The 57,671-nt window shown below is 36.6% G+C and carries 58 protein-coding genes and 1 other annotated feature (2 of these 59 running past the window's edge); of the genes, 42 read left to right on the top strand and 16 right to left on the bottom strand.

Annotated elements, in window-relative coordinates; translation table 11 throughout:
* Together ACTQ5J_RS06650 and mnmE are read right to left on the bottom strand one after the other, a co-directional pair.
* Window positions 1–98, bottom strand: partial view of an NUDIX hydrolase gene (locus ACTQ5J_RS06650; protein WP_441751688.1) — the start only. Its footprint begins 376 nt before the window's first position; the window shows 98 of its 474 coding nt (coding positions 1–98); its start codon is at window positions 96–98; its stop codon lies beyond the left edge, outside the window.
* A 28-nt stretch (window positions 99–126) separates the two neighbouring features.
* Window positions 127–1,509, bottom strand: coding sequence for a tRNA uridine-5-carboxymethylaminomethyl(34) synthesis GTPase MnmE (gene mnmE, locus ACTQ5J_RS06655; RefSeq protein ID WP_441751690.1), 1,383 nt, complete (start codon window positions 1,507–1,509; stop codon window positions 127–129).
* Window positions 1,510–1,757: 248 nt separating this feature from the next.
* Between mnmE and treR the strand changes: the two genes are divergently transcribed.
* The gene (gene treR / locus ACTQ5J_RS06660) at window positions 1,758–2,480 is read left to right on the top strand and encodes a trehalose operon repressor (RefSeq protein WP_441751692.1); all 723 of its coding nucleotides are present in this window, start codon (window positions 1,758–1,760) and stop codon (window positions 2,478–2,480) included.
* Between the two features lie 56 nt (window positions 2,481–2,536).
* Here the strand turns inward: treR and ACTQ5J_RS06665 are convergent, their stop codons facing one another.
* The 9 genes from ACTQ5J_RS06665 to rpmH form a co-directional block, all read right to left on the bottom strand.
* Window positions 2,537–3,739, bottom strand: coding sequence for a GerMN domain-containing protein (locus ACTQ5J_RS06665; protein ID WP_441751694.1), 1,203 nt, complete (start codon window positions 3,737–3,739; stop codon window positions 2,537–2,539).
* A 92-nt stretch (window positions 3,740–3,831) separates the two neighbouring features.
* Window positions 3,832–5,154 carry a branched-chain amino acid transport system II carrier protein gene (gene brnQ, locus ACTQ5J_RS06670; protein WP_441751696.1) on the bottom strand — a complete coding sequence of 441 codons (1,323 nt, stop codon included), beginning with the start codon at window positions 5,152–5,154 and terminating at the stop codon, window positions 3,832–3,834.
* A 168-nt stretch (window positions 5,155–5,322) separates the two neighbouring features.
* Complete coding sequence (gene treC, locus ACTQ5J_RS06675) at window positions 5,323–6,981, bottom strand: alpha,alpha-phosphotrehalase (RefSeq protein ID WP_441751698.1); 1,659 nt, start codon at window positions 6,979–6,981, stop codon at window positions 5,323–5,325.
* Between the two features lie 21 nt (window positions 6,982–7,002).
* Window positions 7,003–8,520 (bottom strand): PTS system trehalose-specific EIIBC component, encoded by a 1,518-nt coding sequence (gene treP / locus ACTQ5J_RS06680; RefSeq protein ID WP_441751700.1) that lies wholly within the window; start codon window positions 8,518–8,520, stop codon window positions 7,003–7,005.
* Between the two features lie 315 nt (window positions 8,521–8,835).
* On the bottom strand, window positions 8,836–9,831 hold the full coding sequence (jag, locus tag ACTQ5J_RS06685; protein WP_441751701.1) for an RNA-binding cell elongation regulator Jag/EloR: 996 nt from the start codon (window positions 9,829–9,831) through the stop codon (window positions 8,836–8,838).
* 32 nt (window positions 9,832–9,863) lie between these two features.
* On the bottom strand, window positions 9,864–10,691 hold the full coding sequence (locus ACTQ5J_RS06690; RefSeq protein ID WP_441751703.1) for a YidC/Oxa1 family membrane protein insertase: 828 nt from the start codon (window positions 10,689–10,691) through the stop codon (window positions 9,864–9,866).
* A 9-nt stretch (window positions 10,692–10,700) separates the two neighbouring features.
* On the bottom strand, window positions 10,701–11,060 hold the full coding sequence (rnpA, locus tag ACTQ5J_RS06695; protein ID WP_441751705.1) for a ribonuclease P protein component: 360 nt from the start codon (window positions 11,058–11,060) through the stop codon (window positions 10,701–10,703).
* 159 nt (window positions 11,061–11,219) lie between these two features.
* Window positions 11,220–11,729 carry an NUDIX hydrolase gene (locus tag ACTQ5J_RS06700; RefSeq protein ID WP_441751706.1) on the bottom strand — a complete coding sequence of 170 codons (510 nt, stop codon included), beginning with the start codon at window positions 11,727–11,729 and terminating at the stop codon, window positions 11,220–11,222.
* A gap of 88 nt (window positions 11,730–11,817) precedes the next feature.
* Window positions 11,818–11,952 (bottom strand): 50S ribosomal protein L34, encoded by a 135-nt coding sequence (rpmH, locus tag ACTQ5J_RS06705; RefSeq protein ID WP_441751708.1) that lies wholly within the window; start codon window positions 11,950–11,952, stop codon window positions 11,818–11,820.
* A 499-nt stretch (window positions 11,953–12,451) separates the two neighbouring features.
* On the opposite strand from rpmH, the gene dnaA reads away from it, so the two are divergent.
* The 18 genes from dnaA (at window position 12,452) to ACTQ5J_RS06795 (ending at window position 31,463) form a co-directional block, all read left to right on the top strand.
* Entirely contained in the window at window positions 12,452–13,783 is a 1,332-nt protein-coding gene (gene dnaA, locus ACTQ5J_RS06710; protein WP_441751710.1) for a chromosomal replication initiator protein DnaA, read from the top strand.
* A 179-nt stretch (window positions 13,784–13,962) separates the two neighbouring features.
* Window positions 13,963–15,111, top strand: coding sequence for a DNA polymerase III subunit beta (gene dnaN, locus ACTQ5J_RS06715; protein WP_441751712.1), 1,149 nt, complete (start codon window positions 13,963–13,965; stop codon window positions 15,109–15,111).
* A gap of 183 nt (window positions 15,112–15,294) precedes the next feature.
* Window positions 15,295–15,534, top strand: a complete 240-nt coding sequence (gene yaaA, locus ACTQ5J_RS06720) for a S4 domain-containing protein YaaA (RefSeq protein WP_441751714.1) — start codon at window positions 15,295–15,297, stop codon at window positions 15,532–15,534.
* Window positions 15,531–16,655, top strand: coding sequence for a DNA replication/repair protein RecF (recF, locus tag ACTQ5J_RS06725; RefSeq protein WP_441751715.1), 1,125 nt, complete (start codon window positions 15,531–15,533; stop codon window positions 16,653–16,655). The genes yaaA and recF overlap by 4 nt, the downstream gene beginning before the upstream one ends.
* Window positions 16,655–18,580: a DNA topoisomerase (ATP-hydrolyzing) subunit B gene (gyrB, locus tag ACTQ5J_RS06730; RefSeq protein WP_441751717.1), complete on the top strand. Its 1,926-nt coding sequence runs from the start codon at window positions 16,655–16,657 to the stop codon at window positions 18,578–18,580. Before recF ends, gyrB begins: the two co-directional genes overlap by 1 nt.
* A gap of 36 nt (window positions 18,581–18,616) precedes the next feature.
* A complete protein-coding gene (gyrA, locus tag ACTQ5J_RS06735; RefSeq protein ID WP_441751719.1) occupies window positions 18,617–21,202 on the top strand; it encodes a DNA gyrase subunit A in 2,586 nt (861 codons plus the stop codon).
* Between the two features lie 109 nt (window positions 21,203–21,311).
* A complete protein-coding gene (locus tag ACTQ5J_RS06740; protein ID WP_441751721.1) occupies window positions 21,312–21,539 on the top strand; it encodes a hypothetical protein in 228 nt (75 codons plus the stop codon).
* Between the two features lie 257 nt (window positions 21,540–21,796).
* Complete coding sequence (locus ACTQ5J_RS06745) at window positions 21,797–22,225, top strand: LytTR family DNA-binding domain-containing protein (RefSeq protein ID WP_441751723.1); 429 nt, start codon at window positions 21,797–21,799, stop codon at window positions 22,223–22,225.
* Window positions 22,226–22,384: 159 nt separating this feature from the next.
* Window positions 22,385–22,702 carry an ATP-binding cassette domain-containing protein gene (locus ACTQ5J_RS06750; RefSeq protein WP_441751725.1) on the top strand — a complete coding sequence of 106 codons (318 nt, stop codon included), beginning with the start codon at window positions 22,385–22,387 and terminating at the stop codon, window positions 22,700–22,702.
* Window positions 22,703–22,897: 195 nt separating this feature from the next.
* Complete coding sequence (locus ACTQ5J_RS06755; RefSeq protein ID WP_441751727.1) at window positions 22,898–23,032, top strand: hypothetical protein; 135 nt, start codon at window positions 22,898–22,900, stop codon at window positions 23,030–23,032.
* A gap of 86 nt (window positions 23,033–23,118) precedes the next feature.
* Window positions 23,119–23,517, top strand: a complete 399-nt coding sequence (locus ACTQ5J_RS06760) for a hypothetical protein (RefSeq protein WP_441751728.1) — start codon at window positions 23,119–23,121, stop codon at window positions 23,515–23,517.
* Window positions 23,518–24,236: 719 nt separating this feature from the next.
* Window positions 24,237–24,536 (top strand): 30S ribosomal protein S6, encoded by a 300-nt coding sequence (gene rpsF / locus ACTQ5J_RS06765; protein ID WP_441751730.1) that lies wholly within the window; start codon window positions 24,237–24,239, stop codon window positions 24,534–24,536.
* 38 nt (window positions 24,537–24,574) lie between these two features.
* The gene (ssb, locus tag ACTQ5J_RS06770; RefSeq protein ID WP_441751732.1) at window positions 24,575–25,132 is read left to right on the top strand and encodes a single-stranded DNA-binding protein; all 558 of its coding nucleotides are present in this window, start codon (window positions 24,575–24,577) and stop codon (window positions 25,130–25,132) included.
* A 23-nt stretch (window positions 25,133–25,155) separates the two neighbouring features.
* Window positions 25,156–25,389 (top strand): 30S ribosomal protein S18, encoded by a 234-nt coding sequence (rpsR, locus tag ACTQ5J_RS06775; RefSeq protein WP_441751734.1) that lies wholly within the window; start codon window positions 25,156–25,158, stop codon window positions 25,387–25,389.
* Between the two features lie 1,215 nt (window positions 25,390–26,604).
* Window positions 26,605–28,611, top strand: a complete 2,007-nt coding sequence (locus tag ACTQ5J_RS06780; RefSeq protein WP_441751736.1) for a DHH family phosphoesterase — start codon at window positions 26,605–26,607, stop codon at window positions 28,609–28,611.
* Window positions 28,611–29,063: a 50S ribosomal protein L9 gene (gene rplI, locus ACTQ5J_RS06785; protein WP_441751738.1), complete on the top strand. Its 453-nt coding sequence runs from the start codon at window positions 28,611–28,613 to the stop codon at window positions 29,061–29,063. The genes ACTQ5J_RS06780 and rplI overlap by 1 nt, the downstream gene beginning before the upstream one ends.
* Before the next feature lie 192 nt (window positions 29,064–29,255).
* Window positions 29,256–30,629: a replicative DNA helicase gene (gene dnaB, locus ACTQ5J_RS06790; protein WP_441751739.1), complete on the top strand. Its 1,374-nt coding sequence runs from the start codon at window positions 29,256–29,258 to the stop codon at window positions 30,627–30,629.
* Window positions 30,630–30,659: 30 nt separating this feature from the next.
* Entirely contained in the window at window positions 30,660–31,463 is an 804-nt protein-coding gene (locus tag ACTQ5J_RS06795; RefSeq protein WP_441751741.1) for a hypothetical protein, read from the top strand.
* A gap of 243 nt (window positions 31,464–31,706) precedes the next feature.
* On the opposite strand, the gene ACTQ5J_RS06800 is transcribed toward ACTQ5J_RS06795, so the two are convergent.
* Both ACTQ5J_RS06800 and ACTQ5J_RS06805 read right to left on the bottom strand, forming a co-directional pair.
* Entirely contained in the window at window positions 31,707–32,996 is a 1,290-nt protein-coding gene (locus ACTQ5J_RS06800; protein WP_441751743.1) for an adenylosuccinate synthase, read from the bottom strand.
* A 423-nt stretch (window positions 32,997–33,419) separates the two neighbouring features.
* On the bottom strand, window positions 33,420–34,367 hold the full coding sequence (locus ACTQ5J_RS06805; protein WP_441751745.1) for a C39 family peptidase: 948 nt from the start codon (window positions 34,365–34,367) through the stop codon (window positions 33,420–33,422).
* Between the two features lie 344 nt (window positions 34,368–34,711).
* Here ACTQ5J_RS06805 and ACTQ5J_RS06810 point away from each other — a divergent pair, with 344 nt between their 5' ends.
* The 3 genes from ACTQ5J_RS06810 (at window position 34,712) to ACTQ5J_RS06820 (ending at window position 37,973) form a co-directional block, all read left to right on the top strand.
* Window positions 34,712–35,053 (top strand): MerR family transcriptional regulator, encoded by a 342-nt coding sequence (locus tag ACTQ5J_RS06810; protein ID WP_441751747.1) that lies wholly within the window; start codon window positions 34,712–34,714, stop codon window positions 35,051–35,053.
* Between the two features lie 29 nt (window positions 35,054–35,082).
* Window positions 35,083–36,426, top strand: coding sequence for a type I glutamate--ammonia ligase (glnA, locus tag ACTQ5J_RS06815; protein WP_441751749.1), 1,344 nt, complete (start codon window positions 35,083–35,085; stop codon window positions 36,424–36,426).
* 74 nt (window positions 36,427–36,500) lie between these two features.
* Window positions 36,501–37,973, top strand: coding sequence for an alpha-amylase (locus ACTQ5J_RS06820; protein ID WP_441751751.1), 1,473 nt, complete (start codon window positions 36,501–36,503; stop codon window positions 37,971–37,973).
* Window positions 37,974–38,124: 151 nt separating this feature from the next.
* Here the strand turns inward: ACTQ5J_RS06820 and ACTQ5J_RS06825 are convergent, their stop codons facing one another.
* A complete protein-coding gene (locus ACTQ5J_RS06825) occupies window positions 38,125–39,231 on the bottom strand; it encodes an ABC transporter ATP-binding protein (protein WP_441751753.1) in 1,107 nt (368 codons plus the stop codon).
* 246 nt (window positions 39,232–39,477) lie between these two features.
* Between ACTQ5J_RS06825 and ACTQ5J_RS06830 the strand changes: the two genes are divergently transcribed.
* The 13 genes from ACTQ5J_RS06830 to ACTQ5J_RS06890 all read left to right on the top strand — a co-directional run bounded on the left by ACTQ5J_RS06830 (window position 39,478) and on the right by ACTQ5J_RS06890 (window position 50,310).
* Window positions 39,478–40,041 (top strand): dUTP diphosphatase, encoded by a 564-nt coding sequence (locus ACTQ5J_RS06830; RefSeq protein ID WP_441751755.1) that lies wholly within the window; start codon window positions 39,478–39,480, stop codon window positions 40,039–40,041.
* Between the two features lie 23 nt (window positions 40,042–40,064).
* Window positions 40,065–41,453: a DNA repair protein RadA gene (gene radA / locus ACTQ5J_RS06835; protein ID WP_441751756.1), complete on the top strand. Its 1,389-nt coding sequence runs from the start codon at window positions 40,065–40,067 to the stop codon at window positions 41,451–41,453.
* An 82-nt stretch (window positions 41,454–41,535) separates the two neighbouring features.
* The gene (locus ACTQ5J_RS06840; protein WP_441751757.1) at window positions 41,536–42,645 is read left to right on the top strand and encodes a PIN/TRAM domain-containing protein; all 1,110 of its coding nucleotides are present in this window, start codon (window positions 41,536–41,538) and stop codon (window positions 42,643–42,645) included.
* Window positions 42,646–42,700: 55 nt separating this feature from the next.
* On the top strand, window positions 42,701–44,176 hold the full coding sequence (gltX, locus tag ACTQ5J_RS06845) for a glutamate--tRNA ligase (protein ID WP_441751759.1): 1,476 nt from the start codon (window positions 42,701–42,703) through the stop codon (window positions 44,174–44,176).
* A gap of 145 nt (window positions 44,177–44,321) precedes the next feature.
* A complete protein-coding gene (cysS, locus tag ACTQ5J_RS06850; protein ID WP_441751761.1) occupies window positions 44,322–45,752 on the top strand; it encodes a cysteine--tRNA ligase in 1,431 nt (476 codons plus the stop codon).
* Window positions 45,734–46,177: a Mini-ribonuclease 3 gene (locus ACTQ5J_RS06855; protein ID WP_441751762.1), complete on the top strand. Its 444-nt coding sequence runs from the start codon at window positions 45,734–45,736 to the stop codon at window positions 46,175–46,177. Before cysS ends, ACTQ5J_RS06855 begins: the two co-directional genes overlap by 19 nt.
* Entirely contained in the window at window positions 46,170–47,027 is an 858-nt protein-coding gene (gene rlmB / locus ACTQ5J_RS06860; RefSeq protein ID WP_441751764.1) for a 23S rRNA (guanosine(2251)-2'-O)-methyltransferase RlmB, read from the top strand. The genes ACTQ5J_RS06855 and rlmB overlap by 8 nt, the downstream gene beginning before the upstream one ends.
* A gap of 17 nt (window positions 47,028–47,044) precedes the next feature.
* A complete protein-coding gene (locus ACTQ5J_RS06865; RefSeq protein WP_441751765.1) occupies window positions 47,045–47,578 on the top strand; it encodes an NYN domain-containing protein in 534 nt (177 codons plus the stop codon).
* A 42-nt stretch (window positions 47,579–47,620) separates the two neighbouring features.
* Window positions 47,621–48,232 carry a sigma-70 family RNA polymerase sigma factor gene (locus tag ACTQ5J_RS06870; protein WP_441751767.1) on the top strand — a complete coding sequence of 204 codons (612 nt, stop codon included), beginning with the start codon at window positions 47,621–47,623 and terminating at the stop codon, window positions 48,230–48,232.
* A 106-nt stretch (window positions 48,233–48,338) separates the two neighbouring features.
* A complete protein-coding gene (gene rpmG, locus ACTQ5J_RS06875) occupies window positions 48,339–48,491 on the top strand; it encodes a 50S ribosomal protein L33 (RefSeq protein ID WP_441751769.1) in 153 nt (50 codons plus the stop codon).
* A 14-nt stretch (window positions 48,492–48,505) separates the two neighbouring features.
* A complete protein-coding gene (secE, locus tag ACTQ5J_RS06880) occupies window positions 48,506–48,679 on the top strand; it encodes a preprotein translocase subunit SecE (RefSeq protein ID WP_441751771.1) in 174 nt (57 codons plus the stop codon).
* 130 nt (window positions 48,680–48,809) lie between these two features.
* Entirely contained in the window at window positions 48,810–49,349 is a 540-nt protein-coding gene (gene nusG / locus ACTQ5J_RS06885; RefSeq protein WP_441751773.1) for a transcription termination/antitermination protein NusG, read from the top strand.
* A gap of 166 nt (window positions 49,350–49,515) precedes the next feature.
* A complete protein-coding gene (locus ACTQ5J_RS06890; RefSeq protein ID WP_441751775.1) occupies window positions 49,516–50,310 on the top strand; it encodes a hypothetical protein in 795 nt (264 codons plus the stop codon).
* Between the two features lie 52 nt (window positions 50,311–50,362).
* Here the strand turns inward: ACTQ5J_RS06890 and ACTQ5J_RS06895 are convergent, their stop codons facing one another.
* The gene (locus tag ACTQ5J_RS06895; protein ID WP_441751777.1) at window positions 50,363–51,226 is read right to left on the bottom strand and encodes an ABC transporter substrate-binding protein; all 864 of its coding nucleotides are present in this window, start codon (window positions 51,224–51,226) and stop codon (window positions 50,363–50,365) included.
* Window positions 51,227–51,438: 212 nt separating this feature from the next.
* On the opposite strand from ACTQ5J_RS06895, the gene rplK reads away from it, so the two are divergent.
* From rplK to rplL, 4 genes are all read left to right on the top strand, one after another.
* Window positions 51,439–51,864, top strand: coding sequence for a 50S ribosomal protein L11 (rplK, locus tag ACTQ5J_RS06900; protein ID WP_311454218.1), 426 nt, complete (start codon window positions 51,439–51,441; stop codon window positions 51,862–51,864).
* 82 nt (window positions 51,865–51,946) lie between these two features.
* Window positions 51,947–52,636 carry a 50S ribosomal protein L1 gene (rplA, locus tag ACTQ5J_RS06905; protein ID WP_441751779.1) on the top strand — a complete coding sequence of 230 codons (690 nt, stop codon included), beginning with the start codon at window positions 51,947–51,949 and terminating at the stop codon, window positions 52,634–52,636.
* Between the two features lie 73 nt (window positions 52,637–52,709).
* Window positions 52,710–52,834: a sequence feature (ribosomal protein L10 leader region), on the top strand.
* A gap of 36 nt (window positions 52,835–52,870) precedes the next feature.
* On the top strand, window positions 52,871–53,374 hold the full coding sequence (gene rplJ / locus ACTQ5J_RS06910) for a 50S ribosomal protein L10 (RefSeq protein WP_441751781.1): 504 nt from the start codon (window positions 52,871–52,873) through the stop codon (window positions 53,372–53,374).
* 34 nt (window positions 53,375–53,408) lie between these two features.
* Window positions 53,409–53,771: a 50S ribosomal protein L7/L12 gene (gene rplL, locus ACTQ5J_RS06915; protein WP_441751783.1), complete on the top strand. Its 363-nt coding sequence runs from the start codon at window positions 53,409–53,411 to the stop codon at window positions 53,769–53,771.
* A gap of 233 nt (window positions 53,772–54,004) precedes the next feature.
* Here rplL and ACTQ5J_RS06920 read toward each other — a convergent pair whose 3' ends face one another.
* Window positions 54,005–54,880 carry a Cof-type HAD-IIB family hydrolase gene (locus ACTQ5J_RS06920; protein ID WP_441751785.1) on the bottom strand — a complete coding sequence of 292 codons (876 nt, stop codon included), beginning with the start codon at window positions 54,878–54,880 and terminating at the stop codon, window positions 54,005–54,007.
* 102 nt (window positions 54,881–54,982) lie between these two features.
* Between ACTQ5J_RS06920 and ACTQ5J_RS06925 the strand changes: the two genes are divergently transcribed.
* The 3 genes from ACTQ5J_RS06925 to ACTQ5J_RS06935 all read left to right on the top strand — a co-directional run.
* The gene (locus ACTQ5J_RS06925; RefSeq protein WP_441751787.1) at window positions 54,983–55,591 is read left to right on the top strand and encodes a class I SAM-dependent methyltransferase; all 609 of its coding nucleotides are present in this window, start codon (window positions 54,983–54,985) and stop codon (window positions 55,589–55,591) included.
* 165 nt (window positions 55,592–55,756) lie between these two features.
* On the top strand, window positions 55,757–56,872 hold the full coding sequence (locus ACTQ5J_RS06930; protein WP_441751789.1) for a PfkB family carbohydrate kinase: 1,116 nt from the start codon (window positions 55,757–55,759) through the stop codon (window positions 56,870–56,872).
* Window positions 56,873–57,671, top strand: the 5' portion of a protein-coding gene (locus ACTQ5J_RS06935; RefSeq protein ID WP_441751791.1) for a pseudouridine-5'-phosphate glycosidase. Its footprint extends 116 nt past the window's final position; only the first 799 of its 915 coding nucleotides appear in the window; it begins with the start codon at window positions 56,873–56,875; its stop codon lies beyond the right edge, outside the window.

The following is a 57,671-nucleotide window of genomic DNA, read 5'->3' on the forward strand; positions in this document are numbered from 1 at the left end:
TTTCCTTCATGGATATCATTTGCCTTTTTATTGCGATGTAAAAGTAAAAATTGAGAGCCATTATCGAGATAGCAGATGGTTGATAGTTTCATATTCATTCTTTCATCATCCTTTGTCTTTAACGATTTATTTACCTAAACAGAATTGACTAAATAGCTTGTCTAATAATTCATCTTGGACACTTTCCCCCGTAATTTCTCCAAGTAAGTCCCAAGCTTTAGTAAAATCAATTTGAATTAAATCAACTGGAATACTTAACTCAGTCGCTTCCACAACTTCATCCAAGGAATCAATCGCTTGTTGGAGTAGAGAGGTATGACGAGTGTTCAATAAATAGTTAATATCGCCTGATTGGATAGCTCCTGAAAAGAATCTTTGTTCGATTTGTTGTTCTAATAAATCTAAGCCTGATTCATTCAACATAGACGTTGTAATCAATTCATCTTCTTTAACACCGTAAGGCGCCAGTGTCTCTCGTGTCAATACCGGCGCTAAGTCTTGCTTGTTCATCAGAATAATTCGGTTCTGATTTTTAGTCGCTTCAAGTAACTCAATATCGACTGTTTGAAGGTCCTCTGATTGATTTAAGACTAAGATGATCAAATCAGCTTTTTCCATTGCTGCTCGACTCTTTTCAACACCGATTTGTTCGACCACTTCGTCTGTTTGACGAATTCCGGCCGTATCGATTAATTTCAAGGGAACGCCTCGAACGTTGACGTATTCTTCAATCGTATCACGAGTCGTTCCAGCAATTTCAGTGACGATGGCTTTTTCCATTCCTGTTAGAATATTTAACAAGCTTGATTTACCAACATTTGGTCGACCAATAATGGCGGTGTTAATTCCTTCGCGGAAAACCTTGCCGTGTTGTGCTTGATGAAGGATTTTTCCGATTTCTCCCTTGACTGAACGAGCGGTTTCATTCAATTGACGTGAAGACAATTCTTCAACATCATCGTACTCGGGATAATCAATCGTTACTTCAACTTGAGCAAGTGTTTGTAGCATTTCATGACGAAGACTCGTAATCTTACGCGATAAACTTCCTTGAAGTTGATTAACCGATGCTTCCATCGCTTTTGCTGTTTTGGCTTGGATTAAATCCATTGTTGCTTCTGCTTGAGATAGATCAATTCGTCCATTCAAGAAAGCACGTTTAGAAAATTCGCCTGGTTCCGCTAAGCGTGCACCTGCTAATAACACCATTTCTAATACTCGTTGAACCGCCACGATCCCACCATGACAGTTAATTTCAATAATATCTTCACGAGTGAAAGAACGCGGACCTCGCATCACGCTCAGCATGACTTCATCGACTGTTTGTCCAGTTCTTGGGTTAATCACATGCCCATAATGAATGGTATGACTAGGTACCTTTGTTAAATCTTTTCCTTTGAACACCAGATTTGCGAACTCAATCGCTTCTTCACCACTTAAACGTACAATGCCAATTGCACCTTCTCCTAGGGCAGTTGATATTGCAGCAATCGTATCTGCTTGATACATTTGACCGGCTCCTTCCTAATTTGAGTCTATTTATGTCCACAAAAAAAGTGCCTAAATTAACCCCTGTCTAGTTTAGGAGTTAATTAGCACTTTGACTGCTTATATTCATTTCGATATGCATTATAACAAACCTATCCAAAGAAAAGCAACTGCTCGAAAGACAGTTATGAAAAACTTAGTCTTTTGAAATTGATTTACATACCATCTCTATAGGATTCGTGGTAAAATAGGCTTCGAGAGGTGTTAAAATGAACAAGTTTGAAAGAATCTACTTAGATATTGAACAAAAAATTAAAGCAGGTGACTATCCAATTGGTAGCTTGATTCCTAGTGAACATGAGCTAGCCAAAAATTATAATGTCTCCCGTGAAACAATTCGGAAGGCACAAAAGTTATTACTAGAAAATGGTTTTATCCAGAAAAAACAAGGACGTGGTTCCATTGTGTTGGATTATCATCGTTTTTCTTTACCTATTAGTGGTTTAGTCAGCTATAAAGAGCTACAAGTTGAACAGAATATCACATCAATTACTCGTTTAATTACAAATGAGCAAATTCCTGTGCCGGATTTTCTAATTGGACAAAATGGTGTTACAGCTGATGAACGGTTCATTCATCTTGTAAGAACACGTGAAATGAATAATGAAGTCATGATTATCGATGAAGATTATATTCGTTGTTCTGTCATCAATCATGTACCAATGGAAGCCGCAAAGGATTCTATTTACGAGTATTTTGAAAATGAATTATCTTTAACGATTGGCTATGCAACTAAAGAATTTGTCGCTGAAAAAGCCAGTCCGCTAGATATCGAATTAATGCATTTAGATCCGATGGACTATATCATCAGCGTTAGCAGCAATGTATTTTTAGAAGATACTACCTTCTTTCAATACACAGTCTCGCATCATCGCCTCGAGAAATTCCAGTTCTCTGAATTTGCTCGTCGCAAACCTAGATTAAATAATTAAATAAATAACCTGTTCTCTTACATTCATCATGTAAAAGAACAGGTTGTTTGCTTGGCTTAATTTGCTAGCCAGCTTGCATCAACTTCATAAACACCTTTCGGTGGATACGGCAAGGTGTCTGGTAAAAGCCCATTGTTATTGACAGTTAAACGAACTTGAGTCACGTCTAAAAACTGACCGATTGTCGTGACAATCGCTGGAATCACACCTGCTTCTTTACTATGGTGTTGATTGAAAGCAGAAACGACTCCACTCGAGAAATCAATTGTCGCTATCCCAGTTTCATCGACACTAATACTGTTGATAACAATATCGTCAGTAATCCATCCTTGTTCATTGAACAATCTTTGGAAAGCGCGTGCCATCGTGTCATTCGTCTGAAAGGCAAATGACACTTTCTCAAGTGCTAAGAGTGAGTTTTCATCCGTTTGAGGCTGAGCAATGCTTTGGTTAACGATCATCATGACTTGATGTGCCTTTGATGTTATTTGCCAAAAATCTTCTGCTTCAGTGGCTTCAGTCGATGTGACATAGCGAGTGCCTATTAAGCCATCTTCTGCTGCGTAATATTGTCTTAAATCATAATCCTCAAATTGAGTCGATGTTTCGATAACTTGAGTAAAAGTAAGTTCACCCAAAGTCACTTCTTCATATAGTCCTAAAATTTCACTTTGATGGGTACCATCATATGACCAAGTCGTGCCAACCGTTAAAGGCGCACTCAATAAAGTCATCACATTATCAGCAGTCTGTTGGCCTGTCTCTAGCATATTCTCAAATAAAGCGATATTCTCCTGGCGTAGTGTCATTTGAATCTGTGCTTCGTCCCATCGGTAAGCACTCACGAAAGTGTCTGCGCCGACGATTTCTCGTACTTGCATCACACGATTGGCTTCATCGAAGTAATCAACATAAGTTGTATACATCCCAGTCACATTGTTAAATTGCTTCAATTGATAGGGATAAAACGGTAGGTAATTGCTTAGATCCAAGACTGTCTCGTCAGGCAAACGTGTCCAACTAGACGGATCAATCGTACTCGCCATAGACTGATTGACATCAGCCACAGTTTCTTCCTGCTGGCTTTGGCTAGGTGATGCTTCTGTGTGTGGTTCGTCAACTCTTACTTGCGACTGCTGGCGCTTTTCTTCAAGTTTAGCTTGATTTTCCTCGCTTAATTTAATCATCGGTTCACTACTACAACCGCTGAGCAAGATGAATAAGCTTATTAATAACCATTTAATACTGGATTTCATCATAATCAGTTCGTCTCCTCAAAATAAATACACCACATTATACCATAGATTAGAATAGCCTTGTGAACTTATTCTTCTTGATTTAAGCGACTAATTTAAGCCATTTTATTTCTTCTTTTAATGAAATACTCAAACAGTGAACAAATAACCAGTAAAATCAGAAAAGGTACTAACCAACCTAATTGTTGCTTATATAAAGGCAAGTAGGTGTTAAAAGCTTGTGTCATACCCGGCACAAAAATTCTAGCTGATTCTAAAGCCGTAATGCCACTTATCACTGCCACTGTATAAATCACTAACTGGTAAGTCTGACGACTATAGTTAAACCATTGACGCGTCAACTCCATCACAATCAAGACAATAGCTGCCGGATAAATAAAGATTAATACTGGTACTGAAATCTTTAGGATAGTATTCAAACCAAAGTTAGCGGTAATAAAGCTCCAGATGACGAAAATCGCTAAGAAACCCTTATAGCTAAAACGTGGAAATAGTAGCGTAAAGTACTCTGATAAAGAAGTTAATAAACCAACGCACGTATTCAAACACGCTAAACTAAAAATAAAGGTTAAAAGAATCGCGCCCGGCAGGCCGATTGCCATCACGGTCGAATTCAATAGGATTTGCGCCCCATTAATCGTGTCTGGGAACTGGGCACTTGTCGTATGTCCAATTGACGTTAAAAGCCAATAGATTAAGCCAAGAAATAAACCAGCAGTAATTCCAGCACCAATCGTTGTCTTTTGCATTTGTGTCGGTGTCATATTATACCTCTGCAAGGTATTGGCAACGACCAAACCAAAGACGAGTGCTGCTAAAGTGTCCATCGTATCATAACCGGCTAAGAAGCCACCAATATAAGCATTATGTTGATAGCGTCCCGTTACTTGGGCTGAACTACTCGTATCCATTTGCATAATAAAAATAAACATCAAAACTATTAATATCATTAAACTTGGTGTGGTAATTCGCCCCATTCGGCTCATTAATTTACTTGGATTCAAGCATAACCAATAAGCAAGCGCAAAAAAAAGAGCCGTATAAATTAAACGGGGGATTAATTGGCTCGCATCCGCCGGTAAATATGGCGTCACGATTAATTCAAACGGTGTACTCCCCGCACGAGGAATTGCTAGCCCCGGTCCAATCGCTAAATAGGTTGCGATCGTAAAGACGTAAGCAAACCTCTTATCCACACGAGCAGCTAATTTTTGAATCCCTCCAGATTTGGCGATTGACGCAACCCCTAGAACAGGTAGCAAAATGGCGGTCGTGACAAAGCCTGCCCATGCGATCCAAACAGCGGCGCCTGCTTCTTTACCTAGTAACGGTGGAAAAATTAAGTTTCCAGCCCCGAAAAACATCCCAAAAAGCATGACTGAAATGGTAATAAAATGATTTAATCTAAATTTCTTCATACTAATCGACACCCCCTTAAAAGTATTTCTTATTATACATGTATTCTTACTAGATATCAGTAACATTTCTTGAAAAAATAAAAACAGTCCTGGCAAATAGATAAAGGACTCCGTTCTTGTGGACGGAGCCCTTTATCAGCCAAAGACTGTGGTTAAATCTAATCTGACTTATTCGAATAAAAAGGCAACTGTTTCAAATGGACCAAACGTTAATTCGTCTGACACATTCTCTAGCGAACCATTACCAATTAACTTGCTTGCTGAACGTTCTTTAAATTCTTCTGGTAAAGAAACTGTGACAGCTTCTTTATAGAAGTTGCTCATAACAAGTAATTGTTGACCTTGCCACTCACGTACGTAAGCCATTAATTGAGGATGATCTAACAATAAACCACGATAAGTACCTGATGAAATCACATCGTACTCTTTACGTAAAGAAATTAACTTCTGATAATATGGAAAAATACGACCATTAGTTAATTCATTTTTTACGTTGATCTGCAGATAGTTATCCGACACATCTAGCCAGGGTGTGCCTGTTGTAAATCCTGCATGCTCTGAGTCATCCCATTGCATAGGTGTTCGACCATTATCACGTGATTTTGCTAAAATAATCTCAAACGCTTCCTCTTCAGAATAGCCTTTCTCTAGCATAATTCGATAGTTATTATGTGTTTCAATATCATTATACTGATCAATAGACGTGTAAGCTGGATTGGTCATCCCAATTTCTTCACCTTGATAAATATAAGGTGTTCCTCTTAAGAACTGAATCGTTTGACCTAACATCGTTTGAGTTTCATAAGGGAAATTTTCGACGTCTCCGAAACGACTGTTAGCACGAGGTTGATCATGGTTGTTTAAGAATAAAGCATTCCAACCATTACCATCTGACATCCCTGTTTGCCATTCGTTTAGAATCGTTTTCAGTTCGATGAAATCAAACGCTGGCTTACTCCATTTTTCTCCATTTTCATAATCCACTTTGAGATGATGGAAATTAAAAATCATCGATAGTTCTTTCTCTTCAGGATTCGTATACTTCACACCATTTTCAACTGTTGTAGATGACATTTCACCCACTGTAATAAAACCTTCTCTTTGTCCAAAAGTTGCTTCATTCATTTCTTGAATCCATTCATGAACAATCGGTGTATCCGTATAAAGAGACTTCTCTTGTGTACTATTGGGTGCTTCACTGTCAACGAGCTCTTGGGATTTTCCAATAACGTTTAACACATCAAATCGGAAACCTTTGACTCCTTTTTCTGACCAAAAATTAACAATTTTATGAAGTTCTTTTCTCACTTCAGGGTTATGCCAATTTAAGTCAGCTTGTGTCACATCATATAAATGTAAATAATATAAATCTGTGTCAGCAAAAGGCTCCCAAGCAGGACCACCAAACTTAGAGTCCCAATTTGTTGGCAAGTTGCCATTTGCTTGAGCAGGTCTTAAATAATAAAAATCTTGATAATACTTATCGCCTGCTAAGGCTTTTTGGAACCACTCATGTTCTGTTGATGTATGGTTTAACACCATATCCATCATAATATCAATTTTTCGCTTTGAAGCTTGCGCAACTAAGCGTTCGAAATCCTCCATTGTTCCAAAAACTGGATCAATAGCGACATAGTCACTGACGTCATAACCGTTATCATTTTGAGGTGATGGATAAAATGGATTCATCCAAATCATATCTATCCCCAGTTCGACTAAATAATCTAATTTTTCAATGACACCTTTTAAATCACCTAAACCATTACCATCCGTGTCATTAAAGGATCTTGTATATAGTTGGTAGATGACTTTCTTTGCTAATTCCATAGCTAGAAACCCTCCAAACCATTATTTATTTGAATTATTGAAGAACGGAATATCAAAGTTTAATCCCGCGCCTGTTAAGAAATTCATTTTCTTGAATGTTAAAGTTAAAACAAATGGTACGACAAAAGCAACAGCCATAGCAACAAAGAAAACTACCATTGAATCAATATGAATGACTAAGAAACCTGGTAATCCACCAACCCCAATTGAGTTAGATTGAACGTTAAAGGTTGTGGTAATTAAACCTGCAATACCTGAACCAATCATCGCTGCTACAAATGGGTAAATATATTTTAAGGTTACCCCGAACATTGCAGGTTCTGTTACTCCTAAGTAAGCAGACACTGCTGATGGAATTGTAATTTGTGATTCTTCTTTATCTTGACGTGTTAACCACCAAACGCCTAATACAGCTGAACCTTGCGCAATATTTGATAAAGCAATCATTGGCCATAAACCAGTTGTACCTGTATCCGCAATTAATTGAGAGTCGATCGCGTTGGTCATATGGTGTAATCCAGTAATAACTAGTGGTGAATAAAGAGCACCAAATAATGCACCGAACAACCAGCTGAATGATCCTTCTAAACCAGCTAATACGACTGTCGAAATTAAATCACCTAGCCACCAACCAATTGGTCCGAGTACCGTATGCGCTAAAATGACCGCTGGAACTAGCGCCAAGAATGGGACTAAGATCATGGAAATCATTTCTGGAACAACACGACGCCAGAATTTTTCTAGATAACTTAAAGCTACTCCGGCAAACATGGCTGGCAAGACTTGTGCTTGATAACCAATCATATCAACTTGGAAGAAATCGAAGTCCCATTGCGGAACCGTTCCTTCAGCTAAAGCTCCTGCAGCTCCATAAGCATTTAATAACTGTGGAGAGACTAAGGTAATCCCTAGTACAATCCCTAAGATTTGAGTTGTACCTAGTTTACGAGTAACTGCCCACGTAATACCAACTGGTAAGAAGTGGAAGATTGCCTCACCAATTAACCATAAGAAATGGTTGACCCCGTTCCAAAACTGGTTAACGTCGACAATCGTATTAAAAACTGGTGAACCGTCTGCTGTCGTTTGTGCTACGCCATCTATAATTTTCTGACCTAACGCTTCAAAAGGAACTGCTTCTAATACGTTACGGAAACCTAAAATAAGCCCCCCAACAATAATTGCTGGTATAATCGGTGCGAAAATTTCCGCTAAGAATGTCATGACTTTTTGCCACCAAGACTGATTAGATTCTGCCGCCGCTTTAACATCTGATTTCGATACGCCACTTACACCTGACACAGCAGTAAAATCTTTATAAAATTCGGAAACATTATTACCAATAATTACTTGAAACTGACCTGCTTGTGTAAAACTCCCTTTAACTGATGGCAATTTTTCAATTGCTTGTACATCTGCCTTTGAAGGGTCATTTAATGCAAAACGCATACGTGTCGCACAATGCGTCACAGCATTAATGTTTTCAGAACCTCCAATTTTCTCCAGTAATTCTTTAGCATCTTGTTCAAATTGAGACATAACTCTTCCTCCTCGTTTTTCTTAATTGTCTATACAACTTTCCAACGACTACATTCTATCTTGAAAGCGATTTATATGCAACTATTATTTACCTTTTCTAAAATACTTGTTTAAATCCCCCTCTCATTTGTCTATGTTCTATGCGATTGACCGGCTCTATTGAAAACGCATACATCTATTTACAGTATGAATGAAGAGATGGTTTGACGCAAATAATAAGGGAGATTTCTTTCATGATAATTATCATCGGAAAAATAAAAAAACTTCTTTCTCTTAACCAAATGATTAAAAGAAAGAAGTTGTAGTGTTTTAGTTTTAGTTTACATAGTCGACCACTAAATAACGATTTGGGTCTTTTCCTTCGGAATGTGTCTTAATATGATCGATTCTGCTCAAATAGGCATGGATTTGTTTACGCTCATAAGCAGGTAATGGATCTAAAATTACAGCTTGCTTGCTACGTAACACTTGATCTGCCGTACGTTGCGCTATTTGTTCTAACACATTTGAACGACGGTCACGGTAATCCCCAACGTTTAAAATTACTGACACGCGACGACGTTCGTAACGATGTAATAAAATTTGCGCTAAAGTTTGCAATGCATTGATAATCTTGCCATGTTTACCGATAACTAAACCAGACTTGTTTGTCTCGATATTGAAAATTACTTGATTACCCTTTTCTTCGTAAGTTACGCTAGCATCTGCACCATAAGTTTTAAGAACATCTTCTAAATAATGTACAACAGTTAGACGAGCTTCTTTATTTGTTTCTGCTCGATTCTTTTGCGACTTTTCTGAATCAACTGTATCAGCTGATTCTACGCTTTGAACATCTACTGTCTCTTTAACTGTTGCTTCTACTTTAGGTTCAACCTTTGCTTTTTTCGCTACCGGTTTCGGTGCTACTTTTACTTCTGGCTTAACTTTATCAATACCAGGCTTAGTTACTTCAACTGCTTTAAGAGTTGAAGGTCTAGCCTGAGTTTCAGCTTTGGGTTTAGCTTTAGACTCAACTTTTGGTTCAGCTTTGACTGCTTGTGGCTTACTAGGTGTTTTATGCCCATCTTTAGCCGATTCAGCAGCTTTGACTTCCTTTTCTAGCTGACTTGTTAACTCTGCCATTGATAAGTCTGATTCAGTACTTATTTCGACGATAGCGTCTTGCTTACCAAAACCAAAGATACCTTTTTTACCTTCGCTAATCACATTGATTTTAGCTTCAGCTTCTGTAATACCTAATTTAGTCAGACCAATCTTAACTGCTTTTTCGACCGATTCAGCTCTGATAGTTGTACTGTTTTCTAACATATAACGTTCCTTTCTCTGTTTACACTCAGCGCTTATTTTTTACGTTTAGTTGCTCGTTTTAACGCACGACGTAATTCTCGTTCGCGTTCTCTTTCGGCTTCTACTTTTGCTTCGCGCTCTGCAATAATTTTGTAAGGGTTGTTAAAGATAAATGTTTGAATTAATGTAATACCGTTTGAAATGACCCAGTATAATGTAACTGCACTTGGTAAGCCAACTGAAATAAATAGAATCATCGCTGGCATCACATAAGTCATCATTGTTGTCGCACTGTTTTTCACTGGATTTGCTTTCATAGTAAAGTATGAGTTAGCAAATGTTAAAGCTGCTGCGATAACCGGTAAAATAAAGTAAGGATCGACTTGACCTAAATTGGTCCAGAAGAAATCTCCTTGTTGAATTTCTTGCGTACTTGTAATCGATTGGTATAACGCAATCATTACAGGTAATTGAATAAACATTGGCAAACAACCAGCAAACTGATTAACACCACGTGCTTCCATCAATGCTTGCTGTTCTGCTTGCATTGCTTCCATTGATGCACGGTCTTTATTAGGATACTTTGCCTTAATGGCATCTAATTCTGGTTGAATATCTTGCATCTTACGTTGTGATTTCGTTTGCATTTGGTTTAATGGTAATAATAATAGACGAATAATTAACGTAAAGATAATAATCCCCATTGCATAATTATTGCCAAACAAACCTGATAACCATAATAACACTCGGGATAAGTTATCAATAACATACGTACTCCAAATTCCGCCTTCACTTGCTCCTTCAGCATTCCCACATGCTGTTAGAAACAATACAAAACTTAACATAATGGCAATTTTTAACCATTTACTATACTTCTTCATCCAAGCCTCCTATAGATTTTTTAATATTGTTTGATCGAGAATGTTCGCTAACTTCATTACATGAATGATAGAACGCTTAATTTGAAAATAATCTTTGTCCCGAATATCTTGGCGTGCAATAAGTAAAAAATCAATGTCTGGTTTAATCGCCGGCTCAAGCTCATGTAAAGCCTGACGCAAATAACGTTTGATTTGATTTCTTTTTACTGCGTTCCCCATTTTTTTACCTACCGATAATCCTACTCGAAAATGTACTTGTTCTGGCTTAGGATAAACATAAAGTACTAACTGCCGGTTGGCGATGGATTGTCCATCATGGAAAACCTTCTGAAATTCTTTTTCTGATTTAACTCTGTATGCTTTTTTCAATCTATTATTCCCTCATTCTCACTACAAACATTCACTTCAACATATTATAGCTAATATTTCTCTAAAAGAAAAACCGAACTTAACGATTTTGTCACTTTTTCGACAGAATTCGTCAATAAAACTAGAAAAGAGCGAAAAATTCGAAGAAATTCGAAGTTTTCACTCTTTATTCTGAAGCAATTCTAAATAGTAAGTTTCTAAAGTCAAAGAGTCTAGTGAAATAATTTCTTCTTGACTCACTCGATAAATAAATTCTTTCAAACTTACCCATTCAAAGGCAATCGTTTCTCCTGCTTGTAAGGTGATCTGAGTTTTATTCATGTTGACCCGTGTAAAAAAATTTGTCCAAATGACTGGATGCACTAAATCTATATAACGTTGAACTTGAATTAACGTCTCTGCTTGAATGCCGGTTTCTTCCTGCAGTTCTCTTTTAGCACCAGCTTCCACAGTCTCACCTTGTAAGATACTTCCTCCAGCTGAAGCTTCAAATTTTCCTGGTAAAATTTCTTTATTCCAATCTCTTTGCATTATAAGAACTGAACCATCCTGATGTTGGACTAATATATTTATCACGTGATGATAAAGTCCAGAGGGTATGTCATCGCCTCGACGGTGATTAGACACAATCGTATTGCCTTGTGCATCTACTAAGTTCCAATACTCCATCTGACTTCCTCCTATGACTTAAATTTAAAAATATGCAAAAAAAAAGGTTTCCTAAAAATATAGGATACCTTCCAACATTAGGCATTTATTATGATGCTAATTTTGCTCTACCTTTTAGACGGCGTCTAGCTAAGACGTTACGTCCATTTTTGGTGCTCATTCTTTTACGGAAACCGTGAACTTTTTTGCGAGTACGTTTCTTTGGTTGATATGTTCTTTTCATTCTGATACACCTCCTATGTCTACTGTTAAACAATACTAGAATAGTTTAATGAAGTACGCGATGAAAGTCAAGATATTTTTTTAGCAATTAAAATACTTTTTCTTTTGCACAGTTAATTTTTGTTATGCACATGCGTTGTGGATTGTGTGGATAACTGTTATAGTCATTTTTTACATTCACAAGACATTCATTAGTTTATCGACAAATTAACATGGTGTCAATAAGTGTTGTTTTTTATCAACAGTTTTTGTGCATAACCGTTAAGAATGTGATAGAATCAAGTTATAAAAACTTACGGTTATCCACACAGTATTCATTTCATCTGACCTGATTTTATCTTATCCACAAGTTTTGTTAACCTGTGGATAAGTTAATTGTTAACATGTTGACAGTTTAAGTGATGAGTTTTCAACTTGTGGAAAACTTTCAATATGCTACAATATCCGTACGTGTTTAAACTGTGAATAACTATTTATTCGATTGAGGTGAAAATTATATAATGGATGAAAAGGAACGTTTCTGGAATGAAATTACTGACTATCTAAAAGAGATTCTTTCATTAACTTCTTATACAACATGGGTTGAACCAGCCAAAGTCACACGTATTGGTAATCAATCTATATCTGTTGCAGTTCCAAATAGCTTAACTAAAAATTACTGGGAACGACATCTAGCTGGTTATATTCTTCAATATAGTCTTGAAAATTATGGCGTAGAATATGAACCGACCTTTATTATTGTACCTGAAGATGAACCAGATTCTTTAAAGAAAAAGAAAGAAATTTCTCCCTCTGAAAATGAGTATTTCAGTGATTCTCAATTGAATCCCAATTATACTTTTGAAAATTTTGTTATCGGTGAAGACAATAAGATGGCCGGTGGAGCAGCATTAGCAGTGTCTGATGGACCTGGAAAAACATACAATCCATTTTTAATTTACGGTGGTGTTGGTTTAGGAAAGACTCACTTGATGCAAGCAGTAGGCCACGAGATTAAGCGTAAGAATCCTGCCGCAAAAATCAAATACGCAACGAGTGAATCGTTCGTAAATGACTTTATCACAAGTATTCAAAATGGATCTCAAAAAGAGTTTAGAGAAATGTATCGTAACATCGACGTTCTATTAATAGATGATATTCAATTTTTATCGAAGAAGGATGCCACTCAAGAAGAATTTTTCCATACGTTTAATGCACTCTATAATAATGAAAAACAAATTGTATTAACGAGTGATCGCCTTCCAAATAACATTGATAATCTAGAAGAACGTTTGATTAGTCGCTTTAAATGGGGGTTATCTACTGATATCACTCCCCCTGATTTAGAAACTCGAATTGCAATTTTAAGAAAAAAAGCGAGTAATGATCGCTTAGACATTAGTTCAGAGACACTCACCTATATCGCTAATAATGTGGATACAAATATTCGTGAGCTTGAAGGAGCTTTAATGAGAGTGATTGCATTTGCTGCAATTGAAGGTCGAGATATTAATTCGAATTTAGCAGCAGAAGCCTTGAGTAATATGCTAGGTGATGATGAAAAGAATCCTTTAACTGTTTCTGAGATCATCAACCAAGCCAGTCGCTTTTTCCAAATTAGTGCCGATGCGATTAAAGGTAAAAAACGTACAAAAGACATTGTTCATGCACGTCAAGTGGGGATGTATCTAGCAAGAGAACTGACTGAACTTTCCTTTCCTAAGATAGGTGATGAATTTGGTAAGAAAAATCATACGACTGTAATCCATGCTTATGAGAAGATTGCTGAAAATCTTAAGACTGATGACGAATTAAAAGACCAAATAAAACAACTGAAGCAGAAGTTGTCTTAATTATATTTTTGCACATGTGTATAACTCCAAAAGTTGTCAGTGACTTATGCACATGTCAACTAACAGGCAGAAATGATACCCCCATTAGTTTTAGTAGACTTATAACCACTATAGACAGGGCCTACTACTATTACTTATTATTTATATTAATATTATTTATTTATAAAGGAGTAGATGAAATGAAATTTACTATTAATAGACACGCACTAACCACTCAGTTAGCAAACGTATCTAAAGCAATCCCTTCTAAAGCTACTATTCAAATTTTAACAGGATTAAAACTCTCTGTGACAAACGAAGGGGTTACCTTAATCGGTAGTGATTCTGATATCTCTATTGAAAGTTTTCTTCCAATAGAAGATGAGTCATTACATTTAAAAGTTGAAGAAACTGGACATGTTGTATTACCAGCACGTTTGTTCAATGATATTGTAAAAAAATTACCTTTAGACGATGTAACAATTGATATGAACGAGTCATTCACAGTTACTGTAACCTCAGGTAAAGCAACATTTAATATTGTAGGGATTGATGGAGATACTTATCCTCACTTACCAGAGATCGAAGCAGATAAACGAATTGTTTTACCAACAGCCTCTTTCAAACAAATGATTAACCAAACAATATTCGCAGCATCGAATCAAGAAAGTCGCCCTGTTCTTACTGGTATTCATTTACAAGCAACTGCAAATCATCTAACTGCTATCGCAACGGATAGTCATCGTTTAAGTAAACGTGAGATCCCAGTGGATATTAGTGAAAGTCAATTAAACTTTGATGCTATTACTATTCCAAAGAAAACAATGACAGAATTGACTAGAATTGTAGAAGATGATCAAACACTCTATATGATGGTTGCACAACAACAAGTTATTTTTGAAGCTGAGAAATTAACAATTTATTCTCGTTTATTAGAAGGTAACTATCCTGAAACAAGCCGTTTAATTCCTACTTCTCACCAAACAGAGATGGTAGTAAATGCGAACGAGTTCCATCAAGCCATTGATCGTGCAGCTTTAATGTCACACGAAGGTAAGAATAACGTCGTTCAACTTTCTGTTGAGAATTCGATCGTAGAATTATCCGTAAGTGGTAACGAAGCTGGACATGTAGCGGAGTTAATTAATACTAAAGATGCCAGTGGAGAGGATTTACGTATTTCATTTAACCCAGATTATATGAAAGATGCGTTGAAATCATTTGGAGAAATTGATGTAAAAATTGAATTCCAATCTGCTGTACGCCCATTATTAATTTCTGCAGAAACTGAAAGTGAGATTCCACATAATCAGTTATTACAATTATTAACCCCAGTCAGAACTCATTAAAAGTATTCAATAGACTTAAATAAAAAAAATTCAGCCTTTTTAGGCTGTTTTTTTTATTTCGATATTTTGCTTAAAAAGAGAGTATATGCCCTAAGATTCCGAATAATTGCGATTTATTTGAGATTTCTATAGATATAAGGTATAATTAGTCATGATATTGAATGAATATAGGTGATAAAAATGATGAAAAGAATAGTAAATATTCAAAATGCTTTTATTACGCTTGGACAATTGCTCAAACATGAGAATTTTATCAGTAGTGGTGGAATGGCCAAATGGTATTTAAGTGAGTTTGATGTATTTGTTAATGAACTACAAGAGCAACGTCGTGGAAAAAAATTATACGATGGTGACACAGTTTATTTGCCGAACGAAGATGTAATGATCACAGTCCAATCGACGAGTGATTCAAAAAGACCATGAGAATCAAACATTTAGCGTTAAATAATTTTCGTAATTATCAAGAGTTATCTCTAACTTTTGGTGATGGTTTAACGATAATAACCGGAGAAAATGCCCAAGGAAAAACCAATCTCCTTGAGGCGATTTTTTTGTTATCTCTAGCAAAAAGTCATCGGACAAACCATGACCAAGAGTTAATTTTGTGGGAAGAAGACTTAGCAAGCTTAGAAGCATTGATTGAAACAAAACACTACGAGTTTCCTCTTGAATTAATCTTAAATAAAAAAGGAAAGATAGCTAAATTGAACCATATTGAACAGAATAAACTAAGTCAGTTCATTGGAAAGTTCAACGTCATTCTTTTTGCCCCTGAAGACTTACAGTTAATCAAAGGCTCCCCTAGTTTAAGAAGAAAATTTATTGATTCTGAATTAGGACAATCGCACCCAGTCTATTTACAGGAGTTATTGAATTATCAACGACTTCTCAAACAACGCAATACCTACTTAAAGCAATATGGACGTTCACAGCAATTTGATTCAATGTATTTTGAAATCTTAACAGAACAGTTGGTAGAAAAAGCCAATTTATTAATTCAATACCGTTTAACATTTATTGAAGCTCTAGAAAAAATTGCTCAACCAATCCATGAAGCTTTATCAAATCAACGCGAACAATTAACAATCGCCTATCAAAGTAGCAGTTCTAAGTTAGATTATTCTAATAGAGACACTATCTCTACACAATTGTTAGAATTATTTAAACAATCCTTGACTCGCGAAAAAGAGCAAGGTATTACCGTCTACGGTCCACATCGTGATGACATATCTTTTCATATTAATGAAAAAAAAGCTCAGTTTTTCGGCTCACAAGGGCAACAACGTACGATTGTTTTGAGTATTAAATTAGCAGAATTAGAATTGTTTTATAATATGACTGGAGAATACCCAGTGTTATTACTTGATGATGTGTTGTCTGAATTAGATGACAATCGCCAAATGATTTTAATGAGTCATATCGAAAATAAAGTTCAAACGTTTTTAACAACTGCATCGATTGAAGGTTTAAAAATCCATCAATTAAAAAATGCAGAAATTTTATATGTCCAAAAAGGTCAAGTTAGTAAAGGAGACAGTGCTTAATGACTGAAAATAGTAAAGAGTTACATCAAGATTATAATGCAGATCAGATACAGGTTTTAGAAGGACTTGAAGCTGTTAGAAAACGCCCTGGTATGTATATTGGTTCAACGAGTGGCGTTGGTTTACATCATTTAGTATGGGAAATTGTCGATAACTCAATTGACGAGGCGTTAGCTGGTTATTGTGATCATATCGAAGTAATCATTGAAGCCAATAACAGTATTTCTGTTACGGATAACGGTCGTGGGATTCCTGTTGAAATCCAAACTAAAACTGGCCGTCCTGCTTTAGAGACTGTTTTTACGATTTTACATGCGGGTGGTAAGTTCGGTGGAGGCGGTTATAAGGTTTCTGGTGGTCTTCATGGGGTTGGTGCATCAGTTGTTAATGCACTTTCAAGTGAATTGACTGTTGACGTACATCGCGATGGCAAAATTCATCAAATGATTTTTGAACGTGGCGCGATTTCTCAAGAAATTTTAATTAAAGGTGATACGGAAAAAACAGGGACGTTTGTTAACTTTGTTCCGGATTCAACTATTTTTACTGAAACAACAGATTTCAAATATGAAACATTAATGACGCGTGTTCGTGAACTAGCGTTCTTAAACAAAGGATTACGCATTTCGATCGAAGACAAGCGTGAAGAGCGTGAAGCATTCGCTAGTTTTTATTACGAAGGCGGCATTAAAAGTTATGTAGAATATTTGAATGAAAGTAAAGTATCGATTGTCGATGATCCCATTTACCTTGAAGGTGAGCAAGATGGTGTTCAAGTCGAGATTGCTATGCAGTATACCGATACTTATCATACAAATATTCTTTCTTTCGCAAATAATATTCATACGTACGAAGGTGGAACTCATGAGTCTGGTTTTAAGACGGCTTTGACTCGTGTCATGAATGACTACGCTCGTAAAATGAATTTAATTAAAGAAAACGAAGAAAATTTAAGTGGTGAAGATACCCGTGAAGGTTTAACGCTTGTTCTGTCGATTAAACATCCAGAACCTCAATTCGAAGGTCAAACTAAAACGAAATTAGGTAACTCTGAGGTAAGAACGATTACAGACCGCCTTTTTACGTCAACATTTGAAACTTATTTGATGGAAAACCCAAAAATTGCACGTATCATTGTTGAAAAAGGTATTATTGCCTCTAAAGCTCGTAATGCTGCTAAACGTGCTCGTGAATTAACTCGTCGTAAGTCTGGTTTAGAAATCAGTAACTTACCAGGGAAATTAGCGGACTGTTCAAGTAAAGAAGCAGAGAAATGTGAGTTATTCATTGTCGAGGGGGACTCGGCTGGTGGGTCAGCTAAACAAGGTCGTTCTCGTATGTATCAAGCAATTTTACCGATTCGAGGTAAAATTCTAAACGTCGAAAAAGCGACGATGGATCGTATTTTGGCGAACGTCGAAATACGTTCTCTATTCACTGCTATGGGGACTGGATTTGGAGCAGAATTTGACGTAGCAAAAGCGCGTTATCATAAATTAATTATTATGACCGATGCGGATGTCGATGGTGCTCATATTCGTACATTATTATTAACGCTTATCTTTAGATATATGCGTCCGTTATTAGAAGCTGGTTATATTTATATTGCCCAACCACCTCTATACCAAATTAAACAAGGTAAAAAAGAAACATATATTGCAACTGACGATGAATTAATACAGTGGCAAGCTGCTAATCCAAATGCTCGTTATTCATTACAACGTTATAAAGGTTTAGGAGAGATGGATTTCGATCAACTTTGGGAGACAACAATGAATCCTGAAAACCGTCGCATGTTAAAAGTTTCGGTGGAAGATGCCATGGAAGCTGATAAAGTGATTGATATGTTGATGGGTGATGAAGTTGAACCAAGACGTATTTTCATTGAAGAAAATGCTCAGTACGTACAAAACTTAGACGTATAAGTAAATTAAAAATGTTAGAAGAGAAAGGAAAATATAATGAGTGAAAGTTTCGATCCTTCAACACAACAATTTGAAGAGATAAATTTACCTCATGAAATGCAAACGTCATTTCTTGATTATGCGATGAGCGTTATTGTCTCAAGAGCATTGCCTGATGTCCGAGACGGTTTAAAACCAGTTCATAGACGGATTCTTTACGGAATGAGTGAATTGGGTGTAACTCCTGATAAACCCTATAAAAAATCTGCTCGTATCGTCGGAGACGTTATGGGGAAATATCACCCTCATGGGGACTCTGCAATTTACGAAGCAATGGTAAGAATGGCTCAACCATTTAGTTACCGGCAAATGTTAGTCGATGGCCATGGTAACTTTGGTTCTGTCGATGGTGATGGTGCCGCAGCGATGCGTTATACGGAAGCTCGTATGAGTAAAATTGCTTTAGAAATGTTAAAAGACATCAATAAAGATACGATTGATTTCCAAGATAACTATTCGCAAGAAGAAAAAGAGCCAGTTGTTTTACCCGCACGTTTTCCAAACCTTTTAGTCAACGGTGCGTCTGGGATTGCGGTTGGTATGGCAACAAACATTCCACCACACAATCTAGGTGAGGTTATCGATGCGTTAATTATTTTAATGCATAAGCCTGTTGCAACAACTGCAGAATTGATGGAAGCTTTACCGGGACCTGATTTTCCAACAGGCGGTATTGTGATGGGGAAATCAGGAATTCGTAAAGCTTATGAAACAGGTAAAGGCAAAATAATTATTCGTGGTCGCGTGGAAATTGAAACATTCGGTAATGATCGCGAACGAATTATTATTACTGAATTACCCTATGGTGTGAACAAAGCGCGCTTATGGGAACGGATTGCTGAATTAGCCCGTGAAAAACGCATTGAAGGCATCACTTATGTTGCCGATGAATCTGGCCGTGAAGGTATGCGTGTCGTGATTGAATGTCGTCGTGAAACGAGTGCTAGTGTAGTTTTGAATAATTTATATAAGCAAACCTCATTACAAATTAGTTTCGGATTCAATATGTTAGCCATCGATTTTGGTGTACCAAAAGTATTAAGTTTAAAAGAAATATTATCTAAATATTTAGATCATCAAGTGATTGTTATTAGACGTCGTACTGAATTTGAAAAACGTAAAGCTGAAAATCGTGCGCACATTCTAGAAGGTTTATTAAAAGCACTCGATGTGATTGACCAAATTATTGCGATCATTCGAGGGTCTAAAGATGGTGAAAGAGCTAAAGCTGAATTAATTGAGCGTTTCGAATTCTCTGAACTCCAAGCTCAAGCAATTTTAGATATGCGTTTAGTTCGTTTAACTGGTTTAGAACGCGAAAAAATTGATTCAGAATACAATGATTTAATGGCTCTGATTCAACGATTAACAGAAATTCTGGGAAGTGAAGACCGTATTCACGAAATTATAGAAGATGAATTAATTGATATTAAAACACGCTTTAACGATGACAGACGTACTGAGTTACTGATTGGTGAAGCCTTAAGTCTTGAAGATGAAGACTTGATTGACGAAGAGGATGTTCTCATCGCATTGACTTCAAATGGTTACATCAAGCGAATGACTGAGGATGAATTCCATGTTCAAAATCGTGGAGGGCGTGGCGTTAAGGGAATGGGAATGTCAAACGATGATGCTATTCAAACGCTGGTTTCATGTTCGACGCACGATACGTTATTATTCTTTACAAATAAAGGTAAAGTGTATGCGAATAAAGGCTATGAAGTACCAGAATATGGCCGTCAAGCTAAAGGAATTCCAATTATTAACTTATTAAACATTGATAAAGATGAATACGTTAAGGATATTATCAATGTCCGTCAGAGTGAAGATAGTGATGAACATACATTAGCTTTTGTTACAAAACTAGGAACGGTTAAACGCTCTAAAGCAAGTGATTACTACAATATTCGCAATAATGGTCTAATCGCAATTTCTATGCGAGAGGATGATGAATTAATCAACGTTTTAGTAACAAATGGTCGTCAAAATCTAATCATCGGAACACACGATGGTTATGCGATGGCATTTGATGAGACTGATGTTCGTGTAATGGGACGTACTGCGACTGGTGTTCGTGGTGTAAGATTACGCGAGGATGATTACGTTGTAGGAGCTGCAGTTTTAAACGAAGCTAGTGAAGTGTTAGTTGTTACGGAGAATGGTTACGGTAAACGAACGCCAGCGAGCGACTATACACTTAAAAAACGTGGTGGTAAAGGTGTTAAGACTTCAAATATTAGTGAGAAGAGTGGGAAATTAGCTGGAATTGTGGCTATCGAAAGCTTGGAAGAAGATTTAATGTTGATGACGAATCAAGGTGTTGTGATTCGTATGAGTGTTGAGAGTATCTCTCAATCATCAAGAGCGACTTTAGGCGTTAGAATGATTCGCCTAGACGAGGGCGCGATGGTAAATTCAGTCACCAAAATACTTAAAACTGATGATGAAGAAACGATTGAAGCGTTGAATGAAGAAGCAGATCTAGAAGAAGCAATCGATGATGAGGAAGAAGTTGAAGAATCAACAGATTCGTCTGAAGAGTTAGAAGAAAGTACTGATGAATCGGTAGATGATGAATAATTTTTAATATAGGCGTAACTGTTAATAGCAGTTACGCTCTTTTTTTTAAGATTTATACAGTCATATGTTATCCTATTTTGTCCTGAAGACTAACCAGAGTCGACTGAAAATGGAGATAAAATTTAAAGAAATAATTCAACATCAATCTGATCAAATCATGACATTTACGCCAGATGATGTTGTTGTGATTCAAACAAGCAATCATCATTTCGATGCAATTATTTGCCTTACATGCAACGATGCGACGTTTCAAATGATTCGCAATCCTCAATTTTATAAACGTTTAAGTGAAAAAAACACATCAAATTTTTTATCAAATGGTATAGTAGCCCTTTAAAACTAACGGATCTTTTATCACAGTTTAATTTACTGGATGAACAACAGACTAGAATTGAAAAATTAAGCCCTGAATTGCTCCAACGTGTGTCTTTTGCTCAAACAATTCTCTCGAATAATTAATTCGTCGTTTCTTTTAATCCATTTATTGAATCAATACATGATAATATACACTTATTACATAAATTATTAATCCAATTGAAGCATGCTGCTCGTAGTACAATGGTATTCACCTTAAGAATTGAAGATGCTTTTATTGTGCAACCCAATATTTGGACATTAAAAAGCTCTTGCTTAGACCCGATTATCACTGAAGCGACTAATTACGAGGAGAATTCAACAGAAACTATTCCAAGTAAACTTAAAGTTAAAATTGAGGATAAAACAATTTTTGTGAATATTGAAGACATTGAGTATATCGAAAGTCATGATGGAAAAGTTATCATCATGATTGAACAAGAGACTTTTGTTAATGACTCCATCCTATCAAATGCGGAAAATACGTTGAAAGCACATGGCTTTTACCGTTGTCACCGTTCATACGTAGTAAACCAACATAACGTACGAGAAATTATTAATTGGTCGAAAATTACTTACTCAATTGTTCTTGATAACTTCAATCAAGATAAAATTCCTCTTTCAAGAACAAACTATACGCAGAGTCAAGATTTATTGGTTAAATTGTAATCACAACTCGGCCTTAAATAGTACATATTAGCGAAAATTCAGTTGATTTAAACTCTTTACTTCCACAATTAACCCTTCTATCTATGCAACTCACCAAATTCGCTTGTGGTGAGTTTTTTTGAGGTAAACTAACGTTAGAAAGCAAAGGAGGCAATTGTGATGGAGACTATAATAAAAGTGCAACAATTAAAAAAACTCTTTGGCCATGAAGAAGCTTTAAAGAAAATTGACATAAAAATTAATAAAGGTGAGATATTTGGTTTATTAGGAACTAGTGGTTCGGGAAAAACAACCACCACTAAATTACTGACTGGTGAACGAGACCCTACTTCTGGTCTGATACATGTGTTAGGTTTTAAGCATGAACAATTTAACCGAACACAATATCTTGAAAAAATAGGCATCTTATTTGACAACAATTCATTGTATGAAAGATTGACTGTCGCAGACAATTTAGAACTGTTGAGAAAACTTTAAAATACAGATAAAGGTAAAGTCGACGAGGTGTTAAGGGCTGTTGGCTTACTATAAGATAAGAATAAAAGTGTGTCAAAGGGTATGAAAAAACGTATTTTACTCTGTTAAACGGTTTTACAGACTCCATCCCTTTTACTCCTAGACGAACCAAGGAGTGCTTTAGATCCAAATACGCGTGAACGAATACACGATATATTGGTAAAAATAAATGATGCAGGAACAACGATTCATTTGACAACCCATGATATGGATGAAGCCACTTTACTATGTGACAAAGTTGCTTTTTTAGATGCAGGTGTGATTAAAGAGACTGGTAGCCCACAACTTTAAGAAATAGATATAAAACAAATCGCATTCATTTGACCTACCAAACAGGACGTGTCAAAACACTTGAAAGAAGTGAAGACAATAAGCCTATGATTAGTGAAGCATTACTGGATCCAAATGTTTTAGAAATTCACATGGACTTTCCAACACTAGGAAAAGACTTCAAAAAGGTTACTGGAAGTGAGTTAATTTATATGAAAATATACCGCATAGCAGAAATTTTTGAAAAGGACATTAAAGAATTTATGCGAAACATGTCTCTTTTCACGATGATTCTTTTCCCCATTGTGATGAGTTTGGTCTTTAGCAATATCAATGTTGGAAATCGAGACCTTGGCTTATCTTTAGAAATAATTTTAATGATTGTTGGTTTAACCTATTCAGCCATTGCTTATAGTTCAATGGCAATAATGATTGCAGAAGAAAATGAAAAGGACACTTTAAGAGGGCTCGTACAATCACCCGCAACTCTATTAGATATTATTTAGGTAAAAGCTTAGTGGCTTTTCTAATGACCAGTTTGTCATTAGTCATTTCTTTAACGATTGCAGGTGCCTTGTCTGTCTTTTAATTTGCAGCGATCATTGCTGCCGTACTGCTTTTAATCTTCTTCTTGGGTTTAAAGATTGCTGTTGGTTAAACAGTCAAAAGTGTCGTAACAACGGCTGTTTATACGATGCCGATTATGTTTATCTTTGGTATGTCACAGTACATTGAGTTCGTTATTACAGATCCAAATCATCTATCAAGAAAAATATATAATGATCTCCCAATTTATCAATTATACTTATCATTAAAGCTGAGTATGTCCTTCAATCCCTTATCATTTTGCTTGTTTGGTTAGTTCTAGTTCTTACAGTTGTTCTTTACGCTTTTAAAAAACAATCAAAGTATGACAATCAATGATGACATCTAATACATACAATACATTTAAAGGGACGCTTCTATAAAACGTGCGTATTTTCATTAGAAATTCCAAGATAGCTGATCACGTCTTTATTAACGAATAAGCGTTTGCGTCTTATCCTCAACAATTTGAAAAAAATCGCCAAACGTTCAATGAATTCGTATTCATCAATAATCTTTTCATATTTAACTTGTTATTCATTAAGTAACATAGTATAATTCTTAGATGTGAGTAATTAGCTTTTATTAGCTTTTTTCTCCTTGCTCTTCGGAGCCATTAGACCAAAAGGAGGTGCAGTCAATGAGCGAAACAACAAAATATGAAATCTTATACATCATCCGTCCTGATTTAGGCGACGATGCTAAGAAAGAATTAGTGGAACGTTTTGATGGTATTTTAACTTCAAACGGTACTGAAATTGTTGAATCAAAAGACTGGGCGAAAAAACGTTTAGCATACGAAATTAACGATTATAAAGAGGGTATTTACCACTTAATTAATATCGTTGCTACTGATGCTGAAGGAATTAACGAGTTCGATCGTTTAGCCCTTATTAACCGTGATATTTTACGTCACATGATTGTTAAAATCGAAGCTTAATTTGTTTCACGTGAAACACTTTGGAGGAGGAATAGTATTTGAATACGGTACAACTAGTCGGCCGTCTTACAAAAGAAGTTGATTTAAAATTTACTTCATCAGGCACTGCCGTCGGATCGTTTACAATTGCAGTCAATCGTAGTTTTACAAACCAACAAGGTGAACGTGAAGCAGACTTTATTAACTGTGTAATCTGGCGGAAGGCTGCTGAGAACTTAGCAAGCTTTACCCGTAAGGGATCACAAATTGGGATTGAAGGAAGAATTCAAACGCGTAACTATGAGAACCAACAAGGAACTCGTGTGTACGTGACTGAGGTTGTTGTAAATAACTTCCATTTATTGGAGCCTCGTTCTGTTACAGAACAAAGACCCGCAGGAGAACCTTCTTCTTCAGGTCAATCAGGTAATTACACCAATAACCAATCTTCATATCAAAACCAGTCTGGAAACCAAGCTAACCAGAACCAGAATAAAGCTCCGCAAAGCAATCAGAACAACTTTTCATTTAACCAAGATTTTAATCAACAGGCATCTTCCCCATTCATGGAAGATGGTCGTCCAATAGATATTTCTGAGGACGATTTACCGTTTTAAGATAAGATAAAGGAGGAATTATTATGGCTCAACGTCGCGGTGGAAGACGTAGAAAAAAAGTATGTCACTTCTGTGCAAACCATATTGACCATCCTGATTACAAAGACACAACATTATTATCAAGATTTGTTTCCGAAAAAGGTAAAATCTTACCACGTCGTGTAACAGGAACTTGTGCGAAACATCAACGTACATTAACAGCAACAATTAAACGTTCAAGAATTATGGCTCTATTACCATTTACGGTAGCTGAGTAATAGTTTTCGTTAAAGTATCAGTCCATTGGATTGATACTTTTTTTATTATAAACTTCCCTGCTATAGTATGGCAGAGGACTATTTGTTTTCAACAGCGTCACCCTGTTTCTACTTAGGCATAGAGAAATTAAGTAACTTATAGGCAAGTACAAAAACACCTTTCTCTTTTGATTTCAATAAACTCTAAATGGAGATGACGGAGATTCTTTGGATGTGTGTGACGACTGACAGACATAATCGACAAAGTAGTTCTTTAAAGCAGTGATTTCACATAGCTTTCGAGCATTCACGAGAATGGCAACTGATTAATGACTTTTTTCGAGACGCCTATCCCGTATGGCTAAGTGTTCCACTGTTACCAAAAATTTATTTCATCAGTTTAACAGTTGGTAGTTGCTAGTTCCATTTAGAGAAACGAACGTTTTACCTTTGTTAAGGAACCATTCATCAAGCTACATCGCCCTAACTCTTCAATTCAATGGAAAGGGTTTATATCTATTTTATGTATAGGGACGTTTGGATATACGCAATTCTTTTGAATGCATAGGACTGTCGTATGTTCCTTACGTACAACAAGTGGCTCCAATATTCGCTATAATTAGCGACATCACACATACCCTTCTAAGCTGATGAGCACAATTTTTTTCTTACTTGTGCTTGCCTATACTATAACCCGAATGGTAGACTTGGCGGAAGTTAACTTTTCTAACAAAGTGCAAATGGTTTTATTTTCAAGTCAAGACTAATTTTCACGCATCTTTCAATCATCGCTGGAAGCAAATATTAAGCTAAAGAAACAATAATGATAGTGAAATATTCTTGTATGATATTATTTTATCTAAACGTGGTTGCATCGTCCGTCCATCTAAAGAATGTAGACCATCTTTATAAAATGCGATGCCCCCCCATAAAAGAAAAAGTAGCAAGAGTTTTTACATAATCTAACCACTATAAGTAAACCTATCCTTTGATAGAAAGTGATTATTTTACTTTAAAATCGAATGGATCAGAATGATATTGTTCTGGATTATTATTGGTATTCTCTTTGGAGAAAAACTGGATAAAATAATGATCCATTTATTTTATAGTATATCAATTCAATGGATACCCTAAAGAACTTACAGAATGTTTCACGTGAAACACTGTTGGACGTTGGATAGAAATATAGCCCTGTTTATGGTAAAATAAGAGTTAAATCCAGTAGTGAGGTGAAATGTGATAACGAAAGAAAAAATACAAAAGTTTTTCGAAGTATTTCATTCTTTAGAAATTAGTTGGCAATTATATAGTTTAGCTTTCCTTTACTTAGTCATTATGATTATAGCCTTTGTCTTAAAATGGCAAATAGGATTACTATTACTATTGCTTTTAGTAGCCAGCCTAGTTTTCTGTTTGTTTAATATGAATAACTTTTTTAAAGACTTTAATGCAGTTGCAAACCGTCTCTCTAATCTGGCGAAAATAGCACAAGAAGACTCTTTATATCGGTCGCCAATTGCTGTCATTATTTATGATAATAATTATAGAGTAAATTGGGTGAATCCGGCGTTACAACATATTTTTGGAACGAAAGATATTCTTGGAGAACCACTTCAATCTTTAGGTGGAGGTTTTTCTGCTATCATCCAATTAGAATCATCCCAAGAGTGGCGTACATTTGAACTTGAAAAACGTTATTATAAAGTCATGCATCAACCAGATCGACGAGTCATCTATCTATTAGATACAACTGAAGAACATCGTATCCGTGAAAGCAAACAATTTGATCAAATTGTCTTTGGTTATTTATTCTTAGATGACTATGATGAATTAGTGCAGTCAATGGATGACCAGCAAGCAGCTAAATTTGATTCGGATTTACTGAATGATTTAAATGTGTGGACCAATCAACATCATATCTATTTGAAACGTTTAGAAGAAGATAAATTTATTCTATTATTAAATCAATTAGTTTTAAATGGACTAGAGAAAGAGAAATTCAAGACTTTTGAAGCGATTAGAGATAAGAACCATTTGAAGAACATACCAATTTCAATCAGTTTGGGCGTGGCATATTCTCAACAAGAGAACTATCATATTAATGACTTAGCCGCCCAAGCTCAGCTAAACTTAGATTTGGCGCTCGGTCGTGGTGGTGATCAAGTGGTTGTACGCGCAACAGAAGGTAAAGCAAGATTCTATGGAGGTAAAACAAATCCAACGGAAAAACGAACGAATATTCGCTCAAAACTTGTTTACCAAGCGCTTTTAAATTCAATAGAACAAGCTGAAAAGGTGATTATTAGCGGTCATAAGTATCCCGACATGGATGCGATTGGTTCAGCGATAGGCTTGTATAAAATCGTGAAGCAGTACGGTAAAGAGTGTCGAATTATTGTCAATGAAGCAGAATTTAATCATGATATTATCCAGCTCCTAGAATTGCCACAGATTAAGAATGATAAGCATTTGATGTTTGTTAATCTAGCTGAGGCAAAGGAAATGATTACTGATAATACTTTAATTGTCATGGTGGACCATCATAAGCCTTCCTTAAGTGAAGCAGAAGGATTAATTCCCAATCATGATGTCGTTATTATTGATCATCATAGACGGAGCGAAGAATTTCCAAAGCAATCTGTTTTAACGTATATTGAACCTTATGCCTCATCTACATCAGAACTTGTTACAGAGTTCTTTATGTATATGCGTTCGACGATCGAGGCTTTAAATAAGTTTGAAGCGACTGCTATGCTAGCGGGGATTATTGTGGATACCAATAACTTTGCTTTACGTACGGGCTCTAGAACTTTCGATGCAGCGAGTTATCTAAAATCACGTGGTGCCGACACTGCTCAAATTCAACGAATGTTGAAAGAAGATTTAGCGACGGTTAAACGTCGAAATCGATTGATTGAACAGGTAGAGTATTTACCACAAGGTTATGCAGTTGCCTATGGTGATAATGAAGACATTTACGACAATATAACAGCTGCACAATCTGCTGACCAAATGCTCAGCTTAAAAGATGTAGAGGCTTCATTCGTCATCTATCGTCGCTCAGAGCAAACCGTAGGTATTAGTGCAAGAAGTTTAGGGACAATCAATGTACAACTTATAATGGAAAAATTAGGTGGCGGAGGTCATCTGTCAAACGCGGCAGTCCAATTAAATGATATTTCAGTTGAAGAGGCATTTGATTTATTAAAAAGTAAGTTAGATATAACTGAGGAGGAATCTTAATGAAAGTAATTTTACTAAAAGATGTTAAGAAGCAAGGTAAAAAAGGTGATGTTGTTGAAGTGAGTGATGGTTACGGACGAAACTTCCTAATCAAAAATAACTTAGCTAAATTAGCAGACGGATCAGCATTAAGTCAGTTAAACGCTGAAAAGAAAGCTCGTCAAAAAATAGCTGAAGAAGAATTAGAAGAAGCAAAAGCACTGAAAAAAACAATTGAGGATGAAAAAACAGTTGTTAAAATCAAAGCTAAAACTGGAGAAGATGGACGTCTTTTCGGAACAATCCCTTCAAAACAAATTGCTGAGGAATTAAAGAAACAATACAAAATCAAAATTGATCGTCGTAAAATCCAATTAGAAAATAATTTAGCTTCGCTAGGTTTCCACCGAGTGGATGTCAAATTGCACTCAGATGTAACAGCTGTAATAAATGTGAATGTCATATCTGAATAAACAATTTAATTAATTCAACACACTTACTTAGTAAAGACAGTCCAGTAAGTGTGTTGAATTTTTATTTGTCAGTGACAAATTGACTGACAAACTAATCAGACAAACAAAGATAAATGATGTATAATGGAAGATGAATCGTAAAAGCGTTGTATAGTTTTACGAAGCCATTGTACAAGAAAGCGAGGGACATCATTGGAAGTTAATCAATTAGAAAAAGCACTACCATTCAGTATAGAAGCAGAGAAATCAGTCATCGGGGCCTTACTGATTGATTCAATGAAAATGGGTTCAGTCCAAGCCATTTTACAAGAAGACGATTTTTATAAAAGGTCTCATCAAACTATTTATGATGCAATGAATAAAGTTTTTGATAAAAATGGAATTATTGACCCTGTTACTTTAATTAACCAATTAGACTCTTATGATGAATTAGAAAATATTGGTGGCCAAGATTATATTTTAGATTTGGCTTCTTATACGCCGACTTCCGCAAACATTGAGCAGTATGCTTTAATTGTAAAAGAGAAGTCTACCTTACGTCGTTTGATTTCGGCATCAAATACGATCATTACGGATGCCTATGCCGAAGGTGATGAAGTAGATAATATCGTCGATCGAAGTGAAAAGTTAATTCTATCGATTGGTGAGAACAGTCAAAGTAATAAGCCACGTGAAATGAAGGAAATTGTAGCCGAAGCTTTTGAAAAGGTTGTCCAACTATCAGAAGAGAAAAGAGAAATTGTCGGACTACCTACTGGTTATATTGATTTAGATCGAATGACTAGTGGATTCCAACCTGACCAATTGATTATTCTAGCAGCTCGACCATCAGTAGGTAAGACTGCCTTTGCTTTAAACATTGCTCAAAACGTAGGAACTAAATCTAAGGTTCCAGTTGTTATCTTCTCTCTAGAGATGGGAGCGGTTGACCTAGTCTTTCGTATGATTTGTGCTGAAGGTAATATTCATGCATCCAATCTAAGGACCGGACAGTTAACTGAGGAAGAATGGAAGAGCTTTACGGTCGCTACAGACACGTTGAAGGACGCTCCTATCTTCATAGATGACTCCGCTGGTATCAAAGTTTCCGAGATCCGAGCCAAGTGCCGTCGTTTGAAACAAGAGAACCAAGATCTTGGTTTGATCGTGATAGATTACCTGCAATTAATTGAAGGTACTGGCAAAGAAAACCGTCAACAAGAGGTATCTGAAATATCACGACAATTAAAAAAATTAGCTAAAGAACTCTCTTGTCCTATTATCGCTTTGTCACAGCTATCGCGTGGTTTGGAACAAAGACAGAACAAACGTCCTATACTAAGTGATATTCGTGAGTCTGGATCGATAGAACAAGATGCTGATATCGTTGCTTTCCTATACCGTGAGGATTATCACCAGCAAGAAGGTGATGAGGAGGAAAGTCATGATGATGACATGCCGGATAATACTGTAGAAGTAATATTAGCAAAAAACCGTAGTGGTGCTCGTGATACTGTTAAATTATTATTCAAAAAAGAATATAATAAATTTTCTAGTTTATCCTTCGCCCCTGCTCCCCCAATGTAATGAAATTATTGAGATAAATGAGGTAGCTTTATGAGTAAAAATTTAACCGCTCAACAACTTGCTGATGAATTAAATGTAACACGTCAATTGATTTATTATCATGCTAAGAAATTACCTAAAGATAGTAAAACTTATGATGAAGATAATACTTTGGTTTTCACTCCAGATCAACAAGTAATTTTAAAAAGTTATATGACTGATACACTGAAGGAAAAAACCACTCAGAAAAATGAAAAAAATACGACTGAGAAAAAGATTTCATCCCCGGATAAAACACCAGAAAAAGTTGAAGAAATCGATAAAATAGAAGATAACTCAGATGACAAAGCAGCGACAAATGGCGTGTCAAACGATGTGTCAAACAATGTGACAAATGACAAACTAAATGTTGTGGAAGAAGAAAACCAACAAGAAAGTGTCGAGACAAATAGAAGTGTCAAAACAGAAGAAAATCCATCTGAAGCCGAAACAGCTAGTTATGAAAAATCAGTGACTGTAAAAGGCTACATTCAACAAGCTGTAAAAGATCATTTGGAACTGCAAAAGAAAACTGACTCAGAAGAAAGACAAACACTTATAGGTGAGTTGGAAGAAAAAAATTCACAAATTTCTACTTTGCATAAATTATTAGATCAACAACAACAACTTGCTTTAGTTGCTGAGCAAAAACATCAAAAATTATTAGATACTTTAGGTATTGAAGATGAAAAACAACTTAAGGCAATCGTGGATCTAACAACAAATGAAAGTGACAATTCTTCTTCTTCAGTTGATAACAATGAAAAAGATATTTATGACGGTAAAAATTGGTTCCAACGCCTGTTTAAACTATAAGCAATGCAAATTTATTTAGTCTAACCAATTAATTAAGCCAGTAAGCAGATAGACTCTCTATCGTGCTTACTGGCTATTTATCTACGTAGAACAAGCTCTCTTATTTTGCCTTAAAAACTATTATCTGAGGATAGTTAGTAAAGAGGCAAGTTGGGGAAAAGAAAAAGCGTCACTCACCTTTTAAAAGGCTAGCGACGCTTGGATAATTACAAAATGATCAATCGTTCGTTTCGTAACGATTGATTAACCCCAAACAGAGTCAAGGATCATTGTTTGTTTTCTATCAGGACCTACTGAAAGAGTTGCGATTTTTACACCAACTAATTCACTAATGCGACGAACATAATTTTGAGCATTTTGTGGTAACTCTTCGTATGTTTCACAACTAGTGATATCTTCAGACCAACCAGGTAATTCTTCATAAACTGGAATACACTCACCAAGTTGTTTTAAGCTTGCTGGGTAATATTCGATAGTTTCACCAGAACTAGTACGGTAAGCAGTACAGATTTTAACTGTTTCTAAACCACTTAAAACATCAATACTGTTTAGTGATAAATGAGTAATACCTGAAACTCGTTTTGAATGGCGCATTACAACACTATCAAACCAACCAATACGTCTTGGGCGACCTGTAGTTGTTCCGTATTCACGACCCACTTCACGAATTGTATTGCCAACTTCATCGAATAGTTCTGTAGGGAAAGGACCGTCACCTACTCTAGATGTATATGCTTTACACACACCAACAACAGTATCAATTTTAGTAGGGCCCACACCACTACCTATTGTAACGCCACCTGCTACAGGGTTTGAAGATGTTACGAAAGGATAAGTTCCTTGATCGATATCTAACATAACACCTTGAGCCCCTTCGAATAAGACACGTTTACCATTATCGAGTGCATCGTTTAAAATAACTGATGTTTCATCAACATATTTCTCGATTTCTTGACCATAGGCAAAGTACTCTTCGAAAATATCGTCGAATTTCAACGGGCTATGTCCGTATACTTTTTCAATTAGTTTATTTTTTTCTTCTAAATTAATTTTTAAACGTTCTTCAAATATTTCTTTATCTAATAAATCGGCAATTCGGATACCTACTCGGGCAGCTTTATCCATGTATGCTGGTCCGATACCTTTAATTGTCGTTCCAATCTTATTGTCACCTTTTGAATCTTCTTGAAGTTGATCTAAAAGAATGTGATAAGGTAAGATAACATGCGCTCTCGCTGAGATTCGTAGATTGTCGGTAGAAACACCTTCATCTTTTAAGTAATTTAACTCTTTGACGATTGATTTTGGATTGATGACAACACCATTTCCAATAACGCTAATTTTGTCTTGAGCAAATATTCCAGAAGGAATTAAGTGTAACTTGTAAGTTTTACCATCAAACTTAATAGTGTGCCCGGCATTGTCGCCACCTTGATAACGTGCAACAACTTCTGCATTTTCGCTCAGGAAGTCAGTAATTTTCCCCTTACCTTCGTCTCCCCACTGAGTTCCTACAACAACAACTGATGACATATAAACGACTCCTTTATATCCTATTTTAAGAATATGAATTCTAATTCGTACTTTGACTGCATTCTGCAGGGTTAGTAAAAACCTCAACACGGTACACCCTATTATACGCTAAATTCTTTACGATTTCTTTATTAATATAGTGTAGTTTACTAAATGATAGAAATTGATCTGTAAAACGTCACGTTTAGTGATCAGATTTTAACTCATTTATGTTTCAACTTAACATGGCATTTACTCATTTTTATCAAACCATTAGAACTGCAAAGCCTACTCATAGAAAATACTATAAGTGACAAAGATATGCAAGAAACCCAACGGGCAATAAACTTAGTGGAGCCAACTTAAAACAAAAAAACTGACACAGCTAGTTTACTTAACGAGCGTGTCAGTTTTTTATAAGGCTTCAGTTAATTAAAGTAGATTTTAGTAGAAAGCCCAATAATTGAGGCCATCTTCTAAAAATATCCGTTCATCAATTCCTTGGATACTATACATCTTAGAAGGATCATCGTTAGGATCATTCACGTAGACCTTTCCGTCCTCGTATCCCCTTATAACTAGGATATGACCCGTTTCAGTGAAAAAGCCAGGTTCAACAGAGGCAACAATAATCTGGCCTTCTTGAACAGCTTCCATCGCAGTGTAAAAATCACTACCGAAGTTAGTCATGGAATAGCCAAAGTGTTGTGCGAAGTCATAAAAGATTGTCCATGAGGTACCGGCATTATGAACGTAATACGTTTCTTTACTCCAGTCCAAAATATCCTGAGGAAGCACTTCTTTTCCAGAATTATTTGCATGAACCATTGCTAGAGACACAATGGCACAGCCGTTTTCTCCAAGTTGTTGTGAAGTATTAGATCCATATCTTAAATCACGCCACTCAGGATCTTTTTGCAGTAGTAAAGGAACATCAATTTGTTGTATTTCTTGTAAGTTCTCTTCTTGGGCTGGATGTTCTGGTAAAAATAATGCACCTAATTCATCTAATGTTAGATTTGTATCATTAATTGCAGCGAGTATGTCTTTTTGCGCTGTTAATGGATTGTTTTGATATTCAGTTTCAATAATCTTTTGAACCTGTTGTTCAAGTACTGTGTCGGACGGTTGATATTTATTTAATATAGTATTAAAATCTTTTTCTTCAACTTTTACAAGTTCTGTTTGCGAAGAAATATCTACCGAGCTTTCTGATTCAGGACTTGTCAGGATGTTTGAAACGGTTGTGTTATTTTTAAATGAATCTTCAGCAATGATAGCATTATTATGTGCCGTTAAATTACCGAGATGAATGATTAAAAATACACCAACCACAATAAAAATAATTGAAAAAAGTGTTGCGAAATAATTTACTTTTGTTGCTTTAGGCATAACTTGCCTCCTCGTGTCTCAAATATGCATTTGACAATATGCATCGATATTATTCTAGCACATATCTATCTCATTGTACTTAAATTTTGTTTCAAATTAGTGAATATTTCTATAATAATACATACTTGTAATCTGTTTGAGAAGTCTATGCTAAAAGTATTCGTGAATTAGATAAAATTTTAAGCATTATTATAAATAAAAAACGATTCATTGTTAAATAATTCGACAAAGTGCATCAAATCAATTAAAATCGTGTTATATAATGTGACATCAAGTGTGAAAAAAAAGTTGACTATCAGTATCGTGTTTTTTACAATTAAAACAAATTTTAAGGAGTGCGGCCAATGGCAGAAAAAGAGTTTAGAAAATCATTAGCGGTTTTTCCAATAGGAACTGTTATGCAATTGACAGGCTTATCTGCCCGTCAGATACGTTACTATGAGGATTATCAACTGGTTACGCCACAAAGAAGTGACACGAACCGAAGAATGTATTCGTTAAATGACGTTGATCGATTGCTTGAAATCATAGATTTATTAGATGAAGGAATGACATTGAAAGGAATTCAAAAACGTTATTCAAGTCCGCCGATCGAACCAATTGAAGAGGATAAGATTAGATTAACCGATCAAGATGTTCGACGGATTCTGCGTGATGAGTTAGAAATTCAAGGTCGCTTTCACTAATTTAAACGAAATGTGGGGGAAATTATTATATGACAACGAAATGGACTAAAGAAGCAATCATTAAAGATGCACAAAGCAAGAATGTACGTTTTATTCGTTTAATGTTTACGGATATTGCAGGAACAATTAAAAACGTAGAAGTTCCTTTTTCTCAATTAGAAAAAGCGCTTAATGGAAACATGATGTTTGATGGCTCTTCAATTGAAGGATTCGTAAGGATTGAAGAAAGTGACATGTATTTGGTACCTGATTTTGATACTTGGTTAATCTTTAACTGGCACGCAGATGAAGAAGCCGGAAGAATTGCACGCTTAATCTGTGATGTTGAAAATACGGATCGGAAACCATTTCCGGGAGACCCACGTAGTAACTTAAAACGTATGTTAGAAAAAATGCGTAAGTTAGGCTTTACTGATTTTAACTTAGGCCCAGAGCCAGAATTCTTTTTATTCAAATTGGATGAAAAGGGTGAACCAACGATGAGTCTGAATGATAATGGTGGTTACTTTGACTTAGCGCCAACAGACTTAGCTGAAAACTGCCGTCGAGACATTGTGCTTGAATTGGAAGAATTAGGTTTTGAAATTGAAGCCAGTCATCACGAAGTGGCACCCGGACAACATGAAATTGATTGGAAATACTCAGATGCTATCACTGCGTGTGATAACATTCAAACGTTCAAATTAATTGTAAAATCTGTAGCTCGTCGTCATAACTTGCATGCAACTTTTATGCCAAAACCTATTTTTGGAATTAATGGTTCCGGAATGCATTTTAACATGTCCTTATTTAACAAAGACGGAAATGCATTTTATGATGAGTCTACCGATGACCAATTATCACAAACAGCTTTATATTTCATTGGAGGCATGCTGAAGTATGCTCGCTCATTTACAGCTGTTTGCAACCCCACAGTGAATTCATACAAACGACTAGTGCCTGGCTATGAAGCACCTGTTTACGTTGCGTGGAGTGAGCAAAATCGTTCACCACTGATTAGAATTCCTGCGTCAAGAGGAAATTCGACTCGCGTTGAAATACGTAGTGTGGATCCTTCAGCTAACCCTTATCTAGCTTTAGCTGTGTTATTGCAAGCTGGCTTAGAGGGGATTGAAAGAAAATTAACGCCACCTTCATCCGTTGATCGAAATATCTATGCGATGACACGTGAGGAGCGTTTGGCAGAAGGGGTCAACGATTTACCAGGCTCATTACGTGAAGCTTTAAAAGAGTTAAAAAGAGAACCAGTCATCTTAGATGCCTTAGGTCCACATATCGCAGAGAACTTTATCGCAGAAAAAACAATGGAATATTTTGCTTATCAAAGACATGTGACCCAGTGGGAAGTAGATAAATATTTAAAACTTTATTAAACAATAGTATGATGAACCTATCAAGTAAAATTGATAGGTTTTTCAGTATATATTTTATGGAGGAGTGAGTGTTAGTGGTAAAGCAAAATGATGTTTTAATGCAATATTTCGAATGGTATTTGCCAGATGACGGAAATTTATGGAAGCAGCTAAAAGATGATGCGGCTCATTTGCAGAAACTTGGAATTAATAACCTCTGGATGCCACCAGCATCGAAAGCCACTGGCTCCGGTGATACTGGCTATGGAATTTACGATTTATTTGATTTAGGTGAATTTGATCAAAAAGGGTCAGTTCGTACGAAATACGGTACGAAAGATGAGTATCTTGAAGCGATTAAAGCCTTGAAAGAACAGGGAATTCGACCAATTGCTGATGTGGTTTTAAATCACAAAGCAGGTGCCGATGAAAAAGAAACCTTCAAAGTGCTAAAAATGGATCCTAATAATCGCCAAAAAACACTATCAGAACCTTATGATATTGAAGGATGGACTCATTTTACATTTCCAGGTCGCCAAGGAAAATACAATGACTTTGAATGGCATTATTACCATTTTACTGGAACGGATTATGATGCACGTAATGATGAGTCTGGTGTTTACTTAATTTTAGGTGAAAATAAAGGTTGGGCTGACAATGAATCTGTCGATCCAGAAAAAGGAAATTTTGACTATTTGATGTTTACAGATATCGACTATTCTCATCCAGATGTTATTCAGAATATTAAAGATTGGGCCCGTTGGTTTATTGAAACAACTGGTATTCAAGGATTTCGTTTAGATGCTATTAAACATATTGATGCCAAATTCATTGAGCACTTTATACAAGCTGTAAAAGATGCAATGGGGGAAGAGTTTTATGTGTTTGGTGAATATTGGCAAGCGAACTATGATGCGAAACGAAACTATTTAGAAGCCATTGATTATGAGTTTGACTTGTTTGATGTCGGCTTACATATGAATTTCTTTGAAGCTTCAAACCAAGGAGCTAATTACGATTTAAGGAGAATTTTTGATAATACATTGATGCTACATAATCCTTGGAACGCAGTGACCTTTGTTGATAATCATGACACACAAAAAGGGCAGTCCTTAGAGTCAGAAGTAAAAGAGTGGTTTAAATCTTTGGCCTATGGTTTGATTTTACTAAGAGAAGAAGGTTTGCCATGTGTATTCTATGGCGATTACTATGGGGTCGAAGGTGAGAATGGTCATGAAGGTTATCAAGATATGTTGAATGCTCTACTATACGTCAGAAAACATCATGCTTATGGTCAACAAACGGATTATTTTGATCATCATAATTGTATTGGTTGGGTACGTTTAGGTAATGACGACCATCCTGATGGTGTTGCAGTAATTCTTAGCAACAGTGAAGAGGGCTGGAAAGAAATGAATATGGGACCTGCAAATGCCGGGAAGGTTTTTGTGGATTATTTAAATCATCATGAGGCAGAAGTAACCATTAGTGAAAACGGTTCTGCAACGTTTCCAGTGAAGGCTGGTTCAATTTCGGCTTGGGTAAACAAAGAGGCTCATTATTCATAGAGTGCTATTAAGGGAATAATTAAGTTGAAGAATATGATTTTTTTCTTTAAATTAGGATGAATAATCTGTATCGTAGAAAAAACCGACAAAAAACCTCTTAGCGAGTGAGACTGCTAAGAGGTTTTTTGGATGATTATACGCTATATTAGGATTAACGACGAATGACTTCTTCAGTCGCTTTATCAAAGAAGTGAGCTTTGTTCATATCGAATGATAGATCAATCACTTCACCCGGTTTGTGGTAGTCACGAGCATCTACACGAGCAATAAATTCTGTGTCGCCAACTGATGAGTAAAGCATTGTTTCAGCACCAAGTAATTCAGAAACAGATACTGTTGAACTAACGACTGAGTCTGGTGAAGCTTCTAATGCAACCATTTCAGAATGGATATCTTCTGGACGAATACCAAATACTAATTCTTTACCGTCATAACCACGTTCTACTAATAATGAACGTTGTGGTTCTGTAACGATTAAATCTAAACCTTTACCGTTTGTGATTTTACCGTTGTTCAATGTAACATTAAAGAAGTTCATCGCTGGTGATCCGATAAAGCCTGCAACGAATACGTTGACTGGTAAGTCATAAACTTGTTGTGGCGTTCCAATTTGTTGGATGAATCCATCTTTCATGATGACGATACGTGAAGCCATTGTCATCGCTTCAGTCTGGTCATGAGTTACATAGATAGTCGTTGTGTCTAAACGTTGGTGTAACTTAGCGATCTCAGCACGCATTTGTACTCTAAGTTTCGCATCTAAGTTTGATAAAGGCTCATCCATCAAGAACACTTTCGCGTCACGAACAATCGCACGGCCTAAAGCCACACGCTGACGTTGTCCACCTGATAAGGCAGCGGGTTTACGGTCTAAATATTCTCTTAGTCCTAAGATGTCTGCAGCATTATCAACACGTTCTTTAATTTCAGCTTTAGGATACTTACGTAATTTTAAACCGAATGCCATGTTGTCAAAAACAGTCATATGTGGGTATAAAGCGTAGTTTTGGAAAACCATCGCGATGTCACGGTCTTTAGGTGCAACGTCGTTCATTAAACGATCACCAATGTACAACTCACCTTTAGAGATATCTTCTAAACCGGCAATCATACGTAAAGTAGTTGATTTACCACATCCTGATGGTCCAACGAAAACAATAAACTCTTTGTCTTCGATATCTAAGTTGAAGTCTGTAACTGAATAATTTGGTGCACCGTCATACATTTTGTGAATGCTGTTTAATTTAATTTGTACCATTTAATCAAGCTCCTTTGTTTATTACTTATCTGTAATGTTAAATTTATTATAGTTGAAAGCGTTTTAAGAAACCATTGGCTCATTGCACAAAAAAACCTCGTCATAGTGTACACAAAGGGTTGTAAACCGTTACAAAGGAATAATAACGGGAATGTGTGAATAAATTGTGTTATTTATGGATTAAATTCCACAGACAGCATAAAATTTGGTAGAATATAGAATGATATTGTGGAAAAGAGGGTCCGGATGAAAATAGAAAGAAAACGTGGCTTCGAAGTTATTTCAGCCTATCATGATAAAGGAATTAATATACCTGTTAGAGCAACCCATAAGGCAGCGGGTTACGATCTTGAATCAGCTGAAGACATTATTTTGCCGACATTTTGGAAACAGATTTTTAGATTTGTACTTACAGAGTTAAAACAATGGATTTTTTCTTCACCAAAAAAAGAAGACTTAGGTGAACTCCCCTTAATAGAAAGAATTTTAAAACCTACATTAGTACCGACAGGTTTGAAAGCTTACATGCAAGACGATGAATATATGCAAATCGTCAATCGATCAAGCAATCCCCTGAAAAGATTTTTGGCCTTACCTAATGGAATTGGTATTGTGGATGCTGACTACTATAATAATGAGAGTAATGAAGGACACTTATATGTTCAGTTAATTAACTTTGGCTTAGTTGATCAAGTAATTACAAAAGGCGATCGAATTGCTCAAGGAATTTTCTCTCCTTATTTAATTGTCGACGGCGATCAAGGGGGGACATCAGAAAGAAGCGGTGGTTTCGGTTCTTCTGATAAATAAATGATTAATCAAGGAGTGAACAAATGGCTAAAAAAAGAGTAATGTTTGAATGTTTAGCTTGTGGTTATGAATCTCCTAAATGGTTAGGGCGCTGTCCTAACTGTGGTGCCTGGAATCAGATGGAAGAACAGTTAGTCCAAAGTCAATCTGCTTCTAAACAAGCGAAAGTTCAAGTAACAACATCTAAACATCAACAAACCGGACGTGCACTAAAACTAGACGAAATTACCTATAATAGTGAAACCCGTTTTTCAACAAAGTTCGATGAGTTTGATCGTGTGTTAGGTGGTGGAGTCGTACCAGGTTCACTGGTATTAATCGGTGGAGATCCTGGTATAGGAAAATCTACCTTGCTACTGCAAGTTTCAGTACAACTCGCAAATGCTGGTCAAAAGGTTTTATATGTAACGGGTGAAGAAAGTGCTCAACAAATAAAAATGAGAGCAATTCGTTTAGCTTTAAAAGGTGACAATTTTTGGTTATTAGCTGAAACTGATTTATTAACGATTGGTTCTGAAATTGAAAGAATTGAACCAGACATCGTGATTATTGACTCTATTCAAACGATGCAAGTTCCCGAGCATACGGGAGCAGTCGGTAGTGTGTCTCAGTTACGTGAAGCGACGAGTGTCTTAATGCGAATTGCAAAAGATAATCAAATTGCGATCTTTATTGTTGGACACGTGACAAAAGAAGGGAATATCGCTGGACCAAGAATGCTAGAACATATGGTAGACACGGTGTTATATTTTGAAGGTGAAAGACATAATCGTTTTCGTTTACTACGGGCGGTCAAAAACCGTTTTGGATCGACAAATGAATTAGGAGTCTTTGAGATGTTAGAGGTTGGTTTACAGGAAGTTGGGAACCCCTCAGAACTCTTCTTAGAGGAACGATTACCCGGAGCGACAGGTTCAACCGTTGTGGCTGCTTTAGAAGGCACACGGACTATTTTAGCTGAGGTACAGTCGCTTATGACACCCACTGCTTTCGGTAATGCGAAACGAACAGCAAGTGGTATTGATTATCAACGTATCTCATTGTTATTAGCAGTAATGGAAAAACATTGTTCTATGTTAGTCCAAAATCAAGATGCTTTCTTTAAAATCACTGGTGGTGTTAAACTTAATGAACCTGCGATTGATTTAGCAATTGGCATTAGTATTGCTTCGAGTTATTGGAATAAAGCCACAAAGGCAGATGATGTGTTCATTGGTGAAATTGGTTTAACTGGTGAAATTCGTCGTGTTAGTCAAATCAAGGAACGATTAAAAGAGGCGGATAAGCTTGGTTTTAAACGAGCGTTTATTCCTAAGAATAACTTTAACGATCTTGATATTGATTTTGAAATTGAGCTAGTTCCTGTCGCAACGATTAAACAAGCTGTAGAACGTGTGTTTCCACGACAATAAATAAAGCGAAACAGGCGTTGTTTTTTTTTTTTTTTAAAACAGGTACTTTTTACTGTTTAATTATTTTATAGGAGGTGAAAAAATGTTCAAAAGAGTCGTTATGTTTTTATCAGTTATTGTAGGATTGAGCTTTGGCTTTACCGTGGGTCCGTATATATGGACATCGCTGGGATCAGACAATCGAATACTTAACAATCCATATTTAAATGGACTTATTTTTGTTATTATATTTATTATTCTGGGTTCGTTAGTTGCACCGTTGATAGAAAAAGGAATTAAGCGATTATTGGAAATCATCAATAGTCAGACGACGACAAATTTAATTTTGGGAACGATTGGTTTGCTAATCGGATTATTAATTGGTTATTTCCTAGCGTTACCATTCGCAAGTTTAAACATCCCATTTGTGTCATCCACTTTACCGCTTATTCTTTCAATCGTTTTTGCTCTGATTGGGTATCAAACAGCAACTAGTCGTAAAGATGAATGGCGTAAGCTATTTAATCGACAAGCCAGTGAAAATGAATTTGAAGCTGAAATAGAATCACAAGTATTAGAAAGAAAAGTAGGCGAAGCCTTTCATAAGTATAAGTTACTTGATACAAGTGTTATCATCGATGGAAGGATTGCTGATATTGTTAAAACTGGATTTGTCGAAGGGATTCTAGTCATTCCGAATTTTGTTTTGAAAGAATTACAGTATATTGCCGATTCGTCAGATTCTTTGAAGCGTGCTAAAGGTCGTCGAGGATTAGATATCTTAAATACACTTCAAAAAGATGACGAAGTACCCATTGAGTTTTATGAAGGTGACTTTGAAGAAATTGCTGAAGTCGATTCAAAGTTAATCCGTCTAGCCAAGCTAATGGATGCGGCAATTGTAACGAATGATTACAATTTGAATAAGGTTAGCGAATTTCAAAATGTAACGGTCTTTAATATTAATGCGTTAGCCAATGCTGTAAAACCAGTAGTTATTCCTGGAGAACTGATGCGTGTCCAGATTATCAAGGCGGGAACTGAAAGAAAACAAGGTGTTGCTTACTTGGAAGATGGTACAATGATAGTTGTAGAAGAAGGGCAACATTATATGAATGAATGGCTTGAAGTAGTCGTAACAAGTGCATTGCAAACAGCAGCAGGACGTATGATATTTGCAAAACCAGCCCATTCCCAAGACCGTATTGAATAAAAATATTGTAAATAAAGATTAATAATGAAGTTTTTTATTGAAGGAGAATTGTATAATGAGTGACAAAATTCGTGTGAGATATGCACCAAGCCCAACAGGAGAATTACATATAGGGAATGCGCGTACAGCGTTATTTAACTATTTATTTGCCCGTCATCATCAAGGTGAGTTTATTATTCGTACAGAAGATACTGATATCAAGAGAAACTTAGCGCATGGTGAAGAGAGCCAATTAGCGAACTTAAGTTGGTTAGGTATTGACTGGGATGAAGCACCAAACAAACCAGGCGAATATGGTCCTTACCGCCAATCAGAACGTTTAGATATCTATAACCCATTAATTCAAAATTTAGTGGATCGTGACTTAGCTTATAAATGTTACATGACGGAAGAAGAATTAGAAGCTGAAAGAGACGCTCAAAAAGCTCGTGGAGAAATGCCACATTATGGCGGACAACACGCTAATTTAACAGCCGATCAACAAGCTGCTTTCGAAGCAGAAGGCCGCGAAGCAGTCATTCGTTTCCGTGTGCCAAGTGACGTTGTATATGAATTTAATGATTTAGTAAAAGGACCGATTAAATTCGAATCACGTAGTATTTCAGGTGACTGGGTAATTAAAAAGCGCGACGGTATGCCAACTTACAACTTTGCAGTAGCAGTTGATGATCATAAAATGGCTATTTCACACGTTTTACGTGGAGATGATCATATTGCAAACACACCAAAACAAATGATGGTATATGATGCATTTGGTTGGGATTATCCTGAGTTTGGTCATATGACATTAATCACCAATAGTGAAACAAATAAAAAATTAAGTAAACGTGATGGTGCGATTTTACAATTTATCGAACAATACCGTAACTTAGGCTACTTACCAGAAGCAATGTTTAACTTTATTACGTTATTAGGCTGGTCACCGGTAGGTGAGGAAGAGATATTTAGTCGTGAAGAATTAATTGAAATGTTTGATCATAAACGTTTATCAACTTCGCCAGCAGCTTTCGATACGAAGAAATTAGAGTGGATTAATAATACGTATATGAAGAAAGCCGCGGTAGAAACAGTAGTATCTTTATCATTACCTCATTTAATCCAAGCAGGTAAAGTAAGCGAAGATGCATCAGAAAAAGAACTTGCATGGGTAAGTAAACTAGTCAGTCTTTATCATGAACAAATGTCTTTCGGTGCCGAAATTGTTGAATTATCTAGTCTGTTTTTCAACGAAACGTTAACGATTGATGATGAGAGTCGTGAAGTATTAAGTGCTGACACAGCAGCAACCGTTATTGAAGCAATGAAAAATAAATTATCCGAGTTATCAGATGAAGCGTTTGAAGCCAGTAATATCAAACCTCTTACTAAGCAAATTCAAAAAGAAACAGGTATTAAAGGACGTAACCTCTTTATGCCAATTCGTATTGCAGTAAGTGGACAAATGCACGGTCCAGAACTTCCTTTATTAATTGAAGTATTGGGCAAAGAAAAAGCCATCAATCATATTGAACAAGTAATGTCTCAACTATAAGGCATTAACTTGATATTCACTAGCTGCCGAACGAGTTTTATTGCGAGGCAGCTAGTTTTGTCTATAATGAGAATTAGCAATGTGTTACAATGAGAGGCAAATTAACTAAAAAAATAGAATAAACAGCATAGAAGGAGCATGACCGATGAGTATTCAACTTTATAATACGTTGACCCGGAAAAAAGAGGCATTTAAACCAATTGAAGAAGGAAAAGTGAGATTCTATGTCTGTGGGCCAACGGTATATAACTACATACATATTGGGAATGCTCGCAGTACAGTCGCTTTTGACACGATTCGTCGTTACTTAGAGTTTCGTGGATATGAAGTAAACTATGTCAGCAACTTTACAGACGTTGACGATAAAATTATCAAAGCTGCTAAAGAAGAAAACTTAACACCTGTAGAAGTTGCGGATAAATACATTGAAGCATTCACACAAGATACAAGAGCAATTAACGTAAAGCCAGCGACGATTCATCCACGCGTGATGGATAATATTCCAGAGATTGTTTCTTTCGTTCAATCATTGGTGGATCAAGACTTCGCTTATGAATCTGAAGGAGATGTATACTTCAGAACGAATAAATTTGAAACTTACGGCCAACTCTCTGACCAGTCAATTCAAGATTTACTCGTCGGAGCAAGCGAACGTGTAGATGAAACATTAGCGCAAAGAAAAGAGGATCCTTTAGACTTTGCTTTATGGAAAGCGACTAAAGCAGATGATGAAATTAATTGGCCATCACCATGGGGCGCTGGACGACCAGGTTGGCATATCGAGTGTTCAGTTATGGCGACTAAATATTTAGGTAATACTTTAGATATCCATGGTGGCGGTCAAGATTTACAATTTCCCCATCACGAGAATGAAATTGCTCAATCAGAAAGTCATACCCATGAAGTGTTTGCCAACTATTGGTTACACAATGGTTTCGTTACAATGGGTTCTGATGAAGAAAAGATGAGTAAATCTTTAGGTAACTTTGTACTATTAAGAGATATTCTAAAAGAAGTTGAACCAATGGTTGTTCGTTTCTTATTAGGCACAGTGCATTACCGTCGACCATTGAAATACGATTGCAACGCCTTACAAGATGCACAAGCAAATGTGGACAAAATCCGCGAAGTGTTAAGAAAACTATCTTATCGTGCACAAGATGCAATTACGATAGAAAATGAATTGACTGAAACACAAGAGTGGTTTGATAAAATCGCAGGACATAAAGCTGCTTTTATTAAAGCGATGGATGACGATTTTAACGCTGCTAATGGTATTACAACAGTCTTAGATTTAGTAAAAACGAGTAATCAATACTTAGAAAAAGCGACAGTAAACCAGACTGTCTTAGATGCTTTAACAGAATTATTGACTCAACTACTTGATATCTTTGGTTTAGACTTATCAGAAAATCAATTGCTAGACCAAGACATTCAAGACTTAATTGATGAACGTAAAAAAGCGCGTTTAGCAAAAGACTTTGCACGTAGTGATGAAATACGGGATCAATTGAAGGGACAAGGAATTATTCTAGACGATACACCACAAGGCACACAATGGAAGCGAGTGAAATAATGGGCAGTTCAGTTACAGTACAAGCAATTGATTTATTAAACGGTTCAACATTAGCTTATGTAGGAGATGCTGTGTACGAATTAGCAGTTAGAAAACACGTGCTTTCCAAAGGGATTACACAAGTGAATCACTTGCATCGCGCAGCGGTAACATACGTCGGGGCAGTAGGCCAAGCTAAAGTAATGTTGCATTGGATTAAGCAAGAGGATTTCTTAACCGCGCAAGAAATTACAATGTACAAACGCGGTCGAAATCACAAGGCAAATACGAAGGCTAAGAATGCTTCGATTGGTGATTACCGACAAGCAACTGGCTTTGAATCTTTATTGGGATGGTTAGCTTTGACGGAACAAACCGATCGATTAAATCAACTAATCAAAGAAGCAATCACAATGATTGACGAAGGAGAACAAGTAAATGAGTAATCAAAAACCACGTGGGAAAGGCAAACGTCATGAACGACCAAGAAAAAAAGACGCTTATCTACAGAATAAACGAGAGCAAGATATTGATGAAAAAGAGCAAAATAATGAAATTTTCTTTGGGAAACATGTTGTTTTCAACATTTTCAATGAGAATAAACAAGTAAATAAATTATTTATTCAAAAAGGAGTATCTGGGCCGCAAATTACGGATATACTTGCCTTAGTAAAACAACAGGGTGTCGTTTACCAAGAGGTACCGAAATCGAAGTTAGATGAATTGACGAATGGTGGAAATCACCAAGGTGTCGTGGTAACAACTCCTGCATTTCACTATCAGAGTTTCGAAGATATATTTGCCTTAGCAGAAGAAAGAGATGAAGCGCCTTTTATCTTAGTTTTAGATGGGATTGAGGATCCTCATAATCTTGGTTCGATTCTGCGTACGGCTGATGCTACAGGGGTTCATGGAGTGATCATCCCTAAACGTCGCGCCGTCGGCTTAACTGGTATTGTAGCAAAAACATCAACTGGAGCAATTGAACATGTTCCTGTCGTACGAGTAACGAACATTGCTCAAGCAATTGAACACCTTAAAGAAAAAGGAGTTTGGGTGTTTGCAACAGCAATGAATGGTGAAGATGTGCGAACTTGGAATAGCCAAGGAGCCATCGCGCTAGTTATCGGGAATGAAGGACACGGCGTTTCACAATTAGTTGAGGAATCAGCTGACGGAACGATCACCATTCCAATGGTTGGACATGTTCAAAGTTTAAATGCGAGCGTTGCAGCTGCCGTTTTAATGTATGAAGTGGCAAGAAATCGAATTCCGATGCCTCCTTCAACTAAATAAGTACGGAGGTGAGTGCAATGAAGCGGCAAGAAATAATGTTCGTGGACGGCTATAATATGATAGGTTCATGGCCAGAGTTGGCTCGCTTACAGAAGCGTGATGAAATACAAGCGGCACGAGATTTACTTTTGTTTGAATTGACAAATTACCGGAAATACAAAGACATTCAAACTTTGGTAGTCTTTGATGCACAGTTTGTGCCAGGTTTAACGAAAACTTATGATGAGTACGAAGTGCAAGTTGTCTTCACTAAAGAAGGGGAAACAGCTGATGCCTATATTGAACGTGAAGTAGAAAACTTTATCAATCCCTTAAACCGTGTCTACGTAGCCACTAGTGATAGTGCAGAACAATGGATGATTTTCCAAAAAGGTGCTCTGAGAAAATCTGCCAACGAATTGTGGATGGATCTAGAATATGCCAAACGTCAAATCAAACAAGATGTCCGAGAATATTATAATGATAAACTTCGAAGGCGAAGTCCTTGGGAAGTTGAACAATTAGCTGAATTAGATGCTTTGCGTATCTGGTTAGAGAACGATTCGGATTAGAAAGTACCAGCTTTCCTTTTAAAATAAAGGGAGGTAACAGATTTGCGGTTATATGAATCAACAACAAACGAAGATTTGGTTGCTATTTTGAAGGAAGAAATGTTAGATGAGGCTTTTGAAGAACTATTTAACCGATTTATACCAATGATCTATAGTATTCGTAGTGTTTACACGGTACCTGAATTTCAATTAGATGATTATTTTCAAGAGGGTAGAATTACATTGTTAAATGCGATTAATACTTTCGAATGTAATCGTAATGTTTACTTTGCAAGCTTTTTGCACAGATTATATAAGAATCACATTTATAATAAGCTAAGAAAAGTTTACTCACTTAAACGCCAAAATGGGTTTTGTGATTTGTCGATCGACACGCCCCACATTAGTGAAAAAACCTCTCAAGAAATCAATATTTTAGAGGTTATCTCTGATCCACATTGTTTTGAACCTGAAGCAACGATGATGATTAAAGAGAGAGCGAATGATTATTTCACACAACTTTCTGCGTTAGAAAAAAAAGCGATTGTCAGTTTTTTAGGACATACCACTTATGAAAATGTGGCGAAAGAATTGGAGCTGCCTGTTGATACTATCAGAAGTGCCATGAGTCGTGCTCGCCGGAAAATACGTCTAGAATTTAATGAAGTTGACTAATTAAGAATTTATTTTTATATAAAAAACCCAGACTACATCTTGACATTTTCACATTCAAGCCATATCATTAACTCTGACGCAAAATGTCATGTAAGGAGGGATTGCTATGGCACAGAAAAAGGCAGCCTTAGCGTGTACGGAGTGTGGCCAACGCAATTACCAGATGACGCCTACTCAAATGGGTAAAACAACGCGATTGGAAATCAAGAAGTTCTGTAGATATTGTAACAAACATACACAACATAAAGAGACTAAATAGATAGGATGATGATGATGGGTTACTTTAAAAATGTAATGACAGAAATGAAAAAAGTTACTTGGCCATCAGCGAAAGAAGTTAGAAAATATACAACAACTGTCATGGTAATGGTTGTACTATTTGCTTTATTCTTTGCTGTTGCAGATTATGGCTTCTCTAACCTTATCAACTGGTTAGTTACTTTATAATTAAAGGAATAGCTTCTATATAAACAATGGAAGTGTTATAATACCTATAGTTGAAAACCTACAATCTGTAGGTTTTTTTATTATGTTAGCAAATCGACTCAATAGATATCCCAATGAAGGAGCAATTAAAATGGAAATAAGCAAAGATTGGTATGTATTGCATACTTACTCAGGCTACGAGAACAAAGTTAAAGAAAATATCGAAATGCGTAAAGAAAGTATGAATATGGAGAATAATATTTTCCGTGTTGAAGTACCAGAAGAAGAGGTCACTGTCATGCAAGAAGGTGGCACAAGCAAAACGAAAATGGAAAAGACATTCCCAGGTTATGTCTTAGTTGAAATGGTTATGTCAGATGATGCGTGGTTTATCGTTCGTAATACACCAGGTGTAACAGGTTTCGTTGGTTCTCACGGAGCTGGAAGCAAGCCATCACCACTTTTACCAGAAGAAGTTGAAAGCATATTAGGTAATGCACCAGCAGCGCGTATCGACTTAAATGTTGAAGTAGGCGACCATGTGGAAATTACTGAAGGAGCATTCTCTGGCTTATCAGGTAGAGTTGAAGAAATTGAAGTAGAGCAACAGAAAATGAAAGTTCTTATTGAAATGTTTGGTCGTGAAACGGTTGCTGAACTTGAATTCCACCAAGTAAAAAAAGATAATTAATAAACAATCATCTCACTGAGAAACTATTTATAGGGTCAAGGTGAGTTTTTTGTTTTAAATGACAACTAGGTCATTTATATGTTAAATTATTGAAGAACGTACAGGGCGAGAAACAGATCTAATGAATGATCCCCCTTGTACAAACAGACGAAACGAGGAATTTATCATGTTAAGTTACCATAAATTATTAAAATGGGCGACGCCTGCATTGTTCATGTTGGTGCTATTACTCAATTACTTTACATCTTTTGGTATTATTTTGCCTTTTAGTCAATCAGAAATTTCGAATCAATATCAAAATCTCTTTGCGCCGGCAGGTTTCACTTTTAGCATTTGGTCAGTGATCTATCTAGGAGTAATTGTTAGTCTAACTCTGGGGTTTAAAGTATCATCAAGTCACGAAAATTTAGCTAAGGGTTACCGACAATTAGTTCAACCCATTTATATCGAGTGGATGTTTTACAACATTCTTTGGACGATTGCTTGGAGTAATGACCAAGTGTTGATTGCTTTAATTGCGATGGTTCTATATGCACGTCGCATGTTGCAACTGATGACGCTCATCAGTGGGACTGCCATCTTAAGACAATCCCCTTGGTTATTGAAATATCCAACAGGTCTACATGCCGGTTGGTTGATTGTAGCAACCTTTGCTAACTTAACGACTTATGCAGTCAGCATTGGACTTGATGGAACAGGTACTTTAGGCTTTTGGTGGGCAATTGGCATGATGGTAGCAAGTCTGGCCACTGTTGTTTATTATTATGGAAAATATGGGAATGAAGCTATTATATTACCAGTATTATGGGCATTGATTGGAATAGTCGTTAAACATAATCCAGGAAGTGGATATGAGCATGCCAATGAATTATTAGCTTGGATAGCTGTTGGTCTATTCGTTCTTGGTAGCACCATTTATGCTCATCTATTTAAATTACAACTAAAGCAAATGAAGAAATAAAAAAAGCGTGTGTTGACTGATCAAAAGATGAGCCAACACACGTTTTATTTATTTATCGAACCAATATTTCAGCAATTTCTTCTAATTGTAAGCCGGTTGAATCTAAGCCACCACCACTTAAGTACCATAAGTCAGGTGTTAAGAAGACCAAACAACCAGTCTCAGAAGCGCGAATTGTTTGTAAATCATTACGTTGCATCAACATTTTTTGTTCATGAGCATCCTCTTCGGGATCATAGCGCATAGCTGCTGAACGGTTAATGATGAACACACGATCGGCATCTAAATCAGCAATTTCTGGAACCTTAATGCTTTCGCCTAATTCAGTAAAGCTGTAATCACGATCAACGGGTGTAAACCCTAGCAGAGTGAAAAATAAGGCGAAACGCGAATTAGGTTTGAACGTTGTAAATTTATTTTCATTATGTAGTAGTAATAATGTTTTACTCGGTGACACCTGACTAGTAGTGCGAATTTTATCTGCGCGTTTATTTAGATCAGTTAATAGACGCTGTGCCTCTTCTTCTTTACCAACGATTCTGGCTAATTCTAGATTTATTTCATCGAAATTAGACCAGTAGTTAGAAGTATCGGTCTCATAGTTAAATACAGGTGCAATCGTTTCTAACTCTTCCACTAAATGCAAAGTCCGAGCGGAAACAATAATTAAATCAGGGTTGAGCGAACGAATCAACTCAAGGTCAATATCTTTTAAGGACTTAGTATCAATCACTGAATCAGGCATACTGCTAATGTATTCAGGAATTCGATGTTTTGGCGCACCTACTACTAGGTTTTCAACGCCTAAAGCGCGTAGCGTGTCATAAGCATCATATCCAAGTGTCACAATACGAGACGGGAGAGTGTCAAACGTAATCTTTGCCTCTGGTTTTACATAAGAATTAAATATATTCATCATCATAACCTCCATATTTGATCATCCTTATTGTTATATTAACAGAAGCATCATTAAAAAACGATTAAAAGGAACTTTATTTGGCAAAAAGCTTGGAATATTAACTTGTGCGTGCTATAATATCGCAGTGCGTCAAATAGTGCACATGAGTGGGAGGGGCCTAGGCTCCAATTACCACATCACGAACAAAAAATATTAAGGAGGAATGTTTCGTGGCTAAAAAAGTCGTAACACAAGTCAAACTACAAATCCCAGCGGGACAAGCAAGTCCAGCTCCACCAGTTGGTCCAGCTTTAGGTCAAGCACAAGTTAATATCATGGGGTTCTGTAAAGAATTCAACGCTCGTACACAAGATCAAATGGGTATGATTATCCCTGTTGTGATTGATGTATACGAAGACCGTTCATTTACATTTATTACTAAAACTCCACCAGCTCCAATCTTATTGAAAAAAGCTGCTGGAATTACTAAAGCATCTGGTGAACCAAACAAAAACAAAGTTGCTTCAGTAACTAAAGAACAAGTTAAAGAGATCGCAGAAACTAAAATGCAAGACTTAAACGCAGCAGACGTAGAAGCTGCTATGCGCATGGTTGAAGGTACTGCTCGCTCTATGGGAATCACAGTCCAAGACTAAGCACAAGGTAGCTTCTGTCCCCGTTTTCTATCGGGGGTGGGAGGAATAACCGCTAATACCACAAATTATAGGAGGAACAACAATGGCTAAAAAAAGTAAAAACTTTGTAGCGGCAAAAGAAAAAGTTGACCGCACAAAAAAATATGATGCCGCAGAAGCAATCGCATTAGCTAAAGAATTAGACTTTGCTAAATTCGATGCAACTGTTGAAGTATCTTACAACTTAAATATCGATGTTAAGAAAGCTGACCAACAAATCCGTGGCGCAATGGTATTGCCACATGGAACTGGTAAAACACAAACTGTAGTAGTTATCGCTCGCGGTGACAAAGCTAAAGAGGCGCAAGCAGCTGGAGCAGACTACGTAGGTGAAGCAGAACTAATCTCTAAGATTAGTGATGGTTGGTTAGACTTTGATGTTATGGTTGCTACACCAGACATGATGGGTCAAGTAGGTCGTTTAGGCCGTGTCTTAGGACCAAAAGGTTTAATGCCAAACCCTAAAACTGGTACTGTAACTATGGATGTTACAAAAGCAATTGATGACATTAAAGCTGGACAAGTAACTTACCGTGCTGACAAAGCAGGTATCGTGAACGTTCCAATCGGTAAAGTTTCGTTTGAAAATGACAAACTTGCTGAAAACTTAACAGCTTTACACGAGCAAATCGTTCGTTTGAAACCAGCATCAGCAAAAGGTACTTACATTACTAACTTAACGTTAACAACTACGTTTGGCCCTGGTATTAAATTAGATACAGCAACTATTTAATTAGTTGAAAGATCGGGATGATAAGAAAATCTTTATAAACTAAAGATTGACTCTCAAATTCATTTCCGCTAATATATATAAGTATTTACGACCAAAGACAGTAAGTGGCGAATGCCTTAATTTCTTACCGAGGAAGTTCCGAAGTGATGAGGAATCTATCTCTATGTCTAGGCGACATAGAGATTTTTTTATAACGAAAAAATCTCTAAATCAAAATTGATGGAGGTGAAACTGTTGACAAAAGCAATTATGATTAAAAAGCAAGAAGAAGTATCTTTGATTGCCGATGAATTAAGAGGCGCAACTTCAGTAGTTGTTGTTGATTATTTAGGTTTAACGGTAGAGGAAGTTACTAGCTTACGTAAACAATTACGTGATAGTAACACTAAGATGCAAGTTGTGAAAAACACAATCTTACGTCGTGCTGCTGTTGAAGCAGGCATTGAAGGACTAGAAGATGTATTCGTAGGACCATCAGCTGTTGTATATAGCACTGATGAAGTAGTTGCACCAGCGAAAATTGTAGCTGAATTTGCTGAAAAAGCAAACAAGTTATCAATCAAAGGTGGTTTAATTGAAGGTAAAGTAGCTTCAGCTGATGACATTAACGCATTAGCGAAATTACCAGACCGCGATGGACTATTATCTATGTTACTTTCTGTATTACAAGCACCAGTTCGCAACACTGCATTGGCTGTTAAAGCTGTTGCAGAAGCGAAAGAAGAAGACGCAGCTTAATTAAAACTAAACATATAAACGGAGGAAAACCAAAATGGCATTAAACATTGAAAATATTATTGCTGAAATTAAAGAAGCAACAATTATCGAATTAAACGACTTAGTAAAAGCAATCGAAGAAGAATTTGGCGTAACAGCAGCAGCTCCTGTAGCAGCAGCAGCAGGTCCAGCAGCAGAAGTAGAGCAAACTGAATTTGACGTTGAATTAGTATCAGCTGGTTCATCTAAGATTAAAGTAATCAAAGCAGTTCGTGAAGCTACTGGTTTAGGCTTGAAAGAAGCTAAAGAATTAGTAGATAGCGCTCCAAAAGTAATTAAAGAAGGCTTATCTAAAGACGATGCAGAAGCATTGAAAGCATCTTTAGAAGAAGTTGGCGCTTCAGTAGAAGTAAAATAATCTTTTACTCTCATAAAACGTACCTAGTATATTCTAGGTGCGTTTTTTTTTTTTTTAAAATCAGAGAATATATTTTGGGGGTTTCGTTCAGCTTGTTGTTTTTCAAGGCGGTGGTCGCTTTCAAATTCTTATGTTTGTGAGGGCTTTTTCAGCTTCATAGACGAGGCACGCTTAGTTGATGAAGATAGATAAAGAAAAAAATCAGCCTCATGAAGAGACTGATAAGTCGTAACTTATTTAGCATATTCAGCAATTAATTGTTCAAGGATAATGGCAACGCCATCGATTGTATTTGCTGGTGCAATGTTTTGAGCCATAGCTTTAATATGATCAGGCGCATTATCCATCGCATAGCTATGTTTAGCCATCTGTAACATCGAACGGTCATTGAGAGAGTCGCCAATTGTTGCAACTTCATCTAATGTATAACCTTGTGATTGAGCATAAGCTTCTACGGCTAACCCCTTCTGAGCATTAATGTGTGTGACTTCAATATTATCAGCAGCAGAAGATGTAACGTCTAAATCAGAGAAATTACTTAGGTATTGACGAACTTGATCCAATAAATCCGTATTGGAACTGAAAAGTAGAATTTTTAAAGCGGGGTTATCTCTTGTTAATTCCATTTCGGTAATAGGTTTAACATCACCATAATGTGCGAGTAACTGTGCGTTAGTTACTTCATCAGTACCATCTGCTGCAGCGAGAACTTCTTCTTGACTAACATTCATAAAGTGTGCAATTCGTTTGATGAAGCCTTCATAATCTGCAACGTAGTAACTATTGAGTGTTGAAACAGCATAATCAATAGCTAAAGTATCTAAATGTTGAATAACACTTAAGACAGTTTCAGTTAATAGAGGATTTGAATCAGTCAAGGTACCATCTTTTTCATGAATCGATGCACCGTTTAAATTGATCATGCGACAGTATATATCTTGAGCTTGTGTCAGAACAGAGGCTGATTTAAAAGAGCGACCTGTTGCGATAATGAATTCAATATCAGTCGTTTCTTGTAATTTTTTTATTGCGGCAGCCGTTCTGTCGCTTATCACGTGGTTTTCATTAAGTAAAGTTCCGTCCATATCAGATGCAAAAAGTTTGATCATTGTTGACCTCCATTACGTTTTATCTAGTTTTAGTGTAACATGAATAGCCTAAAAAGTGATATAGTTATGGTACATGAATATGTTTTCTTAAGGAGCGAGAGAATGAGCGATCATTATTATACAAATAAACCTCAAAGTAGCCATGAACTAAAAGAGATTAGTGCAGAAGTTGGAAAACAAAGTTTACGCTTAAAGACAGATAGTGGTGTTTTTTCTAAGAATCGTATGGATTTCGGTTCTAAATTACTAGTGGAAACTTTTATTGAAGGGAAAGCAATGACTGGTGAGGAAAAAGTACTTGAGTTAGGCAGTGGCTATGGTCCTTTATTGTTGGCAGTGGCGAAACATTTTCCGCTTGCCAACTATGTAGGGGTTGAAGTTAATGAGCGTGCGCTTGAATTAGCGCAACAGAATACGCAATTAAATAAAGTGGCGAACGTTGAATGGTTGTTGCACGATGCGACGACTGTGCCTGTTGAGGCTGACTATGACTATGTATTAACGAACCCACCCATTAGAGCGGGCAAGCAAGTGATACGTGAATTTGTTCTAACGGCTGAAAAAGCACTGAAAGCGGATGGTGAACTCTGGTTAGTGATTCAGAAAAAGCAAGGAGCACCTTCTATGTCCGATTTTATGGAAGAAGTTTTTGGTAATGTTGAACTAATGGGCCGTGATAAAGGTTACTGGATTTTAAAAAGTGTTAAATAATATTAAGCTGATATTCTACAAATAGGATGTCAGCTTATTTTTATTGTATTAGAGTTTTCTCATTTTAGATATTTTGCTTGTTGTTAGAAGATTTATGTTTTATACTGTGATTATAAACAAAAGTCTTTCGAAAGGACATTTGTTGTAAAAGGAGGCGATGATGAGTTGTTAACACAAAACGAGCAACGTGTATTGGCTTTAATTGAAAAAGATCCATTTCTTACTCAACAAGAAATTGCTTCTCAATTAGATTTACCGCGCTCTACTGTCGCAACGATAGTTTCGTCATTGACGAATAAAAAGCAGTTGTTGGGTCGGGCTTATATTGTCAACCATGGCGCTGAAATTTTCTGTATAGGTGGAATGAATATTGACCGCAAGTATTTACTGGAGGCAGAGCTAATGCCTAAAACCAGTAATCCAGTCACTTCTTCAATGAGTGTCGGTGGCGTAGCACGCAATATTTCAGAAAACCTTGGACGCTTAGGGTTAAATGTTAACCTATTGTCAATCGGTGGTCGAGATCAAGATTTCGAAACTTTAAAGCAAGCGACGGAACCATTTGTTAATTTTCAACACGTGACGCAACTAGGGGAGTACTCAACAGGTTCTTATGTGGCATTACTAGATGACGACGGAGATATGCAGTTAGCTTTAGCGGATATGTCAGTAGCTGACACAATGAACCGTGAGTGGATAAGTTCTTATCAAAATCTTTTAGCTCAAGCTAAGATGATTGCATTGGATTTGAATGTACCATTAGAAACAACAGAATATGTCATTGAATTGGCGCGCAATAACGATATTCCACTTGTGATTATTCCGGTAAGTTCACCTAAGATGGCGCACTTACCACGTCAACTAGAGGGTGTTAAGTGGCTCATCGTCAATCTAGACGAGTCTGAAACTTTTTTCAATAAAAAAGTTGAAACACCAGAAGATGTTGAAGAGCTTGTTGAAAACTGGTTAGCCTTAGGTGTTGAAAATGTTATTATCACACGCGGCCAAGCGTCAACGTTCTATGGTAATCAAGCGGGTGAAAGAAAACAATTTGTACCACCTGTTTCGCCTTACGTCGAAGATGTCACAGGAGCTGGAGATTCTTATGCTTCAGGTTTAATTTACGGACAATTACAAGGCTACTCGCCAGTCGAAAGTATCCAATTGGCTATGACAAATGCTTATCACACCATTCAATCGCCTAAAACAGTACGCTTAGATTTAACGCAAGATATACTAGAAAAACAAACAGAAGAATTAAAAGAAAGAGGGATCATTTAAATGACACATCCATTATTATCAATTAGCAAAGAAGTACAAGCAGCTTTTGACAACAACCAACCAGTGGTAGCTTTAGAATCAACAATTATTTCTCACGGAATGCCTTACCCTAAAAACGTTGAAATGGCTAAAACAGTAGAACAAATCATTCGTGACAACGGTGCAGTACCAGCAACCATTGCGATTATGGATGGTAAATTTAAAATTGGTTTAGAAGAAGAAGACTTAGAATTGTTAGCAACGGCTGAAAACGTAGCAAAAGTATCACGTCGTGACTTAGCAAATGTCTTCGCAACAAAACAAATTGGCGCAACAACAGTCGCAACAACAATGATCGGTGCTAAATTAGCAGGAATTAAAGTGTTCGTTACAGGCGGAATCGGCGGCGTTCACCGTGGCTACGAAGACCACATGGACGTTTCAGCAGACCTAGAAGAATTAGGTCAAACAGATGTAACAGTAGTATGTGCGGGAGCAAAAGCGATTCTAGACTTGCCTCGAACATTAGAGTACTTAGAAACAAAAGGCGTGCCGGTAGTCGGTTACCAAACAGACTACTTACCAGCTTTCTATACACGTACGTCAGAGTACAAGTTGAACTTACGTAGTGATTCTACTGAAGAAATTGCTGACATGATGCGTTACCAAAAAGAACTGGGCTTAACAGCTGGAATCTTAGTTGCGAACCCTATCCCAGAAGAAGATGAGATTCCTCATGAAGAAATCGATGCCATTATCGCTCAAGCACTTAAAGAAGAAAAAGCTGCTGGCGTCAAAGGGAAAGACTCAACACCCTTCT

The organism is Fundicoccus sp. Sow4_F4 (assembly GCF_052116145.1).
Classification (GTDB): domain Bacteria; phylum Bacillota; class Bacilli; order Lactobacillales; family Aerococcaceae; genus Fundicoccus.

What these genes read in the sequence shown, in the direction of transcription:
- mnmE (WP_441751690.1), bottom strand. Translation starts at nt 1,509, where the DNA reads ATGTATCAAGCAGATACGATTGCTGCAATATCAACTGCCCTAGGAGAA.
- treR (WP_441751692.1), top strand. Translation starts at nt 1,758, where the DNA reads ATGAACAAGTTTGAAAGAATCTACTTAGATATTGAACAAAAAATTAAA.
- ACTQ5J_RS06665 (WP_441751694.1), bottom strand. Translation starts at nt 3,739, where the DNA reads ATGATGAAATCCAGTATTAAATGGTTATTAATAAGCTTATTCATCTTG.
- brnQ (WP_441751696.1), bottom strand. Translation starts at nt 5,154, where the DNA reads ATGAAGAAATTTAGATTAAATCATTTTATTACCATTTCAGTCATGCTT.
- treC (WP_441751698.1), bottom strand. Translation starts at nt 6,981, where the DNA reads ATGGAATTAGCAAAGAAAGTCATCTACCAACTATATACAAGATCCTTT.
- treP (WP_441751700.1), bottom strand. Translation starts at nt 8,520, where the DNA reads ATGTCTCAATTTGAACAAGATGCTAAAGAATTACTGGAGAAAATTGGA.
- jag (WP_441751701.1), bottom strand. Translation starts at nt 9,831, where the DNA reads ATGTTAGAAAACAGTACAACTATCAGAGCTGAATCGGTCGAAAAAGCA.
- ACTQ5J_RS06690 (WP_441751703.1), bottom strand. Translation starts at nt 10,691, where the DNA reads ATGAAGAAGTATAGTAAATGGTTAAAAATTGCCATTATGTTAAGTTTT.
- ACTQ5J_RS06700 (WP_441751706.1), bottom strand. Translation starts at nt 11,729, where the DNA reads ATGGAGTATTGGAACTTAGTAGATGCACAAGGCAATACGATTGTGTCT.
- rpmH (WP_441751708.1), bottom strand. Translation starts at nt 11,952, where the DNA reads ATGAAAAGAACATATCAACCAAAGAAACGTACTCGCAAAAAAGTTCAC.
- dnaA (WP_441751710.1), top strand. Translation starts at nt 12,452, where the DNA reads ATGGATGAAAAGGAACGTTTCTGGAATGAAATTACTGACTATCTAAAA.
- dnaN (WP_441751712.1), top strand. Translation starts at nt 13,963, where the DNA reads ATGAAATTTACTATTAATAGACACGCACTAACCACTCAGTTAGCAAAC.
- yaaA (WP_441751714.1), top strand. Translation starts at nt 15,295, where the DNA reads ATGAAAAGAATAGTAAATATTCAAAATGCTTTTATTACGCTTGGACAA.
- recF (WP_441751715.1), top strand. Translation starts at nt 15,531, where the DNA reads ATGAGAATCAAACATTTAGCGTTAAATAATTTTCGTAATTATCAAGAG.
- gyrB (WP_441751717.1), top strand. Translation starts at nt 16,655, where the DNA reads ATGACTGAAAATAGTAAAGAGTTACATCAAGATTATAATGCAGATCAG.
- gyrA (WP_441751719.1), top strand. Translation starts at nt 18,617, where the DNA reads ATGAGTGAAAGTTTCGATCCTTCAACACAACAATTTGAAGAGATAAAT.
- ACTQ5J_RS06740 (WP_441751721.1), top strand. Translation starts at nt 21,312, where the DNA reads ATGGAGATAAAATTTAAAGAAATAATTCAACATCAATCTGATCAAATC.
- ACTQ5J_RS06750 (WP_441751725.1), top strand. Translation starts at nt 22,385, where the DNA reads ATGGAGACTATAATAAAAGTGCAACAATTAAAAAAACTCTTTGGCCAT.
- ACTQ5J_RS06760 (WP_441751728.1), top strand. Translation starts at nt 23,119, where the DNA reads ATGATTAGTGAAGCATTACTGGATCCAAATGTTTTAGAAATTCACATG.
- rpsF (WP_441751730.1), top strand. Translation starts at nt 24,237, where the DNA reads ATGAGCGAAACAACAAAATATGAAATCTTATACATCATCCGTCCTGAT.
- rpsR (WP_441751734.1), top strand. Translation starts at nt 25,156, where the DNA reads ATGGCTCAACGTCGCGGTGGAAGACGTAGAAAAAAAGTATGTCACTTC.
- rplI (WP_441751738.1), top strand. Translation starts at nt 28,611, where the DNA reads ATGAAAGTAATTTTACTAAAAGATGTTAAGAAGCAAGGTAAAAAAGGT.
- ACTQ5J_RS06795 (WP_441751741.1), top strand. Translation starts at nt 30,660, where the DNA reads ATGAGTAAAAATTTAACCGCTCAACAACTTGCTGATGAATTAAATGTA.
- ACTQ5J_RS06800 (WP_441751743.1), bottom strand. Translation starts at nt 32,996, where the DNA reads ATGTCATCAGTTGTTGTTGTAGGAACTCAGTGGGGAGACGAAGGTAAG.
- ACTQ5J_RS06805 (WP_441751745.1), bottom strand. Translation starts at nt 34,367, where the DNA reads ATGCCTAAAGCAACAAAAGTAAATTATTTCGCAACACTTTTTTCAATT.
- ACTQ5J_RS06810 (WP_441751747.1), top strand. Translation starts at nt 34,712, where the DNA reads ATGGCAGAAAAAGAGTTTAGAAAATCATTAGCGGTTTTTCCAATAGGA.
- glnA (WP_441751749.1), top strand. Translation starts at nt 35,083, where the DNA reads ATGACAACGAAATGGACTAAAGAAGCAATCATTAAAGATGCACAAAGC.
- ACTQ5J_RS06825 (WP_441751753.1), bottom strand. Translation starts at nt 39,231, where the DNA reads ATGGTACAAATTAAATTAAACAGCATTCACAAAATGTATGACGGTGCA.
- ACTQ5J_RS06830 (WP_441751755.1), top strand. Translation starts at nt 39,478, where the DNA reads ATGAAAATAGAAAGAAAACGTGGCTTCGAAGTTATTTCAGCCTATCAT.
- radA (WP_441751756.1), top strand. Translation starts at nt 40,065, where the DNA reads ATGGCTAAAAAAAGAGTAATGTTTGAATGTTTAGCTTGTGGTTATGAA.
- ACTQ5J_RS06840 (WP_441751757.1), top strand. Translation starts at nt 41,536, where the DNA reads ATGTTCAAAAGAGTCGTTATGTTTTTATCAGTTATTGTAGGATTGAGC.
- gltX (WP_441751759.1), top strand. Translation starts at nt 42,701, where the DNA reads ATGAGTGACAAAATTCGTGTGAGATATGCACCAAGCCCAACAGGAGAA.
- cysS (WP_441751761.1), top strand. Translation starts at nt 44,322, where the DNA reads ATGAGTATTCAACTTTATAATACGTTGACCCGGAAAAAAGAGGCATTT.
- ACTQ5J_RS06855 (WP_441751762.1), top strand. Translation starts at nt 45,734, where the DNA reads ATGGAAGCGAGTGAAATAATGGGCAGTTCAGTTACAGTACAAGCAATT.
- rlmB (WP_441751764.1), top strand. Translation starts at nt 46,170, where the DNA reads ATGAGTAATCAAAAACCACGTGGGAAAGGCAAACGTCATGAACGACCA.
- ACTQ5J_RS06865 (WP_441751765.1), top strand. Translation starts at nt 47,045, where the DNA reads ATGAAGCGGCAAGAAATAATGTTCGTGGACGGCTATAATATGATAGGT.
- rpmG (WP_441751769.1), top strand. Translation starts at nt 48,339, where the DNA reads ATGGCACAGAAAAAGGCAGCCTTAGCGTGTACGGAGTGTGGCCAACGC.
- secE (WP_441751771.1), top strand. Translation starts at nt 48,506, where the DNA reads ATGGGTTACTTTAAAAATGTAATGACAGAAATGAAAAAAGTTACTTGG.
- nusG (WP_441751773.1), top strand. Translation starts at nt 48,810, where the DNA reads ATGGAAATAAGCAAAGATTGGTATGTATTGCATACTTACTCAGGCTAC.
- ACTQ5J_RS06890 (WP_441751775.1), top strand. Translation starts at nt 49,516, where the DNA reads ATGTTAAGTTACCATAAATTATTAAAATGGGCGACGCCTGCATTGTTC.
- ACTQ5J_RS06895 (WP_441751777.1), bottom strand. Translation starts at nt 51,226, where the DNA reads ATGAATATATTTAATTCTTATGTAAAACCAGAGGCAAAGATTACGTTT.
- rplA (WP_441751779.1), top strand. Translation starts at nt 51,947, where the DNA reads ATGGCTAAAAAAAGTAAAAACTTTGTAGCGGCAAAAGAAAAAGTTGAC.
- rplL (WP_441751783.1), top strand. Translation starts at nt 53,409, where the DNA reads ATGGCATTAAACATTGAAAATATTATTGCTGAAATTAAAGAAGCAACA.
- ACTQ5J_RS06920 (WP_441751785.1), bottom strand. Translation starts at nt 54,880, where the DNA reads ATGATCAAACTTTTTGCATCTGATATGGACGGAACTTTACTTAATGAA.
- ACTQ5J_RS06925 (WP_441751787.1), top strand. Translation starts at nt 54,983, where the DNA reads ATGAGCGATCATTATTATACAAATAAACCTCAAAGTAGCCATGAACTA.